At 59.1% G+C, this 54021-nt stretch carries 60 protein-coding genes (2 of these 60 running past the window's edge); 33 read left to right on the forward strand and 27 right to left on the reverse strand.

Going from position 1 to position 54021, the window contains the following annotated elements:
* From groL to ACR0J4_RS12650, 4 genes are all read left to right on the forward strand, one after another.
* Nucleotides 1–313, forward strand: the final stretch of a protein-coding gene (gene groL, locus ACR0J4_RS12635) for a chaperonin GroEL (protein WP_170643143.1). It extends 1331 nt beyond the left edge of the window; 313 of the gene's 1644 nt are visible here — the last part of the coding sequence; the start codon falls outside the window, past its left edge; it ends in the stop codon at nt 311–313.
* A 179-nt stretch (nt 314–492) separates the two neighbouring features.
* The gene (locus tag ACR0J4_RS12640; RefSeq protein ID WP_170555855.1) at nt 493–1329 is read left to right on the forward strand and encodes a DMT family transporter; all 837 of its coding nucleotides are present in this window, start codon (nt 493–495) and stop codon (nt 1327–1329) included.
* A gap of 44 nt (nt 1330–1373) precedes the next feature.
* Nucleotides 1374–2147, forward strand: coding sequence for an alpha/beta fold hydrolase (locus ACR0J4_RS12645; RefSeq protein ID WP_170643142.1), 774 nt, complete (start codon nt 1374–1376; stop codon nt 2145–2147).
* Nucleotides 2144–3295 carry an alpha-D-ribose 1-methylphosphonate 5-triphosphate diphosphatase gene (locus tag ACR0J4_RS12650; RefSeq protein ID WP_170643141.1) on the forward strand — a complete coding sequence of 384 codons (1152 nt, stop codon included), beginning with the start codon at nt 2144–2146 and terminating at the stop codon, nt 3293–3295. Before ACR0J4_RS12645 ends, ACR0J4_RS12650 begins: the two co-directional genes overlap by 4 nt.
* A gap of 66 nt (nt 3296–3361) precedes the next feature.
* Here the strand turns inward: ACR0J4_RS12650 and ACR0J4_RS12655 are convergent, their stop codons facing one another.
* The 3 genes from ACR0J4_RS12655 to ACR0J4_RS12665 form a co-directional block, all read right to left on the reverse strand.
* Nucleotides 3362–4429 (reverse strand): 5-(carboxyamino)imidazole ribonucleotide synthase, encoded by a 1068-nt coding sequence (locus ACR0J4_RS12655; RefSeq protein ID WP_170643140.1) that lies wholly within the window; start codon nt 4427–4429, stop codon nt 3362–3364.
* The gene (gene purE, locus ACR0J4_RS12660) at nt 4422–4910 is read right to left on the reverse strand and encodes a 5-(carboxyamino)imidazole ribonucleotide mutase (protein ID WP_170374657.1); all 489 of its coding nucleotides are present in this window, start codon (nt 4908–4910) and stop codon (nt 4422–4424) included. The genes ACR0J4_RS12655 and purE overlap by 8 nt, the downstream gene beginning before the upstream one ends.
* 65 nt (nt 4911–4975) lie before the next feature.
* Complete coding sequence (locus ACR0J4_RS12665) at nt 4976–5200, reverse strand: YdcH family protein (protein WP_037308505.1); 225 nt, start codon at nt 5198–5200, stop codon at nt 4976–4978.
* Nucleotides 5201–5363: 163 nt separating this feature from the next.
* On the opposite strand from ACR0J4_RS12665, the gene ACR0J4_RS12670 reads away from it, so the two are divergent.
* The 4 genes from ACR0J4_RS12670 (at nt 5364) to ACR0J4_RS12685 (ending at nt 7873) form a co-directional block, all read left to right on the forward strand.
* Nucleotides 5364–5777 (forward strand): Hsp20 family protein, encoded by a 414-nt coding sequence (locus tag ACR0J4_RS12670; protein ID WP_170374660.1) that lies wholly within the window; start codon nt 5364–5366, stop codon nt 5775–5777.
* 5 nt (nt 5778–5782) lie between these two features.
* Nucleotides 5783–6007 carry a DUF1150 family protein gene (locus ACR0J4_RS12675; RefSeq protein ID WP_170374662.1) on the forward strand — a complete coding sequence of 75 codons (225 nt, stop codon included), beginning with the start codon at nt 5783–5785 and terminating at the stop codon, nt 6005–6007.
* Nucleotides 6008–6116: 109 nt separating this feature from the next.
* Complete coding sequence (locus ACR0J4_RS12680) at nt 6117–7004, forward strand: PhzF family phenazine biosynthesis protein (protein ID WP_170643139.1); 888 nt, start codon at nt 6117–6119, stop codon at nt 7002–7004.
* Entirely contained in the window at nt 7001–7873 is an 873-nt protein-coding gene (locus tag ACR0J4_RS12685) for a glycosyltransferase family 10 (protein WP_170555850.1), read from the forward strand. Before ACR0J4_RS12680 ends, ACR0J4_RS12685 begins: the two co-directional genes overlap by 4 nt.
* Here the strand turns inward: ACR0J4_RS12685 and ACR0J4_RS12690 are convergent.
* The 4 genes from ACR0J4_RS12690 to trxB all read right to left on the reverse strand — a co-directional run bounded on the left by ACR0J4_RS12690 (nt 7870) and on the right by trxB (nt 13483).
* Nucleotides 7870–8709, reverse strand: a complete 840-nt coding sequence (locus ACR0J4_RS12690; protein WP_170555849.1) for a hypothetical protein — start codon at nt 8707–8709, stop codon at nt 7870–7872. The genes ACR0J4_RS12685 and ACR0J4_RS12690 overlap by 4 nt on opposite strands.
* A 137-nt stretch (nt 8710–8846) precedes the next feature.
* A complete protein-coding gene (locus ACR0J4_RS12695) occupies nt 8847–10565 on the reverse strand; it encodes a bifunctional sulfate adenylyltransferase/adenylylsulfate kinase (protein ID WP_170555848.1) in 1719 nt (572 codons plus the stop codon).
* Between the two features lie 226 nt (nt 10566–10791).
* A complete protein-coding gene (locus ACR0J4_RS12700; RefSeq protein WP_480668673.1) occupies nt 10792–12462 on the reverse strand; it encodes an adenylate/guanylate cyclase domain-containing protein in 1671 nt (556 codons plus the stop codon).
* Between the two features lie 79 nt (nt 12463–12541).
* Nucleotides 12542–13483: a thioredoxin-disulfide reductase gene (gene trxB, locus ACR0J4_RS12705; RefSeq protein WP_170643138.1), complete on the reverse strand. Its 942-nt coding sequence runs from the start codon at nt 13481–13483 to the stop codon at nt 12542–12544.
* A 225-nt stretch (nt 13484–13708) separates the two neighbouring features.
* On the opposite strand from trxB, the gene ACR0J4_RS12710 reads away from it, so the two are divergent.
* A complete protein-coding gene (locus tag ACR0J4_RS12710) occupies nt 13709–14209 on the forward strand; it encodes an Lrp/AsnC family transcriptional regulator (RefSeq protein WP_170480443.1) in 501 nt (166 codons plus the stop codon).
* Between the two features lie 117 nt (nt 14210–14326).
* Here ACR0J4_RS12710 and ACR0J4_RS12715 read toward each other — a convergent pair whose 3' ends face one another.
* From ACR0J4_RS12715 to lgt, 5 genes are all read right to left on the reverse strand, one after another.
* Nucleotides 14327–15109, reverse strand: coding sequence for a Hint domain-containing protein (locus ACR0J4_RS12715; protein WP_170643137.1), 783 nt, complete (start codon nt 15107–15109; stop codon nt 14327–14329).
* 325 nt (nt 15110–15434) lie between these two features.
* Nucleotides 15435–15563, reverse strand: coding sequence for a hypothetical protein (locus ACR0J4_RS12720; RefSeq protein ID WP_425085140.1), 129 nt, complete (start codon nt 15561–15563; stop codon nt 15435–15437).
* A 273-nt stretch (nt 15564–15836) separates the two neighbouring features.
* The gene (pgeF, locus tag ACR0J4_RS12725) at nt 15837–16595 is read right to left on the reverse strand and encodes a peptidoglycan editing factor PgeF (RefSeq protein WP_170643136.1); all 759 of its coding nucleotides are present in this window, start codon (nt 16593–16595) and stop codon (nt 15837–15839) included.
* A complete protein-coding gene (locus ACR0J4_RS12730) occupies nt 16592–17659 on the reverse strand; it encodes an SAM-dependent methyltransferase (RefSeq protein ID WP_170643135.1) in 1068 nt (355 codons plus the stop codon). Before ACR0J4_RS12730 ends, pgeF begins: the two co-directional genes overlap by 4 nt.
* Nucleotides 17656–18543, reverse strand: coding sequence for a prolipoprotein diacylglyceryl transferase (gene lgt, locus ACR0J4_RS12735; protein WP_170643134.1), 888 nt, complete (start codon nt 18541–18543; stop codon nt 17656–17658). Before lgt ends, ACR0J4_RS12730 begins: the two co-directional genes overlap by 4 nt.
* A 97-nt stretch (nt 18544–18640) precedes the next feature.
* Between lgt and ACR0J4_RS12740 the strand changes: the two genes are divergently transcribed.
* The 5 genes from ACR0J4_RS12740 to ACR0J4_RS12760 all read left to right on the forward strand — a co-directional run bounded on the left by ACR0J4_RS12740 (nt 18641) and on the right by ACR0J4_RS12760 (nt 21834).
* Nucleotides 18641–18889, forward strand: coding sequence for an accessory factor UbiK family protein (locus ACR0J4_RS12740; RefSeq protein WP_050604795.1), 249 nt, complete (start codon nt 18641–18643; stop codon nt 18887–18889).
* A gap of 309 nt (nt 18890–19198) precedes the next feature.
* A complete protein-coding gene (locus ACR0J4_RS12745) occupies nt 19199–19699 on the forward strand; it encodes a type III secretion system chaperone family protein (protein WP_170468281.1) in 501 nt (166 codons plus the stop codon).
* A gap of 38 nt (nt 19700–19737) precedes the next feature.
* Entirely contained in the window at nt 19738–20553 is an 816-nt protein-coding gene (proC, locus tag ACR0J4_RS12750; protein ID WP_170643133.1) for a pyrroline-5-carboxylate reductase, read from the forward strand.
* Complete coding sequence (locus ACR0J4_RS12755; protein WP_170643132.1) at nt 20546–20884, forward strand: tRNA-binding protein; 339 nt, start codon at nt 20546–20548, stop codon at nt 20882–20884. Before proC ends, ACR0J4_RS12755 begins: the two co-directional genes overlap by 8 nt.
* Nucleotides 20884–21834, forward strand: a complete 951-nt coding sequence (locus ACR0J4_RS12760) for a 2-hydroxyacid dehydrogenase (RefSeq protein WP_170643131.1) — start codon at nt 20884–20886, stop codon at nt 21832–21834. Before ACR0J4_RS12755 ends, ACR0J4_RS12760 begins: the two co-directional genes overlap by 1 nt.
* Here ACR0J4_RS12760 and ACR0J4_RS12765 read toward each other — a convergent pair.
* On the reverse strand, nt 21831–22409 hold the full coding sequence (locus ACR0J4_RS12765) for a thymidine kinase (protein ID WP_170555842.1): 579 nt from the start codon (nt 22407–22409) through the stop codon (nt 21831–21833). The genes ACR0J4_RS12760 and ACR0J4_RS12765 overlap by 4 nt on opposite strands.
* Before the next feature lie 358 nt (nt 22410–22767).
* Here ACR0J4_RS12765 and ACR0J4_RS12770 point away from each other — a divergent pair, with 358 nt between their 5' ends.
* A complete protein-coding gene (locus ACR0J4_RS12770) occupies nt 22768–23229 on the forward strand; it encodes a hypothetical protein (RefSeq protein WP_170374695.1) in 462 nt (153 codons plus the stop codon).
* Nucleotides 23230–23316: 87 nt separating this feature from the next.
* On the opposite strand, the gene ACR0J4_RS12775 is transcribed toward ACR0J4_RS12770, so the two are convergent.
* On the reverse strand, nt 23317–24441 hold the full coding sequence (locus ACR0J4_RS12775) for a beta-ketoacyl-ACP synthase III (protein WP_170643130.1): 1125 nt from the start codon (nt 24439–24441) through the stop codon (nt 23317–23319).
* Nucleotides 24442–24609: 168 nt separating this feature from the next.
* On the opposite strand from ACR0J4_RS12775, the gene ACR0J4_RS12780 reads away from it, so the two are divergent.
* The 3 genes from ACR0J4_RS12780 to ACR0J4_RS12790 are packed head-to-tail and all read left to right on the forward strand — an operon-like array spanning nt 24610 to nt 29164.
* Nucleotides 24610–25077 (forward strand): MarR family transcriptional regulator, encoded by a 468-nt coding sequence (locus ACR0J4_RS12780; RefSeq protein ID WP_170374701.1) that lies wholly within the window; start codon nt 24610–24612, stop codon nt 25075–25077.
* The gene (locus ACR0J4_RS12785; RefSeq protein WP_170643129.1) at nt 25074–26111 is read left to right on the forward strand and encodes an efflux RND transporter periplasmic adaptor subunit; all 1038 of its coding nucleotides are present in this window, start codon (nt 25074–25076) and stop codon (nt 26109–26111) included. The genes ACR0J4_RS12780 and ACR0J4_RS12785 overlap by 4 nt, the downstream gene beginning before the upstream one ends.
* Nucleotides 26112–26122: 11 nt before the next feature.
* Nucleotides 26123–29164, forward strand: coding sequence for an efflux RND transporter permease subunit (locus ACR0J4_RS12790; RefSeq protein WP_170643128.1), 3042 nt, complete (start codon nt 26123–26125; stop codon nt 29162–29164).
* Nucleotides 29165–29219: 55 nt separating this feature from the next.
* Here the strand turns inward: ACR0J4_RS12790 and carB are convergent, their stop codons facing one another.
* Nucleotides 29220–32564 (reverse strand): carbamoyl-phosphate synthase large subunit, encoded by a 3345-nt coding sequence (gene carB, locus ACR0J4_RS12795; RefSeq protein ID WP_170643127.1) that lies wholly within the window; start codon nt 32562–32564, stop codon nt 29220–29222.
* A 177-nt stretch (nt 32565–32741) separates the two neighbouring features.
* Between carB and ACR0J4_RS12800 the strand changes: the two genes are divergently transcribed.
* From ACR0J4_RS12800 to aspS, 4 genes are all read left to right on the forward strand, one after another.
* Complete coding sequence (locus ACR0J4_RS12800) at nt 32742–33869, forward strand: aminodeoxychorismate synthase component I (protein WP_170747273.1); 1128 nt, start codon at nt 32742–32744, stop codon at nt 33867–33869.
* The gene (locus tag ACR0J4_RS12805; RefSeq protein ID WP_170643126.1) at nt 33824–34468 is read left to right on the forward strand and encodes an aminotransferase class IV family protein; all 645 of its coding nucleotides are present in this window, start codon (nt 33824–33826) and stop codon (nt 34466–34468) included. The genes ACR0J4_RS12800 and ACR0J4_RS12805 overlap by 46 nt, the downstream gene beginning before the upstream one ends.
* The gene (locus ACR0J4_RS12810; RefSeq protein ID WP_170643125.1) at nt 34465–35136 is read left to right on the forward strand and encodes a CPBP family intramembrane glutamic endopeptidase; all 672 of its coding nucleotides are present in this window, start codon (nt 34465–34467) and stop codon (nt 35134–35136) included. Before ACR0J4_RS12805 ends, ACR0J4_RS12810 begins: the two co-directional genes overlap by 4 nt.
* Before the next feature lie 77 nt (nt 35137–35213).
* Entirely contained in the window at nt 35214–36989 is a 1776-nt protein-coding gene (gene aspS / locus ACR0J4_RS12815; RefSeq protein WP_170643124.1) for an aspartate--tRNA ligase, read from the forward strand.
* Nucleotides 36990–37357: 368 nt separating this feature from the next.
* On the opposite strand, the gene ACR0J4_RS12820 is transcribed toward aspS, so the two are convergent.
* Nucleotides 37358–38074, reverse strand: a complete 717-nt coding sequence (locus ACR0J4_RS12820; RefSeq protein WP_170643123.1) for a response regulator — start codon at nt 38072–38074, stop codon at nt 37358–37360.
* Nucleotides 38075–38209: 135 nt separating this feature from the next.
* On the opposite strand from ACR0J4_RS12820, the gene mce reads away from it, so the two are divergent.
* The gene (mce, locus tag ACR0J4_RS12825) at nt 38210–38614 is read left to right on the forward strand and encodes a methylmalonyl-CoA epimerase (protein ID WP_170374728.1); all 405 of its coding nucleotides are present in this window, start codon (nt 38210–38212) and stop codon (nt 38612–38614) included.
* A gap of 21 nt (nt 38615–38635) precedes the next feature.
* A complete protein-coding gene (locus ACR0J4_RS12830) occupies nt 38636–38908 on the forward strand; it encodes a DUF1467 family protein (RefSeq protein ID WP_170374730.1) in 273 nt (90 codons plus the stop codon).
* Nucleotides 38909–38910: 2 nt separating this feature from the next.
* On the opposite strand, the gene ACR0J4_RS12835 is transcribed toward ACR0J4_RS12830, so the two are convergent.
* From ACR0J4_RS12835 to ACR0J4_RS12845, 3 genes are all read right to left on the reverse strand, one after another.
* Entirely contained in the window at nt 38911–39603 is a 693-nt protein-coding gene (locus tag ACR0J4_RS12835) for an EI24 domain-containing protein (RefSeq protein ID WP_170643122.1), read from the reverse strand.
* A complete protein-coding gene (locus ACR0J4_RS12840) occupies nt 39600–40178 on the reverse strand; it encodes a nitroreductase family protein (RefSeq protein ID WP_170643121.1) in 579 nt (192 codons plus the stop codon). The genes ACR0J4_RS12835 and ACR0J4_RS12840 overlap by 4 nt, the downstream gene beginning before the upstream one ends.
* Before the next feature lie 187 nt (nt 40179–40365).
* Nucleotides 40366–40605 carry a hypothetical protein gene (locus ACR0J4_RS12845; RefSeq protein WP_170460576.1) on the reverse strand — a complete coding sequence of 80 codons (240 nt, stop codon included), beginning with the start codon at nt 40603–40605 and terminating at the stop codon, nt 40366–40368.
* 120 nt (nt 40606–40725) lie between these two features.
* Between ACR0J4_RS12845 and ACR0J4_RS12850 the strand changes: the two genes are divergently transcribed.
* From ACR0J4_RS12850 to ACR0J4_RS12865, 4 genes are all read left to right on the forward strand, one after another.
* Nucleotides 40726–41427 (forward strand): M48 family metallopeptidase, encoded by a 702-nt coding sequence (locus tag ACR0J4_RS12850; RefSeq protein WP_170643120.1) that lies wholly within the window; start codon nt 40726–40728, stop codon nt 41425–41427.
* Complete coding sequence (locus ACR0J4_RS12855; RefSeq protein WP_170480391.1) at nt 41424–41792, forward strand: YigZ family protein; 369 nt, start codon at nt 41424–41426, stop codon at nt 41790–41792. The genes ACR0J4_RS12850 and ACR0J4_RS12855 overlap by 4 nt, the downstream gene beginning before the upstream one ends.
* A 68-nt stretch (nt 41793–41860) precedes the next feature.
* Nucleotides 41861–42112 (forward strand): DUF6455 family protein, encoded by a 252-nt coding sequence (locus ACR0J4_RS12860; RefSeq protein WP_170468242.1) that lies wholly within the window; start codon nt 41861–41863, stop codon nt 42110–42112.
* A gap of 14 nt (nt 42113–42126) precedes the next feature.
* Nucleotides 42127–42396 (forward strand): DUF6455 family protein, encoded by a 270-nt coding sequence (locus ACR0J4_RS12865; RefSeq protein ID WP_170643119.1) that lies wholly within the window; start codon nt 42127–42129, stop codon nt 42394–42396.
* Between the two features lie 23 nt (nt 42397–42419).
* On the opposite strand, the gene ACR0J4_RS12870 is transcribed toward ACR0J4_RS12865, so the two are convergent.
* Nucleotides 42420–42662 (reverse strand): CDGSH iron-sulfur domain-containing protein, encoded by a 243-nt coding sequence (locus ACR0J4_RS12870; RefSeq protein ID WP_170374744.1) that lies wholly within the window; start codon nt 42660–42662, stop codon nt 42420–42422.
* A 229-nt stretch (nt 42663–42891) separates the two neighbouring features.
* Here ACR0J4_RS12870 and ACR0J4_RS12875 point away from each other — a divergent pair, with 229 nt between their 5' ends.
* Complete coding sequence (locus ACR0J4_RS12875) at nt 42892–43077, forward strand: hypothetical protein (RefSeq protein WP_425085163.1); 186 nt, start codon at nt 42892–42894, stop codon at nt 43075–43077.
* A 139-nt stretch (nt 43078–43216) separates the two neighbouring features.
* A complete protein-coding gene (locus tag ACR0J4_RS12880) occupies nt 43217–43573 on the forward strand; it encodes a diacylglycerol kinase (RefSeq protein ID WP_170555825.1) in 357 nt (118 codons plus the stop codon).
* Nucleotides 43574–43609: 36 nt separating this feature from the next.
* On the opposite strand, the gene ACR0J4_RS12885 is transcribed toward ACR0J4_RS12880, so the two are convergent.
* The gene (locus ACR0J4_RS12885; RefSeq protein WP_170643118.1) at nt 43610–43933 is read right to left on the reverse strand and encodes a hypothetical protein; all 324 of its coding nucleotides are present in this window, start codon (nt 43931–43933) and stop codon (nt 43610–43612) included.
* A gap of 118 nt (nt 43934–44051) precedes the next feature.
* Entirely contained in the window at nt 44052–45440 is a 1389-nt protein-coding gene (rimO, locus tag ACR0J4_RS12890) for a 30S ribosomal protein S12 methylthiotransferase RimO (protein WP_170747271.1), read from the reverse strand.
* A 98-nt stretch (nt 45441–45538) separates the two neighbouring features.
* Between rimO and ACR0J4_RS12895 the strand changes: the two genes are divergently transcribed.
* Nucleotides 45539–47494, forward strand: a complete 1956-nt coding sequence (locus ACR0J4_RS12895; protein ID WP_170643116.1) for an AsmA family protein — start codon at nt 45539–45541, stop codon at nt 47492–47494.
* A 41-nt stretch (nt 47495–47535) separates the two neighbouring features.
* Here ACR0J4_RS12895 and ACR0J4_RS12900 read toward each other — a convergent pair whose 3' ends face one another.
* The 4 genes from ACR0J4_RS12900 to ACR0J4_RS12915 are packed head-to-tail and all read right to left on the reverse strand — an operon-like array spanning nt 47536 to nt 52092.
* Complete coding sequence (locus tag ACR0J4_RS12900; protein ID WP_170555821.1) at nt 47536–49032, reverse strand: phosphomannomutase/phosphoglucomutase; 1497 nt, start codon at nt 49030–49032, stop codon at nt 47536–47538.
* A 15-nt stretch (nt 49033–49047) separates the two neighbouring features.
* A complete protein-coding gene (kdsA, locus tag ACR0J4_RS12905; RefSeq protein WP_170643115.1) occupies nt 49048–49881 on the reverse strand; it encodes a 3-deoxy-8-phosphooctulonate synthase in 834 nt (277 codons plus the stop codon).
* Between the two features lie 5 nt (nt 49882–49886).
* Nucleotides 49887–51455: a capsule biosynthesis protein gene (locus tag ACR0J4_RS12910; RefSeq protein ID WP_170555819.1), complete on the reverse strand. Its 1569-nt coding sequence runs from the start codon at nt 51453–51455 to the stop codon at nt 49887–49889.
* Nucleotides 51433–52092 carry an ATP-binding cassette domain-containing protein gene (locus ACR0J4_RS12915; RefSeq protein WP_170460627.1) on the reverse strand — a complete coding sequence of 220 codons (660 nt, stop codon included), beginning with the start codon at nt 52090–52092 and terminating at the stop codon, nt 51433–51435. Before ACR0J4_RS12915 ends, ACR0J4_RS12910 begins: the two co-directional genes overlap by 23 nt.
* A gap of 237 nt (nt 52093–52329) precedes the next feature.
* On the opposite strand from ACR0J4_RS12915, the gene ACR0J4_RS12920 reads away from it, so the two are divergent.
* Both ACR0J4_RS12920 and ACR0J4_RS12925 read left to right on the forward strand, forming a co-directional pair.
* Nucleotides 52330–52917 (forward strand): uracil-DNA glycosylase family protein, encoded by a 588-nt coding sequence (locus ACR0J4_RS12920; protein WP_170555818.1) that lies wholly within the window; start codon nt 52330–52332, stop codon nt 52915–52917.
* Nucleotides 52910–53698, forward strand: a complete 789-nt coding sequence (locus ACR0J4_RS12925; protein WP_170555817.1) for an SseB family protein — start codon at nt 52910–52912, stop codon at nt 53696–53698. Before ACR0J4_RS12920 ends, ACR0J4_RS12925 begins: the two co-directional genes overlap by 8 nt.
* A gap of 59 nt (nt 53699–53757) precedes the next feature.
* On the opposite strand, the gene yghU is transcribed toward ACR0J4_RS12925, so the two are convergent.
* Nucleotides 53758–54021: the end of a glutathione-dependent disulfide-bond oxidoreductase gene (gene yghU, locus ACR0J4_RS12930; RefSeq protein WP_170555816.1), read on the reverse strand. Its footprint extends 615 nt past the window's final position; 264 of the gene's 879 nt are visible here — the last part of the coding sequence; its start codon lies beyond the right edge, outside the window — the gene reads right to left on this strand; the stop codon is at nt 53758–53760.

Here is a 54021-nt window from a genome sequence, read left to right on the forward strand (position 1 = left end):
CAAAGCGATCGAAGCGCCGCTGCGCCAGATCGCCGAGAACGCAGGTGTTGACGGTGCGGTCGTTGCGGGCAAAGTCCGTGAATCCGGCGATGTATCGTTCGGCTTCAACGCGCAGACCGAAGAATATGGCGACATGTTCTCGTTCGGCGTGATTGACCCTGCCAAAGTTGTCCGTACCGCTCTGGAAGATGCGGCGTCGGTTGCTGGTCTGCTGGTCACCACCGAAGCAATGGTTGCTGACAAGCCCGCCAAAGAAGGCGCGGCACCTGCTGGCGGCATGCCCGACATGGGCGGCATGGGCGGCATGATGTAAGCTGCTTAGGCCATACTGCTTACGAGCGGGGTCGCCTTTGGGCGGCCCCGTTTGCGTTTGGAATGCCCGCTGCGCGGTCATGCCTCCGGCGGAGGTATTTTTGAACAGAAGAAGGGTCGGCGTTGCACTTAGCCGGAAAGTGAGTGTGCAAAGCGTGGCCAACGCGCTATGCGGGTTTCATGAGACTGTTTCTTCTGACCTCCCTGACCATGTGCGCCTTTGCGGCCAATTCGATTTTGAACCGGCTGGCGATTGAGAGCGGGGCGAGTGATCCTGCGGGGTTCGCCGTTGTCCGTGTTCTCGCTGGGGCGGTTGTTCTGGCCGTGTTGGTTCTTTTGAAAGGCGGGGTTCTGCCGCTTCGCTCACCACGTCGGATCATCGGGGCGGGTTCACTGTCTCTCTATATGATTGGCTTTTCGGTGGCTTATCTGACGCTGGACGCCGGGTTAGGTGCGTTGATCCTGTTTGGTGTCGTTCAGATCACCATGTTCGCAGTCGGGGCTATGACCGGAGCGACCCCGACGGTGCGCCAATTGGCAGGCGCAGCGGTTGCGCTGGGCGGTTTGGCCTATGTGCTTTGGCCATCGGGGACCGTTCTGGTGGACGCCCTGGGGGCTGCTCTTATGGTCGCGGCAGGAATTGGCTGGGCCGCCTATTCCTTGGCCGGGCGGTCTGAACCGAACGCGTTGGAAGGCACGGCGGCCAATTTTGTCGCCGCCTTGCCTGTTACGGCTTTGGCCTTGCTGGTGGCGGGCGGCACATGGCAGATGACCGGGTTTGGCTATTTTCTGGCGGCCTTGTCCGGGGGCGTGACTTCGGGTCTCGGCTACGCGCTGTGGTATCGCGTGTTGCCGCAGCTTGCCCCCTCGGTCGCGGCAGTCGTGCAACTGAGCGTCCCTGTCATCGCAATCGTTGCGGGTATTCTGTTGTTGGGCGAGGCAGCAAGCATGCGCTTGATCATCGGCGCGGCACTGGTTTTGGGCGGGATCGCGCTGGCAGTACAGCGCAGAACCTGAGGTCACATCTTTCCCCGAACGGAAATAGGCCTTATCTGGCGGGTATGAGAGTTCTGCTTGCCATAATTTTCCTCCTTCTCCCGGCTGCGGCCCAGGCGAAATGCGTGATCCTGCTGCATGGGCTGGCTCGGACCGAGGCGTCCTTTTCGGTGATGGAGCAATTGTTCGAGGTGCATGGCTACACAGTCATTCGCCCGGGTTATCCTTCGACCGATTTGGGGATTCCGGAACTGGCCGAGCAAACTCTGCCCGCTGCGTTCGCCAAATGCGGGGACGACACCGCAAATGTCGTGGCGCATTCCATGGGGGGTATCCTGTTGCGCTATTGGCTGCAGGATCACGAAGCAGAGAATTTGGGTCGCGTTGTCATGCTTGGGCCGCCCAATCAGGGCAGCCAGTTGGTAGATGAATTGGGCGCGTGGGAGGTGTTCGGCTACCTCAACGGTCCGGCAGGGCTTCAGTTGGGCACGGGCCCCGAGGGAATCCCGCGCCAATTGCCCCCGGTTGAGTTCGAGCTTGGGGTGATCGCGGGTGAAAATTCTCTGAACCCGGTCTTTTCGTCGATGATAGACGGGCCTGACGATGGCAAAGTGTCGATCCGCACGACCCGAGTTGAAGGTATGGCGGATCATATCGTTCTGCCTGTGACGCATACTTTCATGATGAACAATCCTCGCGTAATGGCCCAGGCACTGCACTTCATCGAGTTCGGACAGTTCGATCCGCAAATCACTTGGCTTGATGGGGTAATGGACGTAATTGACGAGATCTGTATCGGGCAGGATTGCTCGGAGCCGGACTCGGAGCGCACGGAATGACCGCATTGGAACTGACGTTGACCGGAGCAGAGGTTCTGCTGCCGGAGGCCGGGTTGTCGCGTGCCGATTTGTCAATTGCCGAAGGGGAGGTGCAGGGCGACCGGACCGGGCGACAGGTTGATCTGTCTGGTTATCTGGTTTTACCCGGCATCATCGACCTGCATGGGGACGGGTTTGAACGTCACATCGCCCCGCGGCGCGGCGCCATGAAACAGATGAACGAAGGCATCCTGTCCGTTGAGGCCGAGCTTGCCGCCAACGGGATCACTACCGGCGTTCTGGCCCAGTTTTACAGCTGGGAGGGGGGGGTGCGCGGGCCAGACTTTGCCTCTCAGGTGTTCAAGGCGATTGCCGAGGTCAAGGACAGCACCGTCACCGATCTGATCCCGCAATTGCGGTTCGAGACGCATATGCTGGACGACTATGACGGGCTTGCCCAAAAGATTGCGGATTGGCGGGTGCCTTATGTCGTCTTCAACGATCACCTGCCGCATGACCGCCTGGCCGAAGGGCGAAAACCTCCGCGTCTGACGGGGCAGGCCCTGAAAGCGGGGCGTAACCCCGATGCGCATTTTGAGATGCTGCTATCCATGCATGCCCGCAGCAATGAAGTCCCTGCCGCCCTAGACACGCTTTGCGCTGATTTGACCCAAAGCGGTGTGCGATTGGGCAGCCACGATGATGCCACGCCCGAGACCCGCGCAGAATGGCGTACACGCGGTGTTTCGATCGCTGAATTCCCCGAAACCCTCGCTGCAGCCGAAGCCGCTCGCGCTGCCGGAGATCACATCATCCTAGGCTCACCCAACGTGGTGCGCGGAGGTTCCCATAAGGGCAACGCCAGCGCACTGGATCTGATCGCGATGGGGCTGTGTGACGCTCTGGCCTCGGACTACCACTATCCCAGCCCGCGCCGCGCCGCATTGATGTTGGCAAAAAGCGGGTTGCTGGATTTTGCAAACGCCTGGGCGCTTGTCTCATCCGGCCCCGCGCGGGTTCTCGACCTGACAGATCGCGGTACATTGAGGCCGGGTCAACGCGCCGATATCGTCATTCTGGATGCAAAAACCCACCGCGTCGCCGCGACCTTTGCGGGCGGGCGTGTCAGCCATATGTCCGGCGACATCGCGGCCAGATTTTTCGCCTGACCGCCTCATCTTCTTCTGTTCAAAAATACCTCCGCCGGAGGCATCGCGCAGAATGCGCGATTTCCCTCAGCGAGCGATGCGGTTGAAGTGACCCATCTTCCGGCCCGGCTTGACCTCGGCCTTGCCGTACAGGTGCAAGGCGACGTCCCGCTCCTGCGCCAGGTCCGGCACGCGGTCCATTTCGTCGCCGATCAGGTTCTCCATCACAACGTCCGAATGTCGTTGCCCATCGCCCAAGGGCCACCCGACCACGGCGCGAATATGCTGCTCAAACTGGTCGACGGCGCATCCATTCTGCGTCCAGTGGCCCGAGTTATGCACCCGAGGTGCGATTTCGTTCACGATCAGGCCCGCGGGCGTGACGAACAACTCAACCCCCATCACGCCCACATAGTCCAGAGCATTCAGGATGTTGGCCGCGAGCAGAACTGCATCCGTGCGCTGCGCAGGCCGCAGGCGGGCAGGGACCGTTGTGGTGTGCAGGATGCCGTCGCGGTGGACATTCTCACCGGGATCAAAGCAAGCAACCTGACCATCCAGCCCACGGGCCGCGATGATCGAGACCTCGTGTGAGAACTCCACAAACCCCTCAAGGATCGCGGGCGCGCCCGACATATCGGCCAGAGCAGTCTCGGCATCCTCAGGCGCGCGCAGGCGGGCCTGACCTTTGCCGTCATAGCCGAACCGGCGGGTTTTCAGAATCGCGGGTGTCCCGATTTCCTCAATGGCCGTATTCAGGCTTGCCAGATCGGTGACGTCCGCAAAAGGTGCTGTGTTGAGGCCCAGACCTTGCAAGAAATTCTTCTCGGTCAGCCGGTCCTGACTGACCCGCAGCGCCTCGCGCCCCGGTCGGATCGGGCGGTGGGCTTCCAACAGGTCCAGCGCCTCGGTTGGGATGTTCTCGAACTCGTAGGTGATGACATCGACCGAGTCGGCGAAGGCGCGCAGCGCGTCGGCGTCGTCATAGGGTGCGGTTGTCACGCGGTCGGCGACTTGTGCGGCAGGCGGGTTCGCGCCCGGCTCAAAGATATGCGTCACAAACCCCAAGCGGGAGGCAGCGACCGACAGCATCCGGCCCAACTGACCTCCGCCTAGGATACCGATCCGGGCACCGGGTTTCAGAGCGTCACTCATCAACAGGCTCCTCCGGGATTGAGGCGGACAGAGCCTCACGCCACGCGTCCAACCGTTCGGCCAGAGCGCTGTCCTGCAAGGCCAGAATACCAGCCGCCATCAGGCCCGCATTGGCCCCACCGGCCGCGCCGATTGCCATGGTTGCCACAGGGAAACCCTTCGGCATCTGCACAATGGAATAAAGGGAGTCGACACCGGACAGCGCCCGCGTCTGAACCGGAACGCCGATCACGGGCACGCGGGTTTTCGACGCCATCATTCCGGGCAAATGCGCGGCCCCTCCGGCGCCTGCGATGATCACATGCAAACCGCGCGACGCGGCGGTCTTGCCATAGTCCCAAAGACGATCCGGGGTGCGGTGGGCCGAAACGATGCGTTTTTCATACGCGATGCCCAATTCATCCAAGATATTGGCGGCTTCTTTCATCGTGGGCCAATCCGATTGGCTGCCCATGATGATCCCCACTTTCACATCGCTCATCCGCTTGCGTCCCTGCCGTTCGAAAGAGCGCGCACTATAGCCAAATCCGCATGCGTGGCAATGCGTCAGGCGATGATGTCGGGGGTCAGGCGATCCTCGATCAGGCGGATGATGTCTTTCAGCCGCAGTTTCTGCTTTTTCAATCGTTTGATCGTCAATTGATCCGATGTACCGGTGGCCTGTAACGCCTCGATCGCCTCATCAAGATCACGGTGCTGACGGCGAAAAACCTCCAGCTCTACACGCAGAACTTCGTCGGTTTTCATGGAAAGGTCAGTGGGCGCGTTCATTGGCGACTCGGGCTTGTTGTGGTGCGTCCCCAACAAGATAGTGTGCAAGACGTTATCGCGCCAGACCTTGTGGACATCCGGGTTTCTTCCCATATTCTATCTTGTGCGGTTGCCAAAACGGGGCCGCCCAAAACGTCGCTTTGACATAAAAGGACGAGAACACGTGTCAAAACTTACCTTGGGCTCATACCCGCATTTGTTGGGGTTCGAGCAATTGGAACGCCTTCTGGAACGGTCTGCAAAGGCTGGCAATGAAGGATATCCGCCCTACAACATCGAACAGACCTCGGACTATTCCTACCGCATAACTCTGGCGGTGGCCGGGTTCGCGGAAGAGGATCTGTCGATCACCATCGAGGATCGCCAACTGGTGATCCGAGGCCGTCAGCGCGACGATAGCGAGGGGCGCATCTTCCTGCATCGCGGCATCGCAGCGCGTCAATTCCAGCGCATGTTCGTGCTGGCCGACGGTGTCGAGGTGGGCGAGGCGATCATGGAGAACGGTCTGCTGCATGTGGATCTGACCCGCGCCGTACCGGAAACCGTGGTGCAGACAATCAACATACGGAAGGGGTAAGAGCGATGAATACACCGATTGAAATCAACACCGAAGGCGATCGTATCGTCTATGTCAAAACGGTTGAGGTTGCCGATCTGCCCAGCGATCTGCGCGATCAGGCGGGCGATCTGGATCAGCTGTATGCGGTACATGACTCCGACGGGCAGCAACTGGCGCTTGTCGCCGACCGTAAGCTGGCCTTTGTGCTGGCCCGTGAGCATGATCTCTCGCCGGTGGCCGTTCACTGAACGGCCCCAGCCACACGCGTTTGCGCGTGACATTCCGCCCGACACCAGCGAAACATGCACAAGCTCCGGATCGCATCCGGGATGACATGTGCATGTAAGGAAACGCTGGATGAGCTGGTTCGATTTTGACTGGGTGGATGCCTTTACCGACAAAGCCTTTGGTGGCAATGGCTGCGCCGTCGTCCATAGCGCGGCCCATCTGCCGGATGAGGTCTGCATGGCCTATGTGCGCGAAACTTCTCTGGTCGAGTGTACTTTTACCGGCCCGTCGGATGTTGCCGATATCCGGGTGCGGTATTTTCTGGCCAGCCGCGAAATCCCCTTTGCCGGTCATCCGACCATCGCAACGGTCGCAGCACTTCGTTCGCGCGGTCTGGTTGAGGGTGAGTCTCTGACTTTGGAAACCGGGGCAGGCCTTGTTGCCATTCGTCTGAACGGTGATGAGATCGAGATGACACAGGTTGCCCCGGAATTTGGGGTATATGTGCCTGCTGATCTGGTCGCCAGTGCGATCTCGTTGCCCGAGGACGCGATTATTTCTCCTCCGCGATTTGTCTCTACCGGGTTGCCGTTCTGTATCACGGTGCTGCGGGATCACGAAGCGTTACGCGCGGCGCGGTTGGCCGAAGGTCCTTTGCGCGAGGTGGCAGCAAAAGCGGGATTTTTTGGTTCCGATATGGCCGAGCCGTTTTTGGTCACCTTGCAGGGGGCGACGACACAAGGGGATACGTTCTCACGCCTGCTGCTGGCACCGCCCAGCCCGCCCGAGGATCCTTTTACCGGGTCTGCCACCGGTGCAATGGCAGCCTATCTTTGGAAATACGGGCTTATGGAGAAAGACCAATTCATTGCTGAACAGGGTCACGACATGGGGCGTCCGGGGCAAGCAACGGTGACGCGTGTCGGTCCGAGCGATGTCATGACCGGGATCAAGGTGGCAGGGCAGGGCTATGTTCTGATGCGCGGACAGGTCGACTTGCCTGAGGCGGATCAATGACCCAAGCGATTGCTGTTTTACCCTACGGCCACCGTCTGGGCCCGAAACTGGCCGAGGTGCCTCTGTCCGAGCTGATCTGGCACGAGGGCTGTCCGGATCGTTTGCTGGGCAAAACAGTTGGCGACCTCGCGCCGACGGATCATCTGATCATGTATCCCAATTCAACGGTTCACTGGCGGTTGCGCCGTGGCACGAAAGCGCGGATTTCACTGGTGATGGGCGAGCCGTCGGCCATCCACGCAAAGCATGATCGACAGCTACGCCTGACATGGCGGCGGTTCTTTCGGGTGTTCACCTTTCACGACGTTCTACTGGAAAACCTGCCCAATGCCGTTTTTCTACCCTATGGCGTGACGATGGTGCCAGACTGGCAGGAGCTTCACGCTGAGAAGGTTAAATCCTGCTCGCTGATCGCCTCGGCCAAGCGAGACCTAGTGGGCCATCAGCTACGCCATGACGTCATAGATTGGATCCGAGAAACCGGGGCCGATGTGGACATCATGGGGCGGGGGTACACGCCATTCGACCAGAAATCGGATGGTCTGGCCCCTTACCGCTATTCGGTCGTAATCGAGAACGTGCGGGAGCGGAACTACTTTTCAGAGAAACTCATCGACTCGATCCTGTGCGCGACCGTTCCGATTTACTGGGGCTGCCCAAACATCGGGGATTTCATGGAAACTTCGGGGATGATCCTGTGTGAGACACAGGCAGATATAAAGCAAGCGATACAGTCTGCATCCGAGGAAGACTATGCCCAGCGCCTGCCGCACCTGAAGTCGATTCAGGACGTAGCCGCAGACTACGGTCAGTTTGAAGAACGCGCCGTGCGCGCGCTGCGGCATGAGCTATCGGGCGCGTCTGGCTAAAACCCCATCCAAGCCATCGGTGCGATCGGGTTGTCCTGTGGGTCAATCCCGTGCCGCTCACACAGCGTGCTGAGCAACGAGCCCCGCACAGGCAGGCCCGCAGTCTGTTGCGCCATGAATTTCTTCTGATGCCCAAAGACATGCACGGAATGCACCCTGTCCCGTTCTATTGCATTTAGCGGAATCCGCGGGTCGTGCAGCTTCCAAAGTGCCTCATTCGCCAGCGGGTAGAACGTATCAGCAGGCAGGGCGTGGATGTCCTCTCCGGTCTCGCACAGAAAATGCCCCAGCGCCTTGGGGCCGGAGCATCCCCATGGCAGCGCCTCGATACCCCAGGTCTCGCCTTCCGCGATACGCTGCTCATTGCGCCTGCGCAGCTTGGCCCCGCGCCAGGGTTGGGTCGGGTTGGCCGAGGAGACAAAGGCCAGCATCTGCGCAAGCGTCTGGGACTCTTGCGGCAGGCGCAGCACTCCATTGGGAAACTTGCCGGATTGAGAAGGCGCAAAGACATAAGGGGAGGCAAAATCGAAAGGCTTCAAACAGAGCGCATCCAGATCCACCCAGATGAAATCTGTACGTTCCAATAGTCTCAGCCTGAAGATGTCGGAAAAAACCGCAACGCCCAGCCGATCTTCGGGCCGTAACGCGAAAGGGGCGGGCCACAGTATCTCGGACGCGTGCCGCAGGTCGACGCCAGGCGGGATATTCGCGATGTCATGCGTCGCATAGAGGGTGAAGGAATGGCCGTGGTCCAGATAGGATTGAATGCACAGCGCCTCAAGCCAGCTAAGATCGGAACCAAACCAGAAGCTGGCGATGTGAGGAAGAGAGCGCATCTTGGATTGGCCGTACAGAACTTGACTTGGCCGACTGCATCAAGGCCACGCATCTTTGTCAATCACGGTCGTTGGTTTGCACGAAAAACGGCCCCCGGTGACCGGAGGCCGTTTCCAATCTGGCTTAGCTCAATCGCTTAGTTCGCAGCGATCAGACCCATGCTTTCAAGCTTCAGCAGAACCTGATGGGCGCAGTTGTCGACCTCGACATTCTCGGTCTCGACGCTCAGTTCAGGGTTCTGGGGCACGTCGTAAGGGTCTGAAATGCCCGTGAACTCTTTGATCTTGCCTTCGCGCGCCAGCTTATACAGGCCTTTGCGGTCGCGGCGTTCGCATTCCTCGATGCTGGTGGCCACGTGAACCTCACAGAAGGCGCCAAACTGTTCGATCTCTTCCCGGACGGCCCGGCGGGTCGTCGCATACGGCGCAATCGGCGCACAGATGGCGATTCCGCCGTTCTTGGTGATCTCGGAGGCGACATAGCCAATGCGGCGGATGTTCAGATCGCGGTGTTCCTTCGAGAAGCCAAGCTCGGACGACAGGTTCTTCCGCACAATGTCCCCATCCAGCAGCGTCACGGGGCGGCCGCCCATCTCCATCAGCTTGACCATAAGCGCGTTGGCGATGGTGGATTTGCCCGAACCTGAGAAGCCGGTGAAGAACACGGTAAAGCCCTGCTGGCTGCGCGGCGGTTTGGTTTTGCGCAACTCGGCCACAACCTCGGGAAAGCTGAACCATTCGGGGATTTCCAGACCTTCGGCCAAACGGCGCCGCAGTTCGGTGCCCGAGATGTTCAGGATCGTGACATCGTCCTTGTCGAGGATCTCGTCATTCGGCTCGTACTGGGCGCGTTCTTGCACATAGACCATGTGCTTGAAGTCGACCATCTCAACGCCGATTTCATCCTGGAATTTGCGGAACAGATCCTGCGCGTCATAGGGGCCGTAGAAATCTTCACCTTGGCTGTTCTTGCCGGGGCCAGCATGGTCGCGGCCAACAATGAAATGAGTGCAGCCGTGGTTGGCGCGGATCAGACCATGCCAAACGGCCTCACGCGGGCCAGCCATGCGCATCGCCAGGTTAATCAGCGACATCGAGGTGGTCGAGGCCGGGTATTTATCCAGAACCGCCTCATAGCAGCGCACGCGGGTAAAGTGGTCCACGTCGCCCGGTTTGGTCATGCCGACAACCGGGTGGATCAGCAGGTTGGCCTGCGCCTCTTTCGCGGCGCGGAAGGTCAGTTCCTGGTGGGCGCGGTGCAGCGGGTTGCGAGTTTGGAACGCAACGATGCGGCGCCAGCCCAGTTTGCGGAAATAGGCGCGCAGCTCGTTCGGTGTGTCGCGTCGGCCACGGAAATCATAGTGGACGGGCTGCTGAATGCCGACAACGGGACCGCCCAGATAAACCTTGCCTGCCACGTTATGCAGGTAGTTTACCGCCGGGTGCGCATCGTCATCCGCGCCAAAGACCTTCTCGGCCTCGCGCGATTTGTCGGGGGTCCAGCGGTCGGTCACAGTCATGGTGCCGAGGATCACGCCCTCTTGGTCGCGCAGGGCGATGTCCTGGCCAAGCTCGATGCTTTCGGCGAATTCTTCGCTGACATCCAGCGTGATCGGCATCGGCCACAGCGTGCCGTCGGCCAGACGCATGTTCTCGACCACGTTGTCGTAGTCGGCTTCGCTCAGGAACCCTTTCAGCGGGTTGAAGCCGCCATTCATCAGCAGTTCCAGATCGCAGATCTGGCGCGGAGACAGGTCATGGCTGGTCAGATCCGCAGCCTCAACCTTTAGCTTCTGGGCCGAGTCATAAGAGACGTAGAGTTCGGGAATGGGGGCGAGATTGCTTAACATTGTCATCGGAATTCTCTTGTCGATGTGATGATGCGCCAGTGTGACCTTGGCATTTGAAACGGCATGTGCCCCGCCACTGAGTCAGAGTCCACAGGGTCAGATAAAACTAAGGAGGATATGAGCGGTTTTTCTTGTGATTGGAAGAATTTTCCAATTCGGCGGAAAACGGGCGATCAAAGTTCCGGTAATCTAGCGCAAATGTGCCACAGTAAGTATGCGCGTTCCTGTTGTCTCAGGCTTTTTCAAGTTTCGAGGCGCAGGGCACTGGCAGGGCTGGAACGGGCTCGGAAACGCCGCGCAGCCTGAAGGGTTGGATGCGATCGTCCGAGATGTCCATCTCGGCGGCCTGTAGCAGCTCGGCCGACACCAGAAGCTCAACCCCCAGCGGTTTTGTTTCAGCCTCAAGCCGGCTGGCGACATTCACCGCGTCCCCGATGATGGTTTGCGCGGCATGACCGGCCGCGCCAATTTCCCCAAGCACCAGATCGCCCAGATGCAGCCCCATGCCGATGCGGATATGCGGGCTATCTTCGGATGAAAGCTGTCGGTTGAACTGTTCCAGCGCATGGCTGATCTCAATTGCCGCTTTCAGACCGGCGCGGGCGGATTGCTGGGGGTCGGGCTTGTCAAAAACCGCCAGCAACCCATCCCCCATATATTTGTCGACGACCCCGCCTTGAGAGGTGATCGAAGGCACAATCGCGTCAAAGAACCGGTTTAACAGGAACACGATGTCATATGGCAATTGCCCCGCGGTGCGGGCGGTAAAGCCGCGCATGTCCAGAAACAGCACGGCCAACTGACGTTCCTGCCCCTGACTTGCATGAGCCCGGTCGTGCTTGCCGTCGGGACGGAAAACCCGAAAGACCTTTACCGGCTCGGTCGGGCGCATCTGACAGGCCAGGCGCGTCTGGGCCGAGGCCCCAACAGCGGCCAGACTGCGGGCTTCGATCTCGCTGGGCGGGGGCAGGTGATCTCCGCCATCCTCAACGATCACGCGGCAGGTGGTGCAGCGACCCTTGCCGCCACATAGGGCGGCATGCGGAATTCCGTTGGCCTGAGACATCTCAAGCAGCGTCATGCCTTTCTCGGCAAAAACCTCGGGCCCTCGGGCATAGGTGACCTGCACGGAATGCCGACGCCTCCACAGCTTGCGACCAAGATAGAAGGCCGCCGTGGCACCAAGCGCGGCCCAAAAACCCGTCATGGCGTTGTCTTCGACGCGGAACATGGCCTCAAAGGCCTCGGCCGAGGGCCAGTTATAGTGTTCGATATACTGTTCGCGCAGGAAGTCATCGGAAAAATCGGCCCAGATCCGGCGCCCCTCGGTCAGCACACCGGCGAGGGCGAAACAGGGCACAAAGACCGCAATACCGATAAGGTAGGGCAGGGTCTTGCCCCACCACCGGGTCAACCGCAGCCACATGTGCAACCCGATGCAGCCATGTACCCACACGATCAGCAAAAGCAGGCTTTGCATCCAAATAGCAGAGCTTGGCCACATCAGGATGATGATATAACCCATTTCGTCATTCACATCGTAGATCTCATGCGCGTATCGCGTGTGAATAATGTGGACGATCAGCTGGATCGGGATCAGCAGCCCCAGCACGATTTGCAGGGCTGAGCTGAACGGCATGCGCAGGGTCCGTCGTTGAATGATCGACGTTAGCGCCAGGCCCGAATGCACGATCAGCGCAAGGTAGAGAAGAGCGCTCATGGCATCGTGGCGGGTTACAGCCTTTCGACCGTCTTGCATGCCATGCAGATAATCGGTGTGAAACAGGCCCAGGCCGATGTTCAGAAAGTGGAAGAAGGCAAAGACAAAAAGGACCAGCCCGCTGCCGATCCTAAGCCGGGTTGACCACCCGCCACGCCAAAGAGCGTTGTCCGTTGTGACCACGCGCGACCCTCATGTTTTGTACCAGTGTGAGGCCGCGCGGGGATAGGGTCAAGCCGGTCGGGCCTGACCCTGTGGCCCGTCAGTCCTGTTCGGCCAGAAAGCGCTCGGCATCCAGAGCGGCCATGCAGCCCATGCCTGCGCTGGTGACCGCCTGACGGTAGATGTGATCCGTCAGGTCACCTGCTGCGAAAACGCCCGGAACCGAGGTCTCGGTCGATCCAGGTTTGGTCACGACATAGCCGCCCATATGGGTTTCCAGCGTGTCTTTGACCAATTCGTTGGCCGGGGCATGGCCGATGGCGACAAAAACGCCCTTGCACGGGATCTCAGAGATTTCGCCCGTTTTCAGGTTTTTAACACGCACGCCTTCGACGCCCAAGGGCGCGTCGGTCCCGATGACCTCGTCCAGTTCGTGGAACCAGAGCGGCTCGATCTTTTCATTCTTCATCAGGCGATCTTGTAGGATCTTTTCCGCCCGCAACTCGTCGCGGCGGTGGATCAGGGTCACCTTGCTGGCGAAATTGGTGAGGAACAGCGCCTCTTCCACGGCGGTGTTGCCACCACCGATCACAACGATCTCTTGCCCACGATAGAAGAACCCGTCGCAGGTCGCGCAGGCCGAGACGCCGAAGCCTTTGAATTTCTCTTCCGAAGGCAGGCCAAGCCATTTGGCCCGTGCGCCTGTTGCCAGAATGACCGCATCAGCGGTGTAAACCGTGCCGCTATCCCCTTTTGCGGTGAAGGGACGTTTCGAGACATCCAAATCGCTGATGATATCGCCGATGACCTCACAGCCCATTGCCTTGGCGTGGTCCTGCATGCGGACCATCAGATCGGGGCCTTGTACCTCGGTGTCGCCGGGCCAGTTTTCGACCTCGGTGGTGGTTGTCAGCTGGCCGCCGGGCTCGATCCCTTGCACCAGAATGGGTTCCAGCATCGCGCGGCTTGCATAAACCCCGGCTGTATAGCCTGCGGGCCCTGACCCGATGATCAGAACCTTGGTGTGTCGTGTGTCGGCCATGGTACCCCCGCTCGAACTGCCTGAAATGGGCCTTTTGCCCGTCGCAAGGATATAGCGATGGGCGGGCAGGGCTTAAAGCCCCTTCATGAAGGGAAGCTGATATGCCTTGACGGTATGGCCCTGCGCAAATGAGCGATTTGAAAACAAAGAAAATTGCGCAGCTACGAAACATTATTGCGCGTGGGCTGGGTGCTGATATAAGAACCGAAAAATCAGGAGCGTTTTATGGTCACGACCCGGCTGGATGAAATTGATCGCAAGATTCTGGCGGAATTGCAGGCGGACGGTCGCATGACCAATGTGGAGCTGGCCAAAAGGGTCGGTATCTCGGCCCCTCCGTGCCTGCGCCGCGTCCGTACATTGGAGGAATCGGGGTTTATCACCGGCTACCACGCTGAAGTGAACGCTCGCGAGCTTGGTTTCGAGGTTCAGGTCTTTGCGATGGTTGGATTGGACAGCCAGGCAGAATCGGAACTCAGCGCGTTCGAGGCGCAGTGCGGACTATGGCCGCTGGTCCGTGAGTGTCACATGCTGAACGGCGAGGTTGACTTCATTCTGAAATGCGTCGCGCCCGACCTCAGCAGTTTTCAGCAGTTCCTGACCGGAGAATTACTGACCACGCCAAACGTGGCCAGCGTCAAGACATCGCTTGTTATCCGCGGCGCAAAAGACGACCCAGGCGTCCCGTTCGATGTGCTGGAAGACCGAATGAACCGCTCGGCCTAAACCACATCCGTCGTGTTTCTGTTGGGCAGGGTGGCAGCATAGCCACCACCGCCAGGGTCAAAGCCCATCCTATCAAAATCTGCATAAAGCCCCCACTCTGCAGTACTCTTTAACACTTCACGCCGATATCGCGTCGATCTCTCCGTCTCCGGCGCGCGGCATAAGCAACGGGCCAAAATCGTTCAACGATTCGATATGCGCAAACAGGTTCAGATAGATCGACCGTAACGAATGGCTGATCATGCGAACCGCATTAGCACCTGGATGATAGGTTTCAAAGGGCAGGCCGTCTACACGGATGACCGAGTGTTTTTTCAGGCATATGTGAAACAATTCCACCGGAGTGGGCGGCATTGTTTCCACAACAGCCATTCCGTCCTGAAATTCGGCGACAGGCGTCAGAATCGGTGACCCGCCATGCAGGCGCCGCAAATGGGCTGGCGTGCCAAGCAGGCGCGCGGCAGGTCCGGCAATCACGCCGGACATTGGCTTCTGCATGCCAAACGTATCAGCCATGATGCGGGTCAACGGACGGGTGCGCCCGCGAGAATCCTCGCGGCCCGGTATCAGCGTCACCGAGCCCTTCCACAAAACGGTCTCAGAGGTCCCGTCCTGCGTCAGTACCGTGTCGCCCGGCAGCAGGTCCTCGATCGCCATCGGCCCTTGTTCGGTTTCCACAAGTGACCCCCGTGAGAAGGCGCAAAAGGCGTCCTCGAACATCGGCAGGGCAGGTGCGATATGCCGGGTTTGCGCGATGTCTCCGTTTTTGAGCAAAGCGCTCACTTCGTAACGGCGCAGCTGGGCTTTCTGTTTTGTCGTCGGCCGCGGAGTGTCGCGGAGCAATGCCGAGGTTTCGACAGCATTTCTGGCAGCAATGGCCAGTGATTTTGGAATAGTCATCAATATTCCGTTCCTTTTAGAACCGGATCAGACGGGGCATACCCCCATGCAGGCCCATCTGTCGGTTCGGTTCTTTGTCTTGAAATAAATGGGTAACCCCTGGGCACCGGCGATGGCCGCAGCGCACAGCGAAGCAATTTCGCATTCCATTGGTCAATCCATTGACCCCCCAGACAAACTCGTACAGCGCGGGCGAAAATGCCCACAAACACGCTCCGAACTCAGGATGCAGTTTTCGTTGCATCCCACGCACATCGGACCGGAGCACTACCCGGTGCGCGTTTACCAAATGGAACCGGCAGCTTGGTTCCGTTGGCTTTCTGTTTCAGCGTTGCGTCGCGAGACGGCGTGCAACCCTGACAGAATGGCTTGAAACTCGCTTCCACGGCATGTCCAGTTTCGGGTCCTGTGCGGCCTGAATGACCGCGCTGAGAAAGCGAGATTTCTGTTTCATTTTCTGGTCCTGCTCGATCGGAGGTCTGAGCCTCATTCCGTGTGTGTAGACTTAACGTGCCGCAGGTTTGCGGCAGGGATAAGGCTTAACCGGGATCAAAAACGGACAAAAAATAAAGGTTGGCGGTTCCTCTGTTTGAGGTGCCAGCATTCATTTGTCGGCAAAGACAGATAACCTTCTGAGTACTGGCACAAAATTCACTACGATTCTGTGTCAGGTAAACACAATAAATGTGGCGGAAAGGTGGCGGTTTTGCCTTAATTGGGGCCTAATCTACAATCTGATCGCCGAAATCAACCGCCCGTAATCCGCCTCTTTGGCGTGTGTTGTCCGGCGGTATGAATAAAAGCGATCCGGATCGGAATAAGTGCAGTGCCGGGTCCATTCTGCCTGCCCGACACCCGCTTGACGAAGTTTGTGCAGACCAAAGGCTGGCAAATCAAATTGCATCCGGTCGTCGGTGCCATTGGCGAAGAACCTGCTGTTTTCCGAGGACTCCGACATGAACGCATCAAGAAACTCGGGGCCGACCTCATAGGCCGCCTGCGAAATGGATGGCCCGATCACGGCACGCGTGTTTTCGCGCGTGGCACCCAGTGCTTCCATCGCGTCCAATGTGGCCTCCAACACGCCGTCCAAAGCTCCGCGCCAGCCAGCATGGGCGGCGCCGATCACGTTCGCGTCGGGGTCGCAGAAAAGCACAGGTTGGCAGTCCGCGGTCAGAATTGTCAGAGCCAACCCGGGCGTGGCGGTCACGAGCGCATCCGCCTTGGGTTTGTCACCCGTAAGCGGCGCATCCACCGTCAGCACATCGGGCGAATGAACCTGATGAATACCAACCAGCGCCTCGGGCGTGACATCCATCGCGTCAGCAACCCGTCGGCGATTCAGGGCGACGATCTCGGTCTGATCGGACGAGCCATAGCCGCAGTTCAATCCCGCGAAGACGCCCGAGGATGCGCCGCCTCTACGGCTGAAAAAGCCGTGTTTTACGGGGGCCAGCATATCCGACGTGAGAATTTCCAAAGTCATGGTTCCAGTCCCGGTGGAGGCGCAGCTTGGGGCGGGTAGAGGCCCAGCACTTTGAACAGATTTCCCATTTCATCGGGATGCGTCAACCGGCGATGTGCGGCCACCAGTTCATCAAGCTTGGAGCCGCCTATACCCTTGGCCAGAGCCTGTGCACGAGCGGTGATTCCCAGACGTTCCAGAAAAAGACCTTGTGGTGTCAGGCGGGTATGAGCACAGCCTGCCGCCTTTGCTGCCAGCGCCAGGGGCTCAAAATCCACATGCGCGGTCAGGTCTGCCTGACCGGGGGTTTGCAGAGGGTCCACACGCTCATGCGCCTTTAGGGCCTGAAACGTATCGCCAAGCGAGCGCCAGTCGCCATAGTCCACGATCAGAGCTACCCCTCCGTTCTGCGCGATTCGGCTGGCGAGGATGGTTAGAATCGGAATGGCAGGTGCACAGAGTTCGACGAGATCCCCGTCTCGCGTATCAGGCAGCCGGTCCTGCAGTGCCGCTTGTGGTGCGGCCGGGCCAAGGCCAAAACTCAGCGCGCCATCGGCCTCACCGATCAATCGTTCGCACCAAGTGACGCCCTCACGCAGGAATTGACGGATGGGCAGGGCGTCAAAGAACTCATTCGCCACGAGAAAGAGCGGCATGTCCGGCAACTCGCCGACATTGGTGATCCACTGCGGATTGTGAGCTTTCAGGGTTGCCTTTTGCACGTCTCGGAGCGTCTCGGAGGCTTCCAACAGAACAACCTTGGCCGCATCATGGAAACCGGGAACCGAAAGGGTCGCCCGTAGGATATCCGCCATCAGTGTACCGCGACCCGGCCCAAGTTCGGCTAGCGTAAACGTGGATGGCTGCCCCTGATCCATCCAGCTTTGCGCCAGTGATAGGCCGATCAACTCGCCGAACATCTGACTGATTTCCGGTGCAGTCGTGAAGTCCCCCTGCGCGCCGAACGGATCGCGCGTTGAGTAATAGCCCAAAGTTGGGTGTAGCAGGCATTCGGTCATGTAATCGGCCAGCGTCATCGGGCCGTCTTGCCGGATTCGGGCGATCAGAAGTTCGTGCAGGCTCATGCCGTTCGCCGGGCGCGCAGGGCCAACCATAGCCCAAGAGCAATCATCGGCAGGGACAGGATTTGCCCCATTGTCAGGCCGTAGCCGCCGATATGCCACGCCAGCCCAAGCGGGTTACCGGGCGAGATGAACTGCGCGTCGGGCTGACGGACAAACTCGACCAGGAAGCGGGACGCCCCGTAGCCTGCGAGGAAAACGCCCATGATCAGGCCGGGTTTCCGAAACGCGCCGCGCCGGTAGACCAGCCACAGAAGGACTGCGCCCAATAAGACACCCTCTAGCGCGGCTTCGTATAGTTGCGAGGGGTGACGGGCACACATACCGGCCACGACAACGGGGCAGTCCTGCGCCGCGAAGCCGGGAAAGATCACGGCCCAGGGCAGCTCGCTTGGTCGGCCCCAAAGCTCGGCATTGATGAAATTGGCAAGCCGTCCCAGCAACAGGCCGGGCGGGACGGTATAGGCTACCAAATCCCCTAGCGACAGGGTCGGAATGTTGTAACGGCGACCATAGAGGTATGAGGCGACGATCACCCCAAGCAGCCCGCCGTGAAAGGCCATCCCCCCTTGCCAGACCTTCAGGATATCTGCCGGGTGCGACAAGTAGTAGGCCGGTTGATAGAACAGCACAAAACCCAGCCGCCCACCGAGAATGACGCCGATGATGATCCAGGTCAGCAGGTCATCCAACTGTTCGGGCTTCATAGGTGGCGTCTCATGGCGCCACAGAGCAGGACGCCGCAGGGCCATCGCGGCCAGACGCCAGGCAATCAGGATGCCGACAATATATGCCAGCGCGTACCACCTGAGCGCGAACTCCATCCCGAACAGTGAGATCGAGAACAGCTCGGGCGACAGATCGGGGAAATTCAGAACAGCCTGCATGTGCGTCTCATTGCCCGGGGTTTGCAGGGCAAGTCAACCTTGAGCCTGCGCCAATCCTTCCCCATATAGGGAACAACCGCGATTTCGGAGAAAAGCCATGCAAACCCGCAACAAGATCCTCGACGACGTTTCCCAGCTGATGACCAACGCCATGGGTGTGGCGCAGGGCGCACGCGAAGAGGCCGAGAATGCGATGAAGTCGATGATCGACCGTTGGCTGGCCGACCGCGATTTCGTCACGCGTGAAGAATTCGACGCTGTGCGCGCCATGGCCCAGAAGGCCCGCGAAGAGAACGCCGCGCTTGAGGCGCGCATCGCCGCACTTGAGGCGAAACTGGACAAGTAACGCCCAAATCCAGATTTGAAGACAAGTTTAGCGCCGCCCAATCCAAGGTCGGATTGTGCGGTGTTGTGTATCATGCCGCCTTGCAGAAATTAATCAAGACAAAGCTGCATGAGGCGCCAATATTTTGATCGTCGTTGCCGACTGTCCACAACTTATTGCTGTTATCCCCAAGAAATGGGGTTGCCAGACACCCTCTTGCGGCGCACCATATTTGGTACAGGCCTACGGGGGAAGCCCGGCTTGTAGAGCAGGCAACTAGCGCTGGGGCGCTGCCAGCCCCGAAATGCTAGAGAGTAGTGAGGTGGCATTATGGCCCTTTCCGAGCAGTTTCTCGAAGAAGACCTTCATCCAATCGATATTGTTGAACATCTGGCCGAACATCACGACTGGGATTTTGACCGCATCGGCGACGATCAGATCGCTATGGCTGTCGAAGGGCAATGGCGGACCTATTCGATCACGCTGGCCTGGTCCAATTATGATGAAACGCTGCGCATGGTTTGCTCGTTCGAGATGGAGCCTCCGGCCGAGCGTGAGAGTGAGCTGTATGAGTTGCTCAACAAGATGAATGATCAGTGCTGGGCGGGCGCGTTTACCTATTGGGCGAACCAGAAGCTGATGGTCTATCGCTACGGCTTGGTTCTGGCCGGTGGTCAGACCGCGAGCCCTGATCAGATCGACACCATGATCAACGCCGCCGTGCTGAGCGCTGAGCGCTACTACCCGGCGATTCAGCTGGTCACCTGGGGCAATCGCGATCCGGAAGAGGCGATGCAAGTCGCCATTGCAGAGGCCTACGGCCGAGCGTAAACCTTTGCCCTGAACCGTTGAATAGGGGAGGGGCACAGATGGACATGTCACGCGTGGCCGAGCAGGGCCTTGTGTTATTGGGTTGCGGAAAGATGGGGTCCGCGATGTTGGCGGGTTGGCTGGATCACGGTCTGCCCGCCGCTTCCGTTTGGGTGATTGATCCTTACCCCTCGGACTGGCTGAAAGCGCAGGGCGTCAACATCAACACGCCACTGCCCGAATCCCCCGCAGTCGTGCTGGTGGCCGTCAAACCTCAAATGATGGGTGAGGCGCTGCCGGCGATCCAGGCCCTCGGTGGCGGTGGCAGCCTGTTCGTTTCCGTTGCGGCAGGCACCTCGATTGCAACGTTCGAAGACGTGCTGGGCGAAGGCACACCGATTGTACGGGCAATGCCGAACACACCGGCGGCGATCCGTCAGGGTATCACGGCGATGATCGGCAACGCACATGTGTCAGATGACGATTTGGACCTCGCGGAAAACCTGCTGTCTGCGATTGGTGAAACCGTGCGCCTGTCGGACGAGGCTCAGATAGATGCGGTCACGGGCGTCAGCGGCTCTGGCCCCGCCTATGTGTTCCACCTGATCGAAACGCTGGCCGCCGCAGGGCAGGCGCAGGGTCTGCCGCATGAGATGGCCATGAGATTGGCGAAATCCACGGTTGCAGGCGCCGGTGCCTTAGCCATGGCCGCCGAGGAAGACCCCTCCCAACTGCGGGTCAATGTGACTTCGCCCAATGGCACGACACAGGCCGCGCTAGAGGTTCTGATGCATGAAGCAGAGGGTTTCCCGAACCTGCTGCACCGGGCCGTCAAGGCCGCGACCGACCGTTCCAAGGAGTTGGGCCGTGAGTGAGATTTCCTTCGACGACTTCCTGAAGGTCGACATCCGCGTCGGTGAGGTCATCCGCGCCGAGCCCTATCCCGAAGCCCGCAAGCCCGCCATCAAGATGTGGATCGATTTCGGCGACGAGATTGGCGAGCGCAAAACCTCGGCCCAGATCACAGCGCATTACGACCCGTCTACTCTGATCGGCAAGCAGGTGATGGCCGTTGTGAATTTCCCGCCGCGCCAGATCGGAAAGTTCATGTCCGAGGTTCTGGTGCTGGGTTTGCCGGATAAAAACGGTGAGATCGTGTTGATTGGCCCGGATGGCAAAGTCCCCGTTGGCGGAAGGATGCACTGATGAAGCTATGGATCACGCGCCCGATGACACCGGCGGTCGAAGCACGGGCCGCTGCCGAGTTCGATGTCGAGATTCGCCCCGCAACCACTCCGCTTTCCGAGGGTGAGATGGTGCGGGCGTTGCAGGACTACGACGTGGTTGTGCCCACTCTGGGCGACCTGTTCTCGGCCGAGATCTTCGCCAAAGTGCCTGAGCCGCGCTGCAAGCTGTTGGCCAATTTCGGCGTCGGCTACAATCACATCAATGTCGAGGCCGCGCGCGCCTTGGGCATCGCTGTCACCAACACGCCCGGCGCGGTCACAGATGCGACCGCTGATATCGCCATGACCTTGCTCCTTTCGACCGCGCGGCGCGCGGGTGAGGGGGAGCGTCTGGTGCGGGCTGATAAATGGCAGGGTTGGCATCCCACGCAGATGCTGGGGCATCATGTCACCGGCAAGCGGGTGGGCATCGTCGGCATGGGCCGCATCGGCCAAGCCATCGCGCGGCGCTGTCACTTCGGGTTCGGCATGCGGGTCGCGTACCAATCCCGCAGTACCAAGCAGCTTGATTTTGAGGCCGAGTTCATCCCCGATCTCTCGGTACTTGCGGCCTCGGTCGATTTTCTTGTTCTGGCCGTTCCGGGCGGGACTGAGACACGCCATCTGATCAACGCCGCAGTGCTCGAGGCTATGAAGCCCTCGAGCATTCTGGTGAATATCGCACGGGGTGAAGTGGTGGATGAGGCCGCTCTGATCAGCGCGCTGCAAGCGGGACAGATCGCAGGGGCCGGGCTGGATGTTTACGAGTTCGAGCCGGCTGTGCCGCAAGCACTGCGCGAGATGCAGAACGTCACCCTGCTGCCGCATCTTGGCACTGCCACCGAAGAGGTGCGAACCGGCATGGGGCATATGGCTTTGGACAATGTGGCCGCCTTTGTCGCCGGGCGCGACTTGCCGAATCCGGTCTAGTCGCCGACTGCCTCGCGCCAGTGTTTACGGCAGAGCGAGACATAGGTCTCGTTCCCGCCAATCTGGACCTGGGCACCCTCGGTGATGGCGCGGCCGCTCTCGTCCTGCCGAATCACCATGGTGGCTTTGCGTCCGCATTCGCAGATGGTGCGGACCTCGCGCATCTCATCGGCCAAGGCCAGCAGGGCGGCTGAACCGGGGAAGAGTTTGCCCTGGAAATCTACCCTTAAGCCATAAGCCAGCACTGGGAGCTTCAGGTCATCCACGGCGCGGGCCAGTTGCCAGACCTGATCCTCGGACAGGAACTGTGCCTCATCCACAAAGACACAGGCGATCTGATCGGCCTTCTGGCGCGTTTCGATCATGGCAAAAACGTCATCCTCCGGGCGGAAGGTGTCGGCCTCTTCGGAGATCCCGATACGCGAGGCGATCCGCCCCACACCGGCGCGCCCGTCCACAGCGGCGGTCATCAGATAGGTCTTCATGCCGCGCTCACGGTAGTTGTGCGAGGCCTGCAGCAATACGGTCGATTTGCCCGCATTCATCGTCGAGTAGTTGAAATACAGTTTTGCCATGCGGCGGGTCTAAAGCGCGGAAGCCAATCGAACAAGCCATCAATCGAGCAGGGGGAAGCGACGTCGCCGTTACCATTGCAGAGGCCGAGCAGATGCTCTTTGGGGATGGAACCTTGCGCATGCAACAGCGACGCCATCGGTCAACATGTGACCAAAACGGAGTGAGGCTGAACAATATTGCCTCACGATTACTCATTACCGGCACTGAACGGCCGCCACTCACTCACAAAACCCTCGCATATCTGAGGGATAGTCAATTTATGGCATTTCAATTATGACTCGGTTATGGGAAATTTCCCTGTGCTTTCCCCCAAAACGGACAGAAGGGGCGGCGCGTGCAGGTAGCAAAGGTAGAACTATGGCAGATATCGGGGCCTATCTTAAGAAACACACCGAAGCCTTGGTGAAAGATGTCGGGATCGAAGCCGCGTGCGAGATCACAGGCAAATCAAAGGCAACGCTCGGCCGCTACTATTCGGACAACTCGGAACACGCGGATCGGTTCATGCCCGTTGACGCGGTGGCGCGGCTAGAGAACGCTGCCAACTATCCGCATGTCACTTCGGCGCTGGCGGACCTTAAGAACATCACCTTGTCCTACGGGGATCGCAACACGGATTCCCCGCGCACAGGTGGCGTAAACGCGGATGTCATCGCCCTGAGCCAGCGTTTCGCCATGCTGATGACCGAGTATCAGGCGGCCATCGAAGACGGGATCATTACCGTCAACGAAGCCAAGCGCCTGCTGAAGGAAACCAGCCTTTTGCAGCAGGTACTGATCGAGATGAAACTGCATCTCGAAGAAGAGAGCGTCAGTTAAGAGTTGGCACCAGGCGCCTTTGGGCGGTCGTTGTTAGAACGTGCTTTTTGCACCGCCACCTGACGGCTTCTACTATACAGTGTCAGATCAGGATTTCCGTTTCACAATTACGGACCCCACCGAATACCCCGCCCCGAACGAGCAGATCAGCCCGATATCCCCGTCCTCAAGATCGTCCGAATATTTGGAGAAGGCGATAATCGACCCGGCTGAGGACGTGTTTGCATAGTCCTGCAGGATGTTGGGTTGCTCACCCGCCTCGGGCACACGTCCAAGGACCTTCTTACCGATGAAATCGTTCATGGTTTTGTTGGCCTGATGCAGCCACAGGCGTGTCAGGTCGTCGCTGCCGATGCCTTCGGCCTCCATGTGGTCGCTGATATGCTGGCTGACCATGGGAAGCACTTCCTTGAAGACCTTGCGCCCGTTCTGCATGAACTGCATGTCGCGCCGGTCGATCATCCCATCAGGGCGCGAGCGGCGTAGAAAGCCGTTATTGTTGCGGATATTGTTCGAGAAACTGGTGGCGCAGCGGGTCGACAGGACCTCAAAATGCGGGCCTTGCGCGTCTTCGATTCGTTCGATCAAGGTGGCCGTGGCCACATCGCCGAAGATGAAATGACAATCCCGGTCGCGCCATTCCAGATGGCCAGAGCATATCTCGGGGTTCACCACCAATGCTGACCGCACCGAGCCCGACCGCACCATATCCGCCGCCGCCTGAATGCCAAACGTGGCCGAGGAACACGCGACATTCATGTCAAACCCAAAGCCATTAATGCCCAGGGCCTGCTGTATCTCGATGGCAATGGCTGGGTAGGCCCGTTCGTGGTTCGAGGCCGCGCAGATCACCAGATCGACATCTGCCGCTGTCCGACCAGCCTGCGCCAGCGCCTTTTTGCAGGCATCAACCGCCATTTCGGTCATGATCCCCGGCTCGTCATCGCTGCGCTGGCGCAAAGCGGGGTACATAGTGTCGGGGTCCAGCACGCCGGATTTATCCATCACATAGCGGTTTTCGATGCCGGACGCCTTGACGATGAACTCCTCAGAGGAGTGCTGCATCGGCTCCATCTGTCCGGCTTCGATGGCCTGGGCGTTCTCTGCATTCACCTTGTCGGCATAGGCGTTGAAGGCTCGCACCAGCTCGGCATTGGTGATGACGTTTTCCGGCGTGAAAACGCCTGTACCGGTGATTGCAGGGATATACATGGCAAGTCCTGAACTTTTAGGGTTTGCTCAAAATGCAGTCACAGGGGCATTTGATCAAGTCTTGGTTACCCGAGGGAAGCTAGGCCGGAGGGTGATTCTCCACTTCAGTTATTGAATAGTTCACAATTTGAAGTATATGACCTGCAACGACGTCTCGGAGTCTCTTCAATGTCAGACAGTATCAGCGACAGGCTTGGCCGCCTGAGCCCTGAAATTCAGGCAATCATGGGCGTCTATGCCCTCTACTGGAAACTCGAAGAGACCTTCGACACCATCGAAACAGACCTGAGCCACCCGGAATGCCACATGCTGATCAAGCTGGATGAACCCAAGCGAATGGGTGTTCTGGCGGCTGACATGCTGAGCGTACCCTCCACCATTACGGCCACTGCGGATACTCTGGAAGAAGCTGGCTATCTGGCACGCCAGCGCGATCCCAATGATCGCCGTGCCTGGTTGCTTGTGCTGACCGAACAAGGCGAGAGCGCGCGAGATATGTTGGTGTCAGCAGCCGGAGATCTGTTTCACAAGGCCTCTGGCCTGAATGCAGAAGAAACAGCCGAGTTCGCCCGGATGGCGAGCAAGATTCGTGACAACGTACTGAAAACGGGAATTCCCGAGGGATTGAAGAAATGAAACAGCTGACTTCTCTGGGCCTTCTGTTGGCCGTTTTGGCGACGCCGCTTGTCGCGCAAGAGACCGCGAAACCGGTCAAGCTAATGCAGGTGCAGGAAACGGCTCCGGGTTTCACACGGCAGTTTTTCGGCCGCGTTGCTGCGCGTCAGACCGTTGATTTGGCCTTTCAGGTTCCGGGGCAGATTGTCGAGATGCCCGTCACCGAGGGGTTCGTCATCCCAAAGGACGGTCTGATTGCCCGTCTGGATCAGGAGCCATTTGAACTCAGGCTGGATCGCGCCCGCCTGCAGAAAGAACAGGCCGACCGCACCGTCGCGCGCCTGTCGCGGCTGCGCGGCACTACGGCCAGCCAAGTGGCGGTCGATGATTCCGAAACCGAAGCGCAACTGGCCGCTATCGCCGTACGCGACGCGGAATACGAGCTGGAACACGCAACACTGACGGCCCCGTTTGACGCGCTTGTGTCAAGCCGCGCAGTTGAGGCCTTTACCACCGTGTCGGCGGGAACTCCGATCGTGCGCATTCACGACATGTCGGAACTGCGGATCGAGGTTGACGTCCCCGAGATCCTGTTCCAACGCTCGGGTCAGCAGGATGACATCACGATCACGGCCAAATTCCCCGTAAGCGATGAAGTCTTCCCGCTGGAAATCCGTGAGTTCGACGCCGAGACTTCGAGCGTTGGGCAGACCTTCCGCATTCAGTTCGGTCTGACCCCGCCTGAGGGGCTGCAGATTCTGCCCGGTTCGTCCGTGTCGGTGAACGTGCATGTCAGGGATGGCCGCACGGGAATCGTTCTACCGGCATCAGCAATCGTCGCTGGCGCGGATAGCGCGCTGGGCGTGATGGTCTTTTCTCCGGCTGGCGCAGACGAGGGCACGGTACGCCTTGCACCCGTAACCATCGAACCAACGCAGACCGGTGAAGTCCGTGTTCTGACTGGCTTGTCAGACGGCGATGAGGTTGTTGTCGCGGGCGGTTCGGCGTTGACGGACGGCCAGAGCGTGCGCCGTTTCACCGGCTTCTCGAACTGAGGGGCGGGCTGATGAGAATTGCACGCGCATCGATCGACCGACCGCTATACACGTGGCTGATCATCCTGATCGCCTTGTTTGGTGGTATTTGGGGCTTCCTTTCCCTAGGGCGCCTGGAGGACCCGGCTTTTACAATCAAAAACGCAGTGATCGTCACGCAATACCCCGGCGCTACGGCCGAGCAGGTGGCGCTGGAAGTCTCTGAGCCTCTGGAATCGGCGATCCAGCAAATGGGCGAAGTGGATACGATCACCTCGTTGAATCAGCCGGGGCAGTCTCTGATCGAGGTTGAGATTAAATCCACCTACGACGGCAGCGAGTTGCCCGCAATCTGGACCCGCCTGCGCGCCAAGGTGCGTGATGCGGCGCGGGGCCTGCCATCCGGTGTAAATCAGCCCTACGTCAATGATGGTTTCGGCGACGTGTTCGGCTTGTTCTACGCAGTTACCGCCGAGGGATTTTCGGATGCAGAAAAGCACGAACTGGCGACGTTTCTGAGGCGTGAGTTGTTGACCGTCGACGGCGTTGCTGATGTCGAGGTGCAGGGCCTGCCGCAAGAAGCGATCTTCATCGAACCGGATCTGTCTATCTCGGTGAATCAGAATGTCCCCATCCAAGCCATCAACGAGGCAATTGCTAACGCGGATTCGGTCAACTCCTCCGGCTCGGTTCGGTCCGAGAACGACCGCACCACCATTTTGACAGCCGAAGGCTCGGATAGTGTGTCGGCCATCGCCGGGTTGTCGGTCGGCTCGCAAGGGCAGGTGATCAACCTGTTTGACATGTCCAACGTTTACCGCGCCCGTCAGACCGACCCGGATATCATGATCCGTTTCGATGGGACCGAGGCCTTTACGCTTGGCATTGCCGGTTTAGCCGCCGAGAACATCGTCGAAGTCGGCAAGCGCGCCGATGCAAAATTCGCGGAGCTGGACACGCAAATTCCGTTTGGCGTTGAAATTCTGCCCATCTACCAGCAACACGTGGTGGTCGAGCAAGCCTCGAACGACTTTCTTGTGAACCTCGCCATGTCGGTGATCATCGTGGTCGCTGTTCTGGGCCTCTTTATGGGATGGCGCGCTGCCATTGTAGTCGGGTCGACGTTGCTGCTCACCGTTGTCGGGACGCTGCTGTTCATGGCGCTGTTCTCGATTGAAATGGAGCGGATCTCGCTGGGTGCCCTGATCATTGCGATGGGGATGCTGGTGGATAATGCCATCGTGGTGGCCGAAGGCATGCAGATCGCGATGTTGCGCGGTAAATCCTCGCGCGATGCGGCGGATGAGGTGGCGTCGAAAACGCAGATCCCACTGCTGGGCGCAACGGTCATCGGCATCATGGCCTTTGCGGGCATCGGTCTCAGCCCCGACGCGACCGGAGAGTTCCTGTTCTCGCTCTTTGCAGTTATCGGGATCTCATTACTGCTCAGCTGGGTTCTGGCAATCACAGTAACACCGATGTTGGCGCATTACTTCTTCAAGCAGGGCAAAGAGGGTGAAGTTGACGCCTATGGCAACCTTCTGTTCCGCGTTTACGGCGCGATCCTGCGCTGGGCGTTGCGGTTCCGCTGGCTCGTCGTGGCCGGACTGATCGCTGTGACGGTGGCCTGTTATGCGGGCTTCGGCCTTATGAAGCAGCAATTCTTTCCGGACTCGAATACGCCGTTGTTCTTTGTCCACTACAAACTGCCTCAGGGCACACCAATCTCACGTACCTCTGCGGATATGGCAGTGGTCGAGGATTGGCTGGCCGAACGTGACGATGTGGTGTCCGTCACCACATTTGTCGGGCAGGGTGCGACCCGCTTCATGCTGACCTATAGCGCAGAGGACCCGAACCCAAGCTACGGTCACATGATCATTCGGACGGAAACGCTTGAGGATATCCCAGTGCTGCAGGCCGAGCTTGAGGCCTTTGGGGTGGCTCAGTTCCCTGAAAGCGAGTTTCGCACCAAACGTCTGGTTTTTGGTCCGGGTGGAGGCACCCCGATCCAAGCCCGCTTCTCGGGTAGCGACCCAGCCGTGCTGCGGCAGTTGGCGGACGAAGCAGTTCAACGCATGGCGGCTGCTACGCCGAACGCACTCAACGTCCATCATGACTGGCGCGAAAAAGAACTGGCGGTTCAACCGATCTACGCAACCGAACGCGCGCAGACAGCCGGTGTTTCGCGTGAAGATATTGCGGCCACGCTGCAATTCTCGACCGACGGCATCACCGGTGGCGTCCTGCGCGAGCGCGACCGCCTGATCCCGATTATTCTGCGCCGCCCTGCAGAGGGTGACTATTCGATTGTCGATCAGGTCGTGTATTCCGATCAGTCAGGTCAATTCGTACCCATCGAACAGATGGTGGATGGGTTCGAATACCAGCTGCTCAACACCGAGGTCCACCGGCGCAACCGAGTGCTTACCATCACCGTTGGCGCAGATATCCCGCCGGACGTGACCGCCGCTCAGGTGCATTCCGAGGTACGCGCAACCATCGAAGAGATGGATCTGCCACCCGGCTATCGTATGGAATGGGGCGGTGAGTTCGAGGACTCGGGCGATGCCCAGGAAAGCCTTGGTAGGCAATTGCCACTGAGCCTGTTGATCATGGTGCTGATCTCGGTCCTTTTGTTCAATGCGATCCGCCAGCCGGTCATCATCTGGCTGTTGGTGCCCATGTCGGTGAACGGTGTGGTCATCGGTTTGCTGGGCACCGGGCTGCCGTTCACCTTTACGGCGCTTCTGGGTTTGCTCAGCCTGTCGGGGATGCTGATCAAGAATGGTATCGTTTTGGTCGAAGAGATTGATCTGGTCCGAGCAACGGGCAAACCCCTGCAGGAGTCGATCATCGAAGCCTCCGTATCGCGTCTGCGGCCGGTCATGCTGGCTGCGATTACAACGATCCTTGGGATGGCCCCGCTGCTGACCGACGCTTTCTTTGTCTCGATGGCGGTCACCATCATGGGCGGATTGGCTTTTGCCACGGTCCTGACCATGGTCGCGGCCCCGGTCTTCTACCTGCTGTTCTTCCAGCGAGATGAGAAACGGCAAGCGGTTGCTACTTAAATGAAAAACCCCCGGTCAACGACCGGGGGTTTTGCTTTTTCCTTGGTGCTGCAGGTCAACCCTGCAACGATTTCACCTCGACGTCACCTTCAGCCTGCGCCTTGATCGCCAACGCTGCGGCGTAGCTGGCGGCAGCGGTGGTGAAATAGGGGATCTTGTCATAGAGAGCGATTGAACGGATCGATCGGCTGTCTTCCACCGCCTGTGCGCCTTCGGTCGAGTTCATCACTAGCTGAACACCGCCGTCTTTCATCAGGTCAGTCACATCTGGGCGACCCTCATAGACCTTGTTGACCACATCGCAAGGTACGCCCTGCGCGTCCAGCCACGCTTGCGTGCCGCGTGTGGCGACCAGTTCGAAGCCCTGATCGACCAGAACGCGCGCGGCCTCCAACATGTCCGGCCCTTTGTCTGCATCCTTGATCGAGATGAATGCGCGGCCGGATGTGGGCAGCACCATGCCAGCGCCTATCTGTGCCTTCAGGAATGCGCGCGGGAAGTCGCGATCCCAGCCCATGACCTCACCAGTCGAACGCATTTCCGGGCCCAGAATGGTGTCGACGCCAGGGAAGCGTGCGAAGGGCAGCACGGCCTCTTTGACCGAGAACCACGGCATGTCCGGGTCGGCCAGTGTCATCTGGTCGGCGATCTTGCTGTCGTCGACTGTCTTGTAGGGCGGGCGTTTCGGGAAGTCCGCCAGTTTCTCACCCGCCATGACCCTCGCTGCGATGGACGCAATCGCGCTGTCGGTGGCTTTGGCGACGAAGGGAACGGTACGCGAGGCGCGCGGGTTTACTTCGATCAGGTAGATCTCACCATCCTTGATTGCGAACTGAACGTTCATCAGGCCGACCACGTTCAACGCTTTGGCCAGTTTGAACGCCTGTTCTTTGATCTGCTCGATGATCTCTTTCGAAAGCGAATAGGGCGGGAGCGAACAGGCCGAGTCACCCGAGTGAACGCCTGCCTCTTCGATGTGTTGCATGATGCCTGCAACGTGAACGTCAGTGCCATCGCACAGAGCATCGACGTCCAGTTCCACCGCACCCGCCAGATAGCTGTCCAGCAGAACCGGGCTGTCGCCCGAGACCACAACAGCCTCGTTGATGTAGCGCCGCAGCTGATCCATATCGCGCACGATCTCCATCGCGCGGCCGCCCAGAACGTAAGAGGGGCGGATCACCAGCGGGAATCCGATCTCTTCGGCGATCTCAAGCGCCTGTTCATCGGTCGAAGCGATGCGGTTTTTCGGCTGCTTCAGGCCCAGCTCGTTGACCAGCGCCTGGAAGCGTTCCCGGTCTTCGGCCAGGTCGATCGCGTCTGGCGTGGTGCCGAGGATCGGAATGCCTTCGGCCTCAAGCGTGTTCGCCAGTTTCAGCGGAGTCTGGCCGCCGAACTGAACGATCACACCGTGCAGCGTGCCGTTTTCCTGCTCTTTCGTCAGAATTTCCATGACGTGCTCAAAAGTCAGCGGCTCAAAATACAGACGGTCCGAGGTGTCATAGTCGGTCGAGACCGTCTCAGGGTTGCAGTTGACCATGATGGTCTCATAACCCGCGTCGGTCAGCGCAAAGCAGGCGTGACAGCAGCAATAGTCGAACTCGATGCCCTGACCGATCCGGTTCGGACCACCGCCGAGGATGACGACCTTTTTGCGGTCGCTTGGACGTGCCTCACACTCGACTTCACCCATCATCGGAGCTTCGTAGGTCGAGTACATATAAGGTGTCTGCGCTTCGAATTCGGCGGCGCAGGTGTCAATGCGTTTGAACACGGCCTTTACGCCCAGATTGCGGCGGGCGCGGCGGACGTTGTCTTCGTCACGGCCAGTCAGGTTGCCCAGACGTGCGTCGGTGAAGCCCAGCATTTTCAGTTTTCGGATGCCGTCCTCGGTGACCGGCAGGCCGTCTTTGCGGACCTGGCGCTCGGCCTCGATGATCTCGCGGATGCGGGCGAGGAACCACGGGTCGAACTTGGTAACGCCGAAAATCTCATCGTCGGACAGACCGTGACGCATGGCCTGCGCGATGGTGCGCAGGCGGTCTGGGGTCTGCTGGCTGATCGCTTTGATCACGGTAGCCTTGTCGTCGGTCTCTTCCCAAACGCCGACGTTCAGGCCGGGTATTTCGATTTCATCAAAGCCGGTCAGGCCCGATTCCATCGAGGCCAGAGCCTTTTGCATCGATTCGTGGATGGTGCGGCCGATGGACATGGCCTCACCCACTGACTTCATCGCGGTGGTCAGGTAGGGTTCCGAGCCCGGGAACTTCTCGAAGGCGAATTTCGGGATCTTGGTGACGACATAGTCGATGGTCGGCTCGAACGAGGCGGGCGTGACCTTGGTGATGTCGTTGTCCAACTCGTCCAGCGTGTAGCCGACGGCCAGCTTGGCGGCGATCTTGGCAATCGGGAAACCTGTTGCCTTGGACGCCAGAGCGGACGAGCGCGATACCCGTGGGTTCATCTCGATGACGACCATGCGGCCATCTTCAGGGTTGATCGCCCACTGTACGTTCGAGCCACCGGTCTCAACCCCGATCTCGCGTAGAACAGCGATCGAGCCGTTGCGCATGATTTGATATTCTTTGTCGGTCAGCGTCAGGGCCGGGGCCACGGTGATCGAGTCGCCGGTGTGTACGCCCATCGGATCGACGTTTTCAATCGAGCAGACGATGATGGCGTTGTCAGCAGTGTCACGCACTACCTCCATCTCGTATTCTTTCCAGCCCAGCAGGCTTTCATCGACCAGAATCTGGTTCACCGGCGAGGCATCCATGCCCGAGCGGCAGAAATGGATATAATCCTCTCGGTTATAGGCAACGCCACCGCCGGTGCCGCCCAGTGTAAATGCAGGGCGGATGATGGCGGGCAAGCCGATCTCTTCCAGCTCATCCAGTGCCATCTGCACGCCAGCATCCAGATCGGTGGAGCCGTCTTCGCGCTTGGGGGCGGTCACGATGGTTGCCTTGGGGTTTTCAAGACCCAGCCGGTCCATCGCCTCGCGGAACAGGGCGCGGTCTTCGGCCATTTCGATGGCGTCGCGCTTGGCGCCGATCATCTCGACGCCGAACTTGTCCAGCACACCCATCTCTTCCAACGCGAGCGAGGTGTTCAGGCCGGTCTGACCACCCATGGTGGGCAGCAGGGCATCGGGGCGCTCCTTCTCGATGATCTTGGCGACCACTTCGGGGGTGATCGGCTCAATATAAGTGGCATCGGCCAGACCCGGATCGGTCATGATCGTCGCGGGGTTCGAGTTCACCAGAATGACCCGGTACCCTTCCTCGCGCAGCGCCTTACAGGCCTGAGCGCCGGAATAGTCAAACTCGCAGGCTTGTCCGATAACAATGGGACCCGCCCCAATGATCATGATCGACTGGATGTCGGTTCTTCTCGGCATGGCCTTGTTCCTTCGATTGTCAGCGAGTCAGGGCACCGCCCCAGCGCCCAAATTGTCCTGCGTTATAGGGACCGCGCGAAAAGGTGCAAGAGGTATCGGGAACAGAGGTGAAATTGCCGCTTTCCCCCCTTTCCCTTGGCAGAGTATTCTCTATATCGCGCATCACGGCTTATGAGGATGCACTTGCGTATTCGTTTTGATCAGGGACCTGCCGGTCCGGGAACCCGGTTCGACCGGCCATCCCACATCATCCGGGCGGATGCCGCGGACGAGGTGCCACAGGCGTTGGCGGCCCTCGATGACGCGCGCGCGGCGGGTAGTTGGCTGGCCGGTTACGCCAGCTATGAGCTGGGCTATGTGCTGGAACCTCGGCTGCGTGGACTGCTGCCGAATGACCGAAAGCTGCCGCTGCTGTGTTTCGGTGTTTACGACGCGCCGGAGCAAAGCGCGCTACCCAAAGCCCAAGGCGGCGTATCCGCGTTTCAGCCGCGTTGGGATGAGATCCGCTACAGTCAGGCCTTTCAGGCGGTGCATGATGCTATCGGGGCAGGGGATATCTATCAGGCGAACCTGACCTTCCCGATTGATCTAACGGTCGATGGGGATAGCGCGGCGCTGTACGCGGCGCTGACATCCAGCCAACCGGTCGGCCACGGAGCGCTGGTTCAACAGGACGGTTTGCCGGACCTTCTCAGCCGCTCGCCCGAGCTGTTCTTCCGCACGGATGAAACCGGTCGGATCGAAACGCGGCCTATGAAGGGCACCCAACCGCGCAGCGAGGACATGGCCGAAGACGCCCGCCGCCGCAATTTCTTGTCGTCGGATGAGAAGAACCGGGCCGAGAACCTGATGATCGTAGACCTGCTGCGCAACGATATCAGCCGCGTGGCGCTGCCCGGTTCGGTTCACGTGCCGGAGCTCTTCAAGGTCGAAACCTATGCCACAGTGCATCAGATGGTCTCACTGGTGCGGGCGCAGCTGCAGGTCGGGGCCGGGTTGTCCGATATCATGACGGCTCTGTTCCCTTGTGGTTCCATCACCGGCGCGCCCAAGATCCGTGCGATGGAGATCCTGTCCGAGCTGGAGCCCTGGGCGCGTGATATCTATTGCGGAACCATCGGCTGGGCCGCGCCGGATGGCCGGTCGGAATTCAACGTCGCCATCCGCACACTGATGATGGACGATGGAAACGCCACCCTGAATGTCGGCGGCGGCGTGGTTTGGGACAGCACAGCCCCATCTGAATACGAGGAAGCCCTATGGAAAGCCCGCTTCGCCCACCAGTTGAGCCTGATTTCCGCCTGATCGAAACGCTGGGCTTTCACCCCGATCAGGGTTTTTTGCGGCGTGACAGGCATCTGAACCGCATGGCGCGCACGGCAAAGGCTCTGGCGCTGCCTTTCGACCGCAATGCGGCGCTTGCGATTTTTTCCGGCGTTACCAGCGATACCCCCTTACGGTGCAGGTTGACCATGGATGTCGGCGGGGGCTTTGACCTGACCACTGCCGCTTTAGCTGGCAATCCTGAGATCTGGCGGTTGGGGATTGCTCAGATCCGGCTGAATTCAGACGATATATGGTTGCGGCACAAAACCACGCGCCGCGTAGTCTATGACTCGGCGCGAGCTTCGCTGCCGGATGGCGTTGATGAGGTGTTGTTCCTCAACGAAACGGAAGAACTATGCGAAGGAACCATCACCAATCTGTTCGTTGAAATGCCGGACGGGCGCAGGCTTACTCCTCCTGTGTCCTGCGGTCTTTTGCCGGGCATTCTGCGCGAGCAGCTGTTGGAGGAGGGTTGGACCGAGGCCGTTCTAACCATGAATGATCTGAGTTCCGCCAAGGCGATTTATATGGGCAACTCTCTGCGCGGTCTAATCCCCGCAAATATGGTGGCGCTATGAGCAACGACAGCGCGTTGGATCACCGCCTGGTGGCGATTGGGCGTCTGCGGCTTGAATTCGGTGCGTTCTTCGTTGCGGTCCCTCTGCTGATTGCAGTCCTGTTTCCGCCCAACTGGATGTTCCCGGCTTTGTTTGCATTCACTGGGCTGGGCGTAGTCCTTTTGCATGCCACGCCGGGCTTCCAATGGGCCGAACTTCGCTACAATTGGGCAAACTGGTCGGTCCGTGAACTGGTCGCGTTCACGGCAATTACAGCACTGTTTTGCACGGCGCTGATCTACCTAACCCGCCCGGACGCCGCCTTTTCCCTTTTGATACGCCAGCCCGAGATGCTGGCCTTTATCTGGGTCGGCTATCCGCTACTGTCTGCGCTACCGCAAGAGCTGTTGTTCCGTCCGCTGTTTTACCGCCGCTACCATGGGATCCTGCCTGAAGGCCGCAAGGCCGACCTCCTGAACGCGGCCATCTTTTCCTTCGCCCATCTGATGTATTGGAGCTGGATCGTCGCCGTCATGACTTTTGTTGGCGGCCTGCTGTTCAGCTGGGCCTATCGCAAACGAGGGTCCTTCTTCTACGCGGTGCTGCTGCACGCGATTGCGGGGAATATCATCTTTGCCGTGGGTCTGGGCGTGTATTTCTATTCCGGCAATGTTCAAAGGCCGTTTTGACGGCGCGACCTGCCTTGACTTTCCAAGCCTGACAGGGTGTATCGGCGCGACGAATTCTGCGCCCGAAGGGATATTCCATGCACGCCTATCGCAGCCACACCTGCGCCGCTCTGACCGCCGCCAATGTCGGTGAAACCGTCCGCCTGTCCGGTTGGGTGCATCGTGTCCGAGATCATGGCGGCGTGCTGTTCATCGACCTGCGCGACCATTTCGGTGTGACCCAGGTGCTGTGCGATGGTGACAGCGCGGCTTTTGCCGAGCTTGAGAAAGTGCGCTCGGAATGGTGTATCCGCATCGACGGCACTGTTAAAGCGCGTGACGCCGATTTGGTGAACCCGAAACTGCCGACTGGCGAGATCGAAGTTTACGTGCGTGAGCTTGAGGTTCTGGGTGCCGCCGACGAACTGCCTTTGATGGTCTTCGGCGATCAGGAATACCCCGAGGAAACACGCCTGCGCTATCGTTACCTCGACCTGCGCCGTGAAGCGATGCAGCAGAACATGACACTGCGCTCGGACGTTGTGGCCTCGATGCGTCGCCGCATGTGGGATCAGGGTTTCCGCGAATATCAGACGCCGATTATCACCGCCTCTTCGCCCGAAGGCGCGCGCGACTTCCTTGTGCCCTCGCGTCTGCATCCAGGGAAGTTCTATGCGCTGCCTCAAGCGCCTCAGCAGTTCAAACAGCTGATCATGGTGTCGGGCTTCGACAAGTATTTCCAGATCGCGCCGTGCTTCCGCGACGAAGACCCGCGTGCGGATCGTTCGCCGACCGATTTCTACCAGCTCGACCTCGAGATGTCCTTTGTTGAACAGCAGGACGTGTTCGACACGATCCAGCCCGTTCTGACTGGCGTGTTCGAGGAGTTCGGTGGCGGCCGTAAGGTGGATCAGGACTGGCCGCAGATTTCCTATAAGGATGCGGCCCTGTGGTACGGTAGCGACAAGCCCGATCTGCGGAACCCTATTAAAATGCAAGTGGTCTCCGACCACTTCCGCGGGTCTGGCTTCGCGATTTTCGCGAAGCTGTTGGAGCAGGAAGGCACCGAAATTCGCGCCATCCCAGCGCCGACTGGCGGTAGCCGTAAGTTCTGTGACCGTATGAACGCCTTTGCGCAGAAAGAGGGTCTGCCGGGGATGGGTTACATCTTCTGGCGCGATCAGGGCGAAGGGATGGAGGCCGCTGGCCCGCTTGCCAAGAACATCGGTCCCGAGCGCACCGAGGCGATCCGTCAGCAACTGGGTCTGGGCGTCGGCGATGCCGCGTTCTTCCTGGGTGGCAAGCCGAAAGCCTTTGAAAAGGTCGCCGGCAAGGCGCGTGATGTGATCGGTGATGAGCTTGGCCTGACCGAGAAAGATCGTTTTGCTTTTGCTTGGATCGTGGATTTCCCGATTTACGAGCAGGACGAGGAAACCGGTGCGATCGACTTTGAACACAACCCGTTCTCAATGCCGCAGGGCGGTATGGAAGCGCTGAACGGGGATCCTCTGGACGTGCGCGGCTATCAGTACGATCTGGCCTGTAACGGGTATGAGCTGGTCTCGGGCGCGATCCGGAACCACAAGCCGGAAATCATGCTGAAAGCCTTTGAGCTGGCAGGCTATGGTGAGGACGAGGTGAAGTCCCGCTTTGGCGCCCTGTTCAACGCGTTCCACTATGGCGCGCCGCCACACGGTGGTTGTGCTGCGGGCATCGACCGGATTGTGATGCTGCTGGCGGATGAAGCCAACATTCGTGAGGTCATGATGTTCCCGATGAACCAACGCGCCGAAGATTTGATGATGGATGCGCCGTCCGATCCAAGCTCGGATCAATTGATGGAGCTGGGGCTTCGTATCATCCCGCAGGAATAAAGAAATTTCCGCCCGCTTCAAGCGGGCGGTTTGCTTTTGAGGGGGTGAAACAAAGCTTTAAGTGCGTATCATCTGATCGCGTCGATCACCGGGGCAAGACTGCGTTTGTGTTTCGGTTCTGTCTCGCCACCTCAATCCCTTGATATGCCAGTGACCTTCTCGCGACGGTGGTGTCGCTCAGCGCATCAAACAAACCTGACCTAGATCGCTTTGGGTTGTGCCTGCGAAACGAATACCCTGCCACGCTTTAGTCCAGAGGATTGGCCATCCCGACCCGTTTCGCCCGGATGGCCCGGGCCGAGTTTCGGGCCTGTCGGTATATCCACAAACACAACAGGGATGCGGTGATGAAATAGGCGGTGATCAATTCAGATAGCCTCTTTCTGCTGCAATCTGTCCTGAACGATCCCGGCGACCTGCGCGGCGCGGGCGGTGATCGGCGTACCCTCAGATCGCGACGCGGCAAGGTCCTGTGCCGCCTTGATCAAGACCAGATCATTGGCCTCACGCGCGACGCTGCCGAGAAACTGGGCTGCATAATCCAATGTGCGGTGATCATTCGGACCGGCCAGCACGTCGGCGATATGGGCCATGTCGTCCTGATAGGCGAGGGGGTCGGGGTGAATCTGCTCATCCCGGACGGCGTGCAGCTCGCTGGGGCGGCGGTCTTCGGGCAGCAGTTCGAGAATGGTTCTTTGAAAGAAGGCCATGGATTTGATTGGTTTATCCAGAAATCCATCTGCACCAGCCTGCATCGCCTGTTCGCGGGTGCAGTCATCGCCGGACATGCCAAGGATGACACCGATCCGAGGGGTTGCCTGCGTCAGTTCGGCAATCAGATCGGCGCCCGAGCCATCCGGCAGCCCCATATCCACGACGATGATCGAAGGGCGATAGATCTGCAGGTGACGTCGGGCCGATTTCAGGCAATCTGCACGCCGGATCCTCGCGCCGCTGTGCAGGCACATCAGGCGGATCACGTCGCAGGAATATCGGCTGTCTTCAACAACCAGAATGGTCTGTCCCCGCAACGGTCGGGTCGCGGTGGGTGTGGCAATGGTGGTCAAGGGTCCCGAATCGTCCATGGCAGCTCTCCTATCCAGCAGATGCCTCACGCTAGGAACTTCTGGCTAACACAGGGTTAACGGGCAATTTGGCGCACTTGTTCTTTGGCCGGGCAGCCCCCATAACCCAAGCAACGCAGGACAGAGGAGACTATCATGATTGGACGCCTGAACCACGTTGCTATCGCCGTTCCGGACCTTGAGGCCGCATCGGATCAATACCGCAATGCGCTGGGGGCCAAGGTGGGGGCGCCTCAGGATGAACCCGATCATGGAGTGACGGTAGTCTTCATCGAACTGCCCAACACAAAGATCGAGCTTCTGTACCCACTGGGTGATGACAGCCCGATCAACGGGTTTCTGGAGAAGAACCCCGCCGGAGGCATCCACCACGTCTGCTACGAGGTCGACGATATCATCGCCGCACGCGACCACTTGAAGGAAACCGGCGCGCGCGTCCTTGGTTCGGGTGAGCCCAAGATCGGTGCCCATGGCAAACCGGTGCTGTTCCTGCACCCCAAAGATTTCAACGGTTGCCTGGTCGAGTTGGAACAGGTGTAACGCCAGCCCGGAGGGCCTGACATGACTATCACTGCCGCTTTGGTTCTGTTTGCCGTCATCTGGTTCATGACGCTGCTGATCGTTCTGCCTATTCGGATCAAGACGCAGGGCGATCTGGGGGATATCGTTCCGGGCACCCATGCGGGTGCGCCGGAAGAGCATCACATGAAAAAGAAGATGTGGATCACCACCGGCATTTCGATCGTTTTATGGGCGATCATTGCCGGGATCATCCTGTCGGGCGCGATTTCGGTGCGCGACTTCGACTGGTTGAACCAGCTGGAGCCGCGCTGACCTCAGGTGTTCGAAAGCTTGTGGTAGATATGGGTGAACGTGGCCGCCCCGAGGATCGGGATCACCAGGTTCACCAAAGGAACGGAAAGCGGGATTGCCATCAGCGTTCCTGCAGCCCAGATGGCGGTGACGTGTTTGGCGCGTAGCTTACGTGCCCCATCACGGCCCAAACGGCGCATCGCCGCCAGCGTAAAGTACTCTCGCCCCAGCAGAAAACCGTTCATCGCCCAGAAAATGAAGGGTGCGAAGGGTGGGAAGATCGCGTAGAGGATCAGGGCCAGAATATTGGCCAGGATCAGAACGCCCAAAAAGCCCAACCCATCCATGACGGCCTCGGATATCGGTATCCTTGGGGCTTTGGGCAGGGTTGGATAATGCTTGTCCTCGACGGCCTGTGCCACGTCTTCGAGAAAGATTGAGGTGATGGCCGAGGCGACCGGAACCATCAGAAATACCGGCAACACCAGCACCAGAAAAATGCCCGAGTAATTCAGCACGTCGTTCAACCACGACACCGTGCCGACAAATGGCAATGATATCTCGTTTCCAGACAGTGAATTGATGAACCAGATCGCGCCCGCGCAGGCGAGGATCAATAACAGAATCGTCAGACCGATACCCCGAAACAGGACAGAGCGGAATTTTGGGTCTCCGATCTGACCCAGCGCGGCAAAAAACGCGTTGAGGATGATCATTCCGCGACCCATTCCGTCAGGGCGGCAACATCGGGCCGAGGGCGCTCGGGCGGGGCGCTGCCTTCCGTGGCGATGTGAATCAAGCCCGCGACGCTTTCATTGTCGGCGAGACCAAATGCTTTCTGGCAGAAGGCACGGTCATGGGTTTGCCAGCCGGACAGCCAGTTGGCGCCCCATCCTGCGGCCAATGCCGCGTTCAACAGCGCCAGACAGACCGCGCCCGCCGAATAGGTCTGTTCGATGGCCGGGATTTTCTCGGACGGTTTCTGAACCTCGATCACGGCTACAGCCAGATGTCCCAAGTCGAACTGGCTGCGCGCCTTTGCAATGTCTTCGGGGCTTTTGCCCAAAGCGGTGCCGCAGTCCTCGGTCAGGCTGGCCAGACGCGCCATGGCGCCGTTTTCCAACACAATGAACCGCCAAGGCTCAAGCTTGCCATGATCAGGGCTGCGCGCGGCTGCGGTCAGCAGCGGCAACAGCTCATCCCGCGTCGGAGCCGGGGCGATCAGCGTTTTTGCAGGGCGAGAGCGGCGCACCTGCAGAAATTCCAGCGCGGCGGGGTTTTTCAGGGACATATGTTAACTTCCTTTACATCAGCGGTTTGTATTTTGGTTGCCACGGCTTGGGTTTCAAGGGGCAGGACAAGTTCGCTGGGTCTTTTCTGGCCGGACGGTGGGGCCTACGGAAAAGGGGTTTGAATGGCTACATTTGGGATATCTAAGGCATCGGCGTGTCGCCGTCCATGCGCGCGCTATCGGAGCCTTAATCCTGCGTTTCGCGAATCTGATAGACGCCTTCGGGCAGATCCAGCGCGGCTGCCAGATCACGCACCTGTTCAGGCGACAGTGTTATTTTCTGGACCTCACCGGTGCGGGGATCGAATTGCTCCAACGTCACGCATTCCGCGAAGCTGTTGATGACAACGTCCTCGTTCAAAGGCTTGTCGCCTTCATCCACCAGAGTAATCACCGTCGAGTCGAATTCATGCTCAATCGAAAACATGAGTTCAGAGTGCGCGCGACCGCCTCGCAATGCAAGCCGTTTGGGCGCGATCCGGGTATGGTCGTGCCGTCATGCGCGCGCTATGTTCCCTTTAAGGCCTGACCGCTTGAAGGAAACCTGATGCGTCGACTTATTCTTCTGGTGATTGCACTGTTTCTGTCAGCATGCAGCGCGGAAACCCTGCGTGAGCAGTCCGTCGCCGAGTGGGAGGCCTCGGAAGCGCCCGTGACTGTTGAGACCTTCCGGGAAGTGAGCCAGGCAATCGGTGACGAAGCACGCGCGCAATGTTTGCGTACCTCAAAGGGGCAGAACTGCGACTTCCGAATTCTGGTAGACTTGAACCCCAAAGCTCCGGCCAATGCGTTTCAGACGCTGGACGACAAAAACCAGCCGGTGATCATTTTTACCCGCTCGATGATCCAGTCGGCCCAAAACGCGGATGAACTGGCCTTTGTCATGGGCCATGAGGCGGCGCATCACGTTCTGAGTCATATCGCCCGTCAAAGCGAAAACGCAAGCGCCAGCGCCGCGAAATTCGGAGATCTGGCGCGGCTGCGTGGCGGCACCGATGCAGAGATTGAAGAGGCGCAGAAACTGGGTGCTAAAGTGGGCGTGCAGGCCTATGTCCAGACCTTCGAGCTTGAGGCCGATCAACTGGGTACCATCATTACCTATAATGCCGGATATAACCCTCTGGTCGGTGCCAAGTATTTCGACCGCATTCCGGATCCCGCTGACAAGTTCCTCAGCACACATCCGCCCAACGCGCAGCGCGTGCAGATCGTTCAGCAAACGGCTCGGCAACTTGGATTGACCCAATGACGGATGTGCTGCGGATGGGGGTCGTCCTGACGGATCGGGGCTCGAAATACGCGGTGTCGGGCGCGCATGTCGAATCGCGGGCCGAGATTGACGCGGTGCTGGACGCGCTGCGTTCGGACAAAAGCTATGCCAAGGCCACGCATAATACATGGGCGGCGGTTTTGCCGACTGGCGGGCTAAAGGCCGATGATGGCGAAAGCGGCGCTGGCATGGTGATCCTACGTATGTTGGAGCGTGAGGGGCTGCGCAATCACGTGATCATCGTCACCCGCTGGTATGGCGGCAAGAAATTGGGCGGAGACCGCTTTCGTCGCGTTCAGGACGCCACGCGCGCCTACCTGGACCGGATCAGCGCCCCAACTTGACCTGAATCAAAGTCCTTTGGCCCATGCTTGCTACCCTGTTTGACAGCGCGACAGGGAAAGGACGCAACATGCCCAGCCTGAAATCACTGCGATTGCATGCCGGTTTGGTGGACGACATGGCAAACATGCTGGATGTCGATCTGGAGGAAGCCACGATCCGGGGCGATGTGTCTCTGGACCAGCTCTCAGAGGCGGTACTGCGCTGCACCGATTGCCCCAATCCCGACAATTGCCAAACGCTGTTGGCTCAAGCATCGTCTCTAAGCCGGACCCCTGAATACTGCCGCAACAAAGACTTGCTGCACAAACTGATGCCCTAGAGCGGGTTAGTGGGATGCCGCATCTGGGAAACATCATGACCCATTTCCGTCTGGTCCTGCGCATGGGGCAGACAACCGGCGCAGACCTTGTTCACGCGCATCGGTCCGGCAAGATCAGCCAAGAGGAATGGGCCGAGATGATCCAGTTCTGCCGGGGGTGCTCATCTGCGCAGGATTGCCCCGAATGGATGGATCGGCAGGCCGCGGGCACAGACGCACCGCAGACCTGTCCGAATCGGGCGAAATTTGCCGCGCTCAAGGCCGCGCAAACTGAACAGGCCTGAAGTCTCAGGACCTGAAATGCCTTTCAGAGCTTTGAATGCGATCCGTCGCACAGGGGTTGCTTGGACGTATGTTTGCACCCGCAGAAGAACACCTTTTTGCTGGCCTCGGCGGTATATTTGACCGGCTCGAACGTGCTGCCTTTGTGGGAGCCATCGCAGAAAGGTTGCCGCTTAGACTGGCCGCAGGAGCACCAGAAATAGCTTTTCCCTTCTTCGACCTCGACAGGAATGGGCGAGTCTTGGGCGATGGTCGGCGATTGAGACATTTGGCTACTCCGTCCTTTGGCTGATATCTGAAAAAAGTCTAGGGTTATGTTTCGAAAAAGGTAGCCTGTCTTGGCGAGTAGGTCGCAATTTGCCGGTCATGCTGGCATGGAATCGCTGCGTTTCACGGTTTTGTGATTGATTCTGTTGCCAGATTGCTTGTCAGCCCGTATTCTGGTCGTGGCCCCGAAAATTGGGCAATATCAGCAAAGTAATAAAGGAATGATGGACATGAAACTGAAGTTTGCCGCCGTTGGTGCGTTTGCTCTGATCCTGACTGCATGTGCGCAGCAGGAAGAACCGACCCCAGTATACGTTCAGCCGAGCTATGATAAAGCTGGCACACCAAGCTGCCCGGGCGGGTATCAGCTGGCAACAACCGAAGCAGGCCAGACTGTCTGTGACCCGATACAATAAAGGTTTTGCAGGCGGCCCCAATGCGGGCCGTCTGCACATCAAACGAAGTGGATGCCGCCCTTGGGGCGGTTTTTTCTTGCCCATTGCACCGCAGGCGCCAACCCTTCAGAACGGCACGAAAGCAATCGCCCGAGGACCCATGCTCAATTTCTTTTCCCGCCTAAAGGACCGCACCAAATGGAGCTGGCAAGGATTGGTCGCCACCTGGCGGGAGGAGTATTCCTTTCGCGTTTGGGGCTATGCCAACCTAATCTCGGCGGTGCTGGCCGTGTGGCTGCCGATCAGCGGGGTCGAGCGTGCGTTGATCCTTGTCATGGGCGTCCTTGTGCTCGTGGCCGAGCTGTTCAACACGGCCATCGAGCGGGCGGTCGACTATACCTCGACCGACCATCACCCGCTGGCGGGGCAGGCCAAAGATGCTGCGAGCGCGGCTGTTGCATTGACAGCGATTGCCGCTGGGATTGCCTGGGCCGTAGCGCTGATCGGCCTGATCTAGACCGCCTTAAGCTACGCTTGAAACGCTGTGGAGCGCTTAGCGAAACTTGCGATGGATCCAGTGGCGCACACCAAATGATCTGTGTTTCAGATGCCGCGGTCTGTGAGGATTGAGAACCAGTTTACGACGCGGATGCAGGGCACGCTTGGCCGGTTTGACCTTGTGTTCGAGGACCGGAGCCGAGTGATGTCGGTGAACAAAGTGTTTGCTGCGCTTGTGAATCACCAGCTTGTTGCCACCGACTGACAAGATCTTGCCCGCGCCGCCATGCACGTGCTGCGCCGCCACAGGAGGCGCCAACATCATGGCTGCCACCGCCATCATTTTGAAATGCGATGAAATTGTCGGAAACCGAAACATGAAACCCTCCAACCAGTGTTGAGTTCAGCATCGCGGCTTTGTCGGGCAAGCGCCAATAAACTCGGCTCACGCTTGCCTCAACTGATTTGTAGATTTCAGATCATAGAGATAGGGGTATTCAAACCCGTTTACCCCACAAGTCATACTCACCCGCTTCATCGACCTCGACCGTCACGAGGTCTCCGGGTTTCAGGGTTTCGAAACCCTCGTCAATGAACAGGTTGCCGTCAATCTCGGGCGCGTCGGCCTTGGTTCTGCAGGTGGCGGCCTCGTCATCTATCTCATCCACGATGACCTGAAGGGTTTGACCGACCTTGGCTTCCAGTTTCTCCTCTGAGATAGCCTGTGCCTTCTCCATGAAACGGTCCCATCGGTCCTGCTTGACCTCAGGGGTCACATGATCGGGCAGATCGTTCGAGCGCGCGCCATCGACGTTTTCGTACTGAAAACAGCCAACACGATCCAATTGCGCCTCGTCCATCCAGTCCAGCAGGGTCTGGAATTCGGCCTCGGTCTCGCCCGGGTAGCCAACAATGAAGGTCGAGCGCAAAGTGATGTCCGGGCAGATCTCGCGCCAGGCTTTGATCTCGTCGAGTGTTTTGGCGGCTGCCGCCGGACGGGCCATGCGCTTCAGCACGTCCGGGTGGGCGTGTTGAAAGGGGATATCCAGATAGGGCAGCACATTGCAGCCTGCATCCGCCATCAGCGGGATCAACTCACGCACATGCGGGTAGGGGTAGACATAGTGCAGCCGGACCCAGGCATCGAGCTGCCCCAACTCGCGCGCCAGATCTGTGATATGGCTGCGCACCTCGCGGTCCTTCCACGGGTTCACATCGTATTTCCGGTCCAACCCATAGGCCGAGGTATCCTGACTGATCACCAACAACTCGCGCACGCCGTTTTCGACCAGCTTTTCGGCCTCGCGCAGCACCGCATGGGCCGGACGGCTGGCAAGCTTGCCGCGCATGTCGGGGATTATGCAAAACTTGCACTTGTGGTTACAGCCCTCAGAGATCTTGAGATAGCTGTAGTGCCGCGGAGTCAGCTGCACAGAACTAGCAGGCAACAGGTCAACGAATGGGTCCGGATCAGGCGGCACCGCCACATGTACCGCGTCCAAAACCTGCTCGTATTGATGCGGGCCGGTGACCGCCATGATACGCGGGTGGTGTTCCCGGATATAGTCTGGCTCGGCCCCCAAACAGCCGGTCACGATGACCTTGCCGTTTTCGACCAGAGCCTCGCCGATGGCGTCCAGAGATTCGGCCTTGGCGCTGTCCAGAAATCCGCAGGTGTTCACAATCACGGCATCGGCCCCGGAATAATCGGGCGAAATGCCGTACCCTTCGGCGCGCAACCGGGTCAGGATGCGCTCGCTGTCTACCAGCGCTTTGGGGCAGCCCAATGAGACCATACCAATGGTCGGCTGGCCTGAACGCGGCGTATCGGTGATCCGGGCAGACGGGGCAAGATCGGGGCGGAGGTTTGGCGGATTGCTACTCATGCGGCCGCATATAGTTTGGATTGGTTCCCCTTGCAAATGCGACCGTGGCTTTGAATGATACCTCAAACACAAGCCCAAAAAAGGCGGAGAGCAGTTCGATGAAATGGCTGATACGTATCCTGTTCATCTTGGTGGCCGTTGTGGGCCTTGTTGTGGGCGCGCTTTTGTTGATGCCCGGCGACAAACTGGGCGCGCTTCTGGCCGAACAGGTCAAGGCGGAAACGGGGCGTGACCTGACCTTCTCGGGCGATGTCTCGATCTCATTCTGGCCGGTTCTGGGCCTTGAAACCGGGCCGGTCACCTTCGGCAATGCCGATTGGGCGGGGTCTGAGCCGATGCTGAGCGCCGAAAGCCTGTCTTTCGGTGTGGATGCGGCGGCGCTGTGGGCCGGCGAGATCCGGATCAAACGGGTCTTTGCCGACAGCCCGGTTCTGCGGCTGGAATATGCCAACGGGCGCGGCAATTGGGAGCTTACCGCAGCAGCGCCCACGACCAGCAGCAGGGGCAGCGGGACCAGTGAAGTGCCTCCGGCTTCTCGACCGATTACGCTGGAGCGTCTGGAACTCAGCAATGCGCGCCTGATTTTCATCGAGAACGGTGCAACCACCTGGAACTTTGAAGAGGTCAACCTGTCGGCTCAATGGCCTGATATCACGGCCCCGATGGTGATGGAGGCCAATATGGCGGTGCCGGGTGGTACCGTGCAGGTCGATCTGAAACTGCCCGACCTGCCCGCCTTCGCCTCGGGCTCTGCTGCACCGCTGGAGATGTCGATGACGGCCCCCGGCGGGCAAATCGCGTTCAACGGGCGTGCCACCATCGCGGGTGAGGTAGACGGCAAGACCGAAGTCAAAACCACCGACACAGACAGAATGCTGGCCGCGTTCGGGCAGGCGGGTGTGACGGTTCCGAACGGGTTGGGGCGCGTTGCGGATGTGTCGGGCCAAATGACCTATACGCGGGATGGCCGCATTTCATTGCGGGGCATGACTGCCGTTCTGGATCACAACCGCTTCGATGGTGAGGCCGATATCGTGATCTCGAACCCGCCGCAGATCACGGCACGGCTACGGGCCGGAGAGCTGGATTTTTCTACATTTGCCGACACAATCGAGAGCGGGTCGGGCGGTGGTGCCGCGTCGTCTTCCGGCACGGGCGGGTGGTCGACAACCCCAATCGATGCGTCAGCACTGGCGCTTGCGAACGGGTCGATCCGATTGACAGCAAAATCCATCGCGGTTCCGGACATGACCTTTGGGGAAAGCGACCTGACACTCAGCCTCGATCGGTCGCGCGCCGTTCTGAAAATGCAACCGGCGCGTTTGTTTTCCGGTCAATTGAACGGGCAGGTGGTCGCCAACAACAGGAACGGCTTGTCCGTCGGCGGGAATTTCAAAGCCAACGGGATCGACGTGCAACAGGCCCTGTCCACGCTGGGGGATATTAAGCGCTTGACGGGAACAGCGTCCGGTTCGCTGGAGTTTCTTGGTGTTGGTCAAACCGAAGATGCTATCATGCGGTCATTGTCGGGCAAAGGGAATATCGCCGTGGGGCAAGGTGTGATCTCGGGGTTCGATCTGAACCGGCTGATGGGACGCGGCGAAGGATCGGGCGGGACCACGGTGTTCAACAGCCTGACGGCCAGCTTCACGATGGAAGGCGGCAACCTGACAAACAACGATCTGTTGATGTCACTCGACAATTTCCGGGCTGAAGGAACCGGTCGCGTCGGTCTCGGCGCTCGGGACATTGACTATCTGTTCACGCCCATCGCCTTGCGGGCCAATTCCGGCGACGGGATTTCCGTACCGGTTCGCATTGTCGGCCCGTGGAGCGATCCGTCGATCCGCCCGGACCTGACCAAAGTCATCGAGGCTGCGGCGGAAGGGAAGCTGAAAGATCTGGAGGACGATGCCAAAAGCAAGGTTCTCGAAAAGGTTGGAAACGAGTTGGATACAACCGTCACAGATACCGGTCAGATCGAGGATGCTTTGAAGGACAAGGTTGAGGAAGAGGCCAAGAAAGGCCTCCTCAAGCTGTTCGGCGGCGATTGACCTGCTGCCAAGGGGCGCCCGGAGTGCCCCTTGGCGAGGTTTCAGATTGTCTGGTCGTAGTCGCCGACACCGGGCTCGGTCCGGATGACCGCATCAATATCGGCAAAGATGGCCCGCATCTCTGCTTCGCTTTCACTGCTTTCGCAGACAACCACCAGATTGGGGGTGTTCGACGAGGCCCGCACCAGACCCCAGCTGCCATTGTCCAGAATGACCCGGGCCCCGTTGACGGTGACAACCTCTTTGATCGCCCGGCCCGCGAAGCTATCGCCCGCGTCGGCCTTTGCAACCAGCTTGTCCACCAGACGCTGAAGGATATCGTATTTCTCGGTATCGGCGGCGTAGGGCGACATTGTCGGGGTGGACCATGTTTTGGGCAGAGCTTTTCGCAAGTCGGACATGCTCTGATCCGGGTTGCGGTCCATCAATTTGCAGATTTCCACCGCCACGCGCATCCCGCAGTCATATCCGCGCCCAACAGGCTCGGCGAGGAAGTAGTGGCCGGATTTCTCAAACCCCGCGAGGGCTCCGATCTCTTTGACCCGACGTTTCATATGGCTGTGGCCGGTTTTCCAGTAATCTGCCTTGACGCCAAGGGCCTGAAGTTCCGGGTCGCTGGCGAACAGGCCGGTGGATTTCACGTCGGCCACGAAGGTCGCGCCGGGATGCAGCTTGGCCAGATCGCGCGCCATGATGACACCGACCTTGTCGGCAAAGATCTCTTCGCCCTCGTCATCGACAACACCGCAGCGATCCCCGTCACCGTCAAATCCCAAGGCCAGATCGGCACCGCTGGATTTCACCGCATCCGCCATGTCATGCAACATCTCCATGGCTTCGGGGTTCGGGTTGTAGTTAGGGAACGTGTAGTCGAGTTCGTTGTGGCTGGGCACGACCTCAACACCGATCCGCTCAAAAATCTCGGGCGCAAAGGCCGAGGCGGTGCCATTGCCCGTGGCGCAAACCACCTTGAGCGGGCGCGACATTTTGAAATCACCCACCAGATCGTCGATATAAGCCTCTTTCACGCCGTCTACGAATTCATACGAGCCGCCCTCGCGCGCCACTGTCTCGCCATTCAGCACAATGTCGCGCAGCTCGGACATCTCATCCGGGCCGTGGGTCAGCGGGCGGTCGAAACCCATTTTGACCCCGGTCCAGCCGTTTGGGTTATGGCTGGCGGTGACCATCGCCACCGCCGGAACGTCCAGATGGAACTGCGCGAAATAGGCCATTGGGCTGAGGGCTGGGCCGATGTCCTTCACCTGAATACCGGCCTGCATCAGGCCAAGGAGCAGTGCGTTTTTGATGGCCAGAGAATAGTCGCGGTAGTCATTGCCAACCGCAATGACCGGCGCGATGCCGCGTTTGTGCATCTGAGTACCGATCCCCAGGCCAAGGGCTGTCATGCCCGGCAGGTTGATCTCATCTGGGTACTTCCAGCGTGCATCATATTCGCGAAACCCGGTTGGCCTGATCATCGGGTCGCGCAGAAAGCTCCAGGTGTTTGGGGTCACCTCGGGAATAGGTTTGGTCATTACAGGTCTCAATCGTTAAATCTGAATCGGGTTCGCTTTTGCCAGCGCATCAAAACGCATCAATGTGTCAACAAGATGAGGCATCTGATCCAACGGGATCATGTTGGGGCCATCAGACGGTGCTGTGTCTGGGTCCTGATGAGTTTCAATGAACACTGCTCCTATCCCCAGCGACACTGCGGCGCGCGCCATCACCGGCGCAAACTCGCGCTGCCCACCCGAGGAGCCACCCTTGCCACCCGGCTGTTGCACCGAATGGGTCGCGTCCATCACGACCGGATAGCCCGTCTTCGCCATTTGCGGCAGGCCTCGCATATCGGCCACCAGAGTATTGTACCCGAACGAGGTTCCGCGCTCTGTCAGCAGAATGTTCTGGTTGCCGGTGCTTTCAATCTTGTCGACGATGTTGCCCATTTCCCAAGGGGCGAGAAACTGGCCTTTTTTGACATTCACGGCCTTCCCAGTTTCGCCCGCCGCCAAAAGCATATCGGTCTGGCGGCACAGAAAAGCTGGGATCTGCAGAATATCAACGGCGTCGGCCGCGATGGCGCATTGGGCTTCGGTGTGGACATCGGTCAGCACCGGAATGCCCATGGTGCTGCGGATGTCATCCAGAACCTTCAGCCCTGCATCAATCCCCATGCCGCGCTTGCCGGACAAAGAGGTTCGGTTCGCCTTGTCATAGGATGCCTTGAATACATACTGAGCCCCGGCCGCGTCGCAGGCTTCTTTCATGGCGCCCGCGATCATCTGGGCATGGTCTGCCGTCTCAAGCTGGCAGGGGCCGGCAATGATGGTCAGCGGAAGGTCATTGCCGACCGTCAGGTCGGAGATTTTTACATGTTTCATGTGTCTTACGAGGATACCTGTTCACGAAGGACCGACGCGGTAAGCGAGATCATCAGGTAGATACCAGCAAACAACAGGAAAGCCAAAATCGTATTTTCGAACTTTCGGGGATAGGTCGGATCCTGCGCTTCAACGGGGTTCACCGAGACCGTCAGATACCGCACTTTGCGGTTCGCCTCGGACCGTGTGGTTTCCATTTGTTGCATTGCCGTTTGCAGCATCATGTCACGCGCTGCCAGATCAGCCTGCGCCATCTGGATTCGGACGCTCAACCGCGCCAGCGAGTTTTCGCCTGCGGATGCATCCAGCATTTCGGCGTTCAACTCGGCTAGGACAACTTCCAGGCGGGCGATATCGGCACTGACCCCGTCGACCTTGGCCTGGTTTGGGCGGCGATTGTCCTGCAGGGCAGCCAGTTCCAGCTCTTTATCCTGAATGGCAACCTCGATCTCATTGATCCGACCGCGTAGACCGGCGATGACGTTTTCAGGGTCCAGCAAAGCACCCTGCAGCTGCAACTCGATTAGTGCCTCCTGCGCCTTACGCCGCTCTGATTGGGCCGCCTCGAACCCTTCGCGCGCGTCGCGCATCTGATCCTCGCGCTTAAGGCCGGACAGGCTGTTAATCCGCTCTTCTGCATAAGAGATCAGGCGTTGCGATAGTTCTACGGCGATTTCAGGTTCGGGGGCTGCGACTTCCATCCGAACAATCCCGTCGCTTGGGTCATATCCGATGGTCACCATACGTTTGTAAAGCTTGTGGGTGTCTTCCAGACTGGCGTCCTGAGGCAGCCTCTGGATCGGGTCGATCCATTCCTGCTTGAAGATTTGGGAAAAGCCCATGTCGCGTTCCAGACGCTCTAATGCGTCCTTGGATTCGAGAAACTCCTGGGTGGAAACCGAATCCTGCGCGGTTGCATATTGGGTTCCGCTCAACAGGCCGCCAATTGTTCCGCCACCGCCGTCCGCTTGCAGGATCGAAAAGGCCGAATCGCTGGCATACATCGGCGTTGCCTCGCGATAGAAATAGTAGCCAACCACAAAAGTGGGCAGAAAGACGAACACCGCAAGCCGCGCGAACAACGCCGCCAGTTTCTTTTTTCGGCGGAGCGCGATGTCCTTCTGGATCTGACCGATTTCGCGATCGCGCCGCTCGGCCGGGCTCATCTCAGGTCCGGGTAGGGTCTGAGGAGCCTCGCTCACCGGTTGCGGCAACTGGACGGGTGCCGTTTCGTCACTCTCCGTTTTCGCCGAAGCATTGGCCGAGGCAAGCTCCAGCAGATTGCTGCGCCGGAATGGATCAATGCCCTTCTTGCGTAGCAGGCGTACCGCGTCATAGTCCGAGGTCGCGGCCAGTCCGTGTTTGCTGGCCAGACGCCGGGCGATACGCAATTGCCGACCGGTCAGGCCTTCGCGCTTGATATCGTCCAGCTCGGTCCCGGGCTGCGTTTCGCCTGACGAGGCCTGCGTGGCGCTGCGAATGCGCGCCATGGCGTCCGAGCGGGCCTCGGGCGAGGTGTCTGATTGCGCCTTGTGGCGCCAGTTGTATTTTCTAACCTTGGGTTTCGTAGTCATATAACTGCTTTGCCTCTTCCAAGGTTTCAAACATGCGCAGTTGACCATCCACCAGAACGGCCGCCTGTTTCACGAATTTTTCAAGCGTTGCGGGGCTGTGCGACACGATGACCAGCGTTGTCGTGCGCAGCCTTTCCTGCAGGATCGCGCCGGCCTTATGGTTGAATTCCACATCCGTGGACGCGGGCATGCCCTCATCAATCAGGTACATGTCGAAGTCCAGTGCCAGCATCAGCGCAAAGGTGAATCTGGCCTTCATTCCCGAAGAATAGGTGGCCAGAGGCTGGTTGAAATACTCGCCAAGACCGCACAGCCAGCTGCAGTAGGCTTCGACATAGTCGGGGTCCATTCCGTAGATTTTGGCGATATAGCGTGCGTTCTCCAATGCAGACATCTTCGAGGAGACACCACCGGTAAACCCCATCGGGAAAGACACTTTGCACTCACGCCGGATGACCCCTTCATCGGGCTTTTCCAAACCCGCCATCATATTGATCAGAGTGGTTTTTCCCGTCCCGTTCGGCGCAAGCACGCCAAGCGAGGTTCCGAGTTCGACGCGGAAAGAAGCCCGGTCGAGGATCACCTTGCGGCGCGTCCCCGTCCAGAAGGATTTACTGACATTCTCGAACTCAAGCATGCTTGGCCTGCTGCTCAATCCTTTGGTTTGATCGCTCTTTTTGGTGAGCGTTTGGATGCGAGGTCTATCGTTTCATGTTGGCTACATTATGTCGAATTATGAAACAAATGTTCAATGCATCTTCACAAAGTGCAGATCACATCGTGCCAAACATCAACACGAAAAGATGTTTTGGCGGCAAGTTCGAGGGTGGTTATCTTCCCTTGATACTCACGATTTCGGTGCAAGACTGCGGCTATGAGCGATCTGCAAAAGGAAATCTCGGCCTGTCGGCTGTGTGCGGATGCGTTCGCGCAAACCGCGACGCAGCACGCGCCGCGCCCTGTCGTCTGGTTCCGCTCTGGCACCCCCATTTTGGTTGCGGGGCAGGCTCCGGGCGCGCGGGTTCATGAGTCGGGGCGGCCTTTTACAGACCCCTCAGGGGATCGCCTGCGGGATTGGTTGGGGATCGGCGAAGGAGTGTTTTACAACCGGGATCGTCTGTCCATTGTGCCCATGGCCTTCTGCTTTCCTGGATATGACGACCGAAAAGCGGATCTTCCGCCGCCCGCTTTGTGCCGTAAAACTTGGCATGACCGGGTTGTTGAGGCGCTGGGGCCGGTCCCTCTGACCGTGTTGGTCGGGGGGCACGCCCATAAGTACCATCTTGGAGTGCGCAGTTCGGTCACTGAGACGGTTCGCAACTGGCGGGACCACGCGCCGCACATCTTTGCCTTGCCTCATCCGTCGTGGCGCAATACGGCATGGATCAAGAAAAACCCGTGGTTCGAGACCGACCTGCTGCCGGCCTTGCGGGCACGGGTGCAAGAGGTTCTGAATGACTGAAGCAACGGCGCTGGACACAGCGCATACCGCGATGGAAGCCGCTCCGCAGGACGATGCCGCCCGGCTGCGCTTTTTTGAGCGGCTGGCCGATAGTGAGTTGTTCCTGATGCTGACCGAAGAGGCGCAGGGCGAGAATATCTCACCCGAGCTGTTCGACGTGGCCGATGGCCGCTTCGTATTGGCCTTTGATCGCGAGGATCGGTTAGCGCAGTTTGCCGGACGTCCGGTTCCATACGCGGCGCTTTCCGGGCGTATCCTGTCTTCGATGCTGGCGGGGCAGGGGATTGGTCTGGGCCTGAACCTCGAGGTCGCGCCATCCTCGATGCTGATACCGTCCGAGGCGCTGGGCTGGCTGGCGACAACGCTGGAACATGCGCCCGCCGAGGTCGAAGAGAAACTGGCGGAGTTTTTACCCCCGACCGGCCTGCCGGAAACCCTGTTGCGTGCGTTGGATACAAAGCTGTCGACTGCGGTCGGTCTGGCGCAGGAGGCCTATCTAGTCGGCACCAAATCTGAAACCGGGGCTTCTGGTCACTTGCTGGGCTTTGTCGGGGCCGTGGACGGGGCGCAATCGGCGCTGGCCAAGGCTGCATCCGAGGCGCTGACCTTTTCCGGGATCGAAGCCGGAGCGATGGATGTCGGGTTCTTTGCAACCGAAGCGCCCGCTGCGGCGTCTTTGGCGAAGGTTGGATTGCGGTTCGACCTGCCGCAACCCGAGGCCCGTGACCTGACCCGGCCTGTGCCCGGCAGCGATCCCGAGAACCCGCCGATCCTTAAGTAAATAAGCGCGGCGCACTCCATTGCACCGCGCCAAATGTTTCGAACGAACCTCGAAGAGAATTAGTCCGCCGCAGCTTCCAGCTTGTCCTGCGTGCGGGTTTCGAAGTCGCTGGCCTCGTGACGTTCACGAAGTTGCGTGTGCGGCTCGCCAAACGCGCGGTTGACCATGCGGCCCCGCTTTACGGCCGGACGCGCGTCAATCGCCTTGGCCCAACGCATGACGTTTTCATAAGATTCCACGTCGAGGAACTCGGCAGCATCATAGAGACGCCCAAGAACCAGCTGCCCATACCAGGGCCAAATCGCCATGTCCGCGATCGAGTA

This window comes from Ruegeria sp. B10 (assembly GCF_056539825.1).

Excerpts from the sequence above, each read along its gene's own strand:
- ACR0J4_RS12640 (WP_170555855.1), top strand. The coding sequence starts at position 493 with ATGAGACTGTTTCTTCTGACCTCCCTGACCATGTGCGCCTTTGCGGCC.
- ACR0J4_RS12645 (WP_170643142.1), top strand. The coding sequence starts at position 1,374 with ATGAGAGTTCTGCTTGCCATAATTTTCCTCCTTCTCCCGGCTGCGGCC.
- ACR0J4_RS12650 (WP_170643141.1), top strand. The coding sequence starts at position 2,144 with ATGACCGCATTGGAACTGACGTTGACCGGAGCAGAGGTTCTGCTGCCG.
- ACR0J4_RS12655 (WP_170643140.1), bottom strand. The coding sequence starts at position 4,429 with ATGAGTGACGCTCTGAAACCCGGTGCCCGGATCGGTATCCTAGGCGGA.
- purE (WP_170374657.1), bottom strand. The coding sequence starts at position 4,910 with ATGAGCGATGTGAAAGTGGGGATCATCATGGGCAGCCAATCGGATTGG.
- ACR0J4_RS12665 (WP_037308505.1), bottom strand. The coding sequence starts at position 5,200 with ATGAACGCGCCCACTGACCTTTCCATGAAAACCGACGAAGTTCTGCGT.
- ACR0J4_RS12675 (WP_170374662.1), top strand. The coding sequence starts at position 5,783 with ATGAATACACCGATTGAAATCAACACCGAAGGCGATCGTATCGTCTAT.
- ACR0J4_RS12680 (WP_170643139.1), top strand. The coding sequence starts at position 6,117 with ATGAGCTGGTTCGATTTTGACTGGGTGGATGCCTTTACCGACAAAGCC.
- ACR0J4_RS12685 (WP_170555850.1), top strand. The coding sequence starts at position 7,001 with ATGACCCAAGCGATTGCTGTTTTACCCTACGGCCACCGTCTGGGCCCG.
- ACR0J4_RS12690 (WP_170555849.1), bottom strand. The coding sequence starts at position 8,709 with ATGCGCTCTCTTCCTCACATCGCCAGCTTCTGGTTTGGTTCCGATCTT.
- ACR0J4_RS12695 (WP_170555848.1), bottom strand. The coding sequence starts at position 10,565 with ATGACAATGTTAAGCAATCTCGCCCCCATTCCCGAACTCTACGTCTCT.
- trxB (WP_170643138.1), bottom strand. The coding sequence starts at position 13,483 with ATGGCCGACACACGACACACCAAGGTTCTGATCATCGGGTCAGGGCCC.
- ACR0J4_RS12710 (WP_170480443.1), top strand. The coding sequence starts at position 13,709 with ATGGTCACGACCCGGCTGGATGAAATTGATCGCAAGATTCTGGCGGAA.
- ACR0J4_RS12715 (WP_170643137.1), bottom strand. The coding sequence starts at position 15,109 with ATGACTATTCCAAAATCACTGGCCATTGCTGCCAGAAATGCTGTCGAA.
- ACR0J4_RS12720 (WP_425085140.1), bottom strand. The coding sequence starts at position 15,563 with ATGAAACAGAAATCTCGCTTTCTCAGCGCGGTCATTCAGGCCGCACAG.
- pgeF (WP_170643136.1), bottom strand. The coding sequence starts at position 16,595 with ATGACTTTGGAAATTCTCACGTCGGATATGCTGGCCCCCGTAAAACAC.
- ACR0J4_RS12730 (WP_170643135.1), bottom strand. The coding sequence starts at position 17,659 with ATGAGCCTGCACGAACTTCTGATCGCCCGAATCCGGCAAGACGGCCCG.
- lgt (WP_170643134.1), bottom strand. The coding sequence starts at position 18,543 with ATGCAGGCTGTTCTGAATTTCCCCGATCTGTCGCCCGAGCTGTTCTCG.
- ACR0J4_RS12740 (WP_050604795.1), top strand. The coding sequence starts at position 18,641 with ATGCAAACCCGCAACAAGATCCTCGACGACGTTTCCCAGCTGATGACC.
- ACR0J4_RS12745 (WP_170468281.1), top strand. The coding sequence starts at position 19,199 with ATGGCCCTTTCCGAGCAGTTTCTCGAAGAAGACCTTCATCCAATCGAT.
- proC (WP_170643133.1), top strand. The coding sequence starts at position 19,738 with ATGGACATGTCACGCGTGGCCGAGCAGGGCCTTGTGTTATTGGGTTGC.
- ACR0J4_RS12760 (WP_170643131.1), top strand. The coding sequence starts at position 20,884 with ATGAAGCTATGGATCACGCGCCCGATGACACCGGCGGTCGAAGCACGG.
- ACR0J4_RS12765 (WP_170555842.1), bottom strand. The coding sequence starts at position 22,409 with ATGGCAAAACTGTATTTCAACTACTCGACGATGAATGCGGGCAAATCG.
- ACR0J4_RS12770 (WP_170374695.1), top strand. The coding sequence starts at position 22,768 with ATGGCAGATATCGGGGCCTATCTTAAGAAACACACCGAAGCCTTGGTG.
- ACR0J4_RS12775 (WP_170643130.1), bottom strand. The coding sequence starts at position 24,441 with ATGTATATCCCTGCAATCACCGGTACAGGCGTTTTCACGCCGGAAAAC.
- ACR0J4_RS12780 (WP_170374701.1), top strand. The coding sequence starts at position 24,610 with ATGTCAGACAGTATCAGCGACAGGCTTGGCCGCCTGAGCCCTGAAATT.
- ACR0J4_RS12785 (WP_170643129.1), top strand. The coding sequence starts at position 25,074 with ATGAAACAGCTGACTTCTCTGGGCCTTCTGTTGGCCGTTTTGGCGACG.
- ACR0J4_RS12790 (WP_170643128.1), top strand. The coding sequence starts at position 26,123 with ATGAGAATTGCACGCGCATCGATCGACCGACCGCTATACACGTGGCTG.
- carB (WP_170643127.1), bottom strand. The coding sequence starts at position 32,564 with ATGCCGAGAAGAACCGACATCCAGTCGATCATGATCATTGGGGCGGGT.
- ACR0J4_RS12800 (WP_170747273.1), top strand. The coding sequence starts at position 32,742 with ATGCACTTGCGTATTCGTTTTGATCAGGGACCTGCCGGTCCGGGAACC.
- ACR0J4_RS12805 (WP_170643126.1), top strand. The coding sequence starts at position 33,824 with ATGGAAAGCCCGCTTCGCCCACCAGTTGAGCCTGATTTCCGCCTGATC.
- ACR0J4_RS12810 (WP_170643125.1), top strand. The coding sequence starts at position 34,465 with ATGAGCAACGACAGCGCGTTGGATCACCGCCTGGTGGCGATTGGGCGT.
- aspS (WP_170643124.1), top strand. The coding sequence starts at position 35,214 with ATGCACGCCTATCGCAGCCACACCTGCGCCGCTCTGACCGCCGCCAAT.
- ACR0J4_RS12820 (WP_170643123.1), bottom strand. The coding sequence starts at position 38,074 with ATGGACGATTCGGGACCCTTGACCACCATTGCCACACCCACCGCGACC.
- mce (WP_170374728.1), top strand. The coding sequence starts at position 38,210 with ATGATTGGACGCCTGAACCACGTTGCTATCGCCGTTCCGGACCTTGAG.
- ACR0J4_RS12830 (WP_170374730.1), top strand. The coding sequence starts at position 38,636 with ATGACTATCACTGCCGCTTTGGTTCTGTTTGCCGTCATCTGGTTCATG.
- ACR0J4_RS12835 (WP_170643122.1), bottom strand. The coding sequence starts at position 39,603 with ATGATCATCCTCAACGCGTTTTTTGCCGCGCTGGGTCAGATCGGAGAC.
- ACR0J4_RS12840 (WP_170643121.1), bottom strand. The coding sequence starts at position 40,178 with ATGTCCCTGAAAAACCCCGCCGCGCTGGAATTTCTGCAGGTGCGCCGC.
- ACR0J4_RS12845 (WP_170460576.1), bottom strand. The coding sequence starts at position 40,605 with ATGTTTTCGATTGAGCATGAATTCGACTCGACGGTGATTACTCTGGTG.
- ACR0J4_RS12850 (WP_170643120.1), top strand. The coding sequence starts at position 40,726 with ATGCGTCGACTTATTCTTCTGGTGATTGCACTGTTTCTGTCAGCATGC.
- ACR0J4_RS12855 (WP_170480391.1), top strand. The coding sequence starts at position 41,424 with ATGACGGATGTGCTGCGGATGGGGGTCGTCCTGACGGATCGGGGCTCG.
- ACR0J4_RS12860 (WP_170468242.1), top strand. The coding sequence starts at position 41,861 with ATGCCCAGCCTGAAATCACTGCGATTGCATGCCGGTTTGGTGGACGAC.
- ACR0J4_RS12865 (WP_170643119.1), top strand. The coding sequence starts at position 42,127 with ATGCCGCATCTGGGAAACATCATGACCCATTTCCGTCTGGTCCTGCGC.
- ACR0J4_RS12870 (WP_170374744.1), bottom strand. The coding sequence starts at position 42,662 with ATGTCTCAATCGCCGACCATCGCCCAAGACTCGCCCATTCCTGTCGAG.
- ACR0J4_RS12875 (WP_425085163.1), top strand. The coding sequence starts at position 42,892 with ATGAAACTGAAGTTTGCCGCCGTTGGTGCGTTTGCTCTGATCCTGACT.
- ACR0J4_RS12880 (WP_170555825.1), top strand. The coding sequence starts at position 43,217 with ATGCTCAATTTCTTTTCCCGCCTAAAGGACCGCACCAAATGGAGCTGG.
- ACR0J4_RS12885 (WP_170643118.1), bottom strand. The coding sequence starts at position 43,933 with ATGTTTCGGTTTCCGACAATTTCATCGCATTTCAAAATGATGGCGGTG.
- rimO (WP_170747271.1), bottom strand. The coding sequence starts at position 45,440 with ATGAGTAGCAATCCGCCAAACCTCCGCCCCGATCTTGCCCCGTCTGCC.
- ACR0J4_RS12895 (WP_170643116.1), top strand. The coding sequence starts at position 45,539 with ATGAAATGGCTGATACGTATCCTGTTCATCTTGGTGGCCGTTGTGGGC.
- ACR0J4_RS12900 (WP_170555821.1), bottom strand. The coding sequence starts at position 49,032 with ATGACCAAACCTATTCCCGAGGTGACCCCAAACACCTGGAGCTTTCTG.
- kdsA (WP_170643115.1), bottom strand. The coding sequence starts at position 49,881 with ATGAAACATGTAAAAATCTCCGACCTGACGGTCGGCAATGACCTTCCG.
- ACR0J4_RS12910 (WP_170555819.1), bottom strand. The coding sequence starts at position 51,455 with ATGACTACGAAACCCAAGGTTAGAAAATACAACTGGCGCCACAAGGCG.
- ACR0J4_RS12915 (WP_170460627.1), bottom strand. The coding sequence starts at position 52,092 with ATGCTTGAGTTCGAGAATGTCAGTAAATCCTTCTGGACGGGGACGCGC.
- ACR0J4_RS12920 (WP_170555818.1), top strand. The coding sequence starts at position 52,330 with ATGAGCGATCTGCAAAAGGAAATCTCGGCCTGTCGGCTGTGTGCGGAT.
- ACR0J4_RS12925 (WP_170555817.1), top strand. The coding sequence starts at position 52,910 with ATGACTGAAGCAACGGCGCTGGACACAGCGCATACCGCGATGGAAGCC.